Raw genomic sequence first — 57671 nt, 5'->3', positions numbered from 1 at the left:
TGGACGAGAACCCGAACTTCCGCACTGCCGTCGAGCAGCTGGCCGAGATCGCCCCGCAGGACTACGCCCGCGTGTTCGTGCCCGGTGGTGGCGCCATGATCGGGGCCGCGCTGGACCGGATCACCACAGGCGGGGAGGACGTCAGCACCGTCTTCACCGAGCTGCAGACCGAGGCCGAGGAGGTCGTCGCCCGCGACGTCGAGCCCAAGCTCTGAGCCCCTGCCCACCCGCACCACCACGAGGACTCCCCATGGCGACCGTGACCTATGACCGAGCCACCCGGACCTTTCCGGGCAGCGAGCGCGCCGCAGTCAGCGCTCTGGAGCTGGAGGTCGCCGAGGGCGAGTTCCTCGTGGTGGTCGGGCCGTCCGGCTGCGGCAAGTCCACCTCGCTGCGCATGCTCGCGGGGCTGGAGCCGGTCACCGCGGGCCGCATCCTGATCGACGGTGAGGACGTCACGGACACGCGGGCCCGGGACCGGGACGTGGCGATGGTCTTCCAGAGCTACGCCCTCTATCCCACGATGACGGCCGGGGACAACATGGCCTTCGCCCTGCGCAACACCGGGGTGCCCCGCGCCGAGATCGCCGAGCGGGTGGCCGAGGCGGCGCGCATCCTGGAGCTGGAGGACCTGCTGGACCGCAAGCCGGCCCGGATGTCCGGTGGGCAGCGGCAGCGCGTCGCGATGGGCCGCGCGATCGTCCGCAAGCCCAAGGTCTTCTGCATGGACGAACCGCTGTCCAACCTGGATGCCAAGCTGCGGGTCTCCACGCGCGGCCAGATCGCCGACCTGCAGGAGCGGCTGGGCACCACGACGGTCTATGTCACCCACGACCAGACCGAGGCGATGACCCTGGGTGACCGGGTCTGCGTGCTGCGCGACGGCACCCTGCAGCAGGTCGGCAGTCCCACCGAGCTCTATGAGGACCCGGTCAACACCTTCGTCGCCGGCTTCATCGGGTCCCCGGCCATCAACCTCCTGGACGGGGTCGCGGTGGAGAACGGGGAGGTCCTCCTCGGCCCGGCCCTGCGGATCCGGCTGCGCACCCCGGACCTCGCCGGGCCGGTCACCGTGGGGCTGCGCCCCGAGGGTTTCGACCTCGTGGGCGCCGGCGACCCCGCCAGTCAGGACGAGCTCCAGGCCACCGTTCAGCGGCTGGAGCGCCTCGGGTCGGACACCTACGCCTTCGTCGACCCAGAGGTCAGCAGCGGCGTCACCCTCCGCGGTGGGCACCTGGTCGTGCGCCTCGACAAGCGGCAGGCGGTGCAGGTCGGGGAGCGGTTGCGGCTGCGGGTCCACCCCGAGGAGGAGCTGGTCTTCGGTTCGGACGGTCAGCGGGTCCACCACGTCGTCTGACCCTGGCCGGTCGGCGGGCGAGCCCGCCCACCCCGTCAATGTGCGGACTCGCCGGGCAGACCCAGGGTCCACGCAGGACCCTCACCTACCGTGGTGGAGACCACATACCCCACCCGACCGACCCACCGAGTCTCCGAGTGGTCCCCTGGAGGTCTGCGGCCATGCCCCGATGGTCTCTGCCGCGCGCTGCGCTGGCCCTCGTGCTCGCCCTGGCACTGCTGCCCGCGCTCGCCCTGCTGGGCACGCCCGGCACGGCCCACGCCGCCCCGGCGGCACACCCGATCAGCGGCTTCTTCGTGGCCGCGGCCAGCACCGACGCGGACAACGCCCGCACGCTCGATCAGGTCCAGCAGGTCGGCGGCGACACGGTCGTCACCTTCGGCACCACCCTCCGCACAGGATCCCTCGACAGCCGGGACCGCATCCGCACCGGCGGCCAGGTCGATCCCGCCTTCACCGCCTGCCGGCTCCAGGGCAAGCAGTGTGCGACGGTCGCCGCCGAGCGGCACGAGATCAACCGGGTCTTCACCTTTGCCAACCACAGCCGCTTCACCGGCGCCGCGCTGCAGTGTCCCCAGGACCGCACGTTCACCAGCAAGGGCCAGCGCTTCACCCTGCTGCTGATCCCCACCGAGGGTGAGGGGTGCACCTCGGCCGACGGCACCTACGACCTGATCGCCATCCACGGTGGTCCCGCCCAGGCTCCTGACCGCACCACGTCCCTGTTGCGCGCCGCGGACCGGGCCGGGGTGCAGGTCTACGTCGGTATGCCGTCAGTCCAGAAGCGCTCCGACGTCGCCTGGCTCCCGGACCTGAGTTATCAGCGCACCTTCGGTGCGTTCACCGACCGCTTCCTGAAGTACCACAGGTCGGTGGGTCAGACGGCGGCGCTGGCAGGCTTCTATCACCACACAGAGATGCCCGTGGCGGGCACGCCCTCGGTGTGGCGGCCCGTGCTGGACCTGTACGCCCTGCAGAACCGGGCCATCGCCCGCGTCTTCCCGGACACAACGGCCCTCGTCTCGCCCTACCTGGATAACCGCAGGTCCGCCAACCCCGGGCTGGACCGGGAGGAGTTGATGGCCCGGACGACGACCGGTGCGCGGGCGATCGCGGGAACCGCCCACGGTGTGCCCCTGGCGATCGCCGTCCAGGACGGCATGGGCACCGGCAAGGGCGGGGCCTTTCTCAGCAACGAGGCCGGCAGCGAGGTGGACCCGCGCACGGCGGCCTTCGTGGGCGAGAAGACCTGGGACGCTGCCTATCTGATGCCGGTCAGCGACTCCTTCAGTGCCGCCCGCAAGGGGTTGCAGGACACCGGGGCCACGTTGTGGTCGAACGTGGAGGGCATGGCTCCGCATGGCGAAAACGGCAACGCGTGCGGCTCCGGCCAGGAGCGCGGACAGTCCACCAAGGACCGGCTAGATCGACAGGTGCAGAGCCTCGGCCGCTACACCGCCAAGAACATCTCCTTCATGTGGACACCGTTCTATACCTGCCGCGTGGACGGCACGTCCCTGGCCCAGACGATCCGCCGTCTGGGGGCGACACCGGTGATCACCAATGCAGCGCTGCTCCCGGAGCGGGATGTCCTGTGGCTCGCGGGCTACAACCTGGCCGGGTCCACGGCGACCGTGAAGTATGTCGACACCGAGGGCCGGGTGCACCAGGCCACCGCGAAGGTCAGTGTTTTCTCCCCGGACTACGGGCGACGCGAGGGGCTGGACGCCGGGATGCAGAGTGCCGGCTATCCGGTCGAGTTCGTGGCACCGCAGGAGGGGAAGATCTTCATCGTCTCCGTGACAAACCCGGACGGTGCCACCAGCAGCAACAACTTCTCGCGAGAGCACTAACGGGGCTGGGTCACCAGCTAGTGCACTCGGACGTCAGCCTCCAGAGACCCGTCGGGGATGGTCCCGTCCGCCGCCATAACCGAACGGGCTGGCCGGGGGACGCCGGACCAGGTCCCGGCGAAATCCGTTGCGCGCCAGGAGCACCAGTGAACTGGCCACGATGAACGACCCCGCCGCCACGAACCAGGCACCCTGGAAGCTGACGGCCGAGATCAGCAGGCCAAAACTCACCGGACCGATGGCACCACCGGCGAAGGCTCCCGCCTGCACCACGGACGACGCCTGAGCCGGGGCGTCGCGCCCAACGCGCGCCGCGGCATACAGAAACAGACCCGGCCAGGACCAGCCGACTCCAAACGACAGGAACCCGAAGACCACCACGGCCCAGGTCACATCGAGAAAGCCGATCATCAGCAGACAGAGCGCACCGGCGGCCATCTGGGCCGCGACGATGCCCAGGTTGCCACCGAAGCGCCGGTCGGCGCGGTGCCCAGCGAAGACGCGGATCAGGATCGAGCTGCCCGAACCGGCTGCCATGAGCAGCCCGGCCTGCCCCACGCTGAGGCCGACCTGGTGGGCCCAGCTGGCCAGGTAGGCGCCGAGAAAGTTGGCGGCCGCGCTGGCGAAGGTGATCGCGCAACCGCACAGCAGGAGCGGGACCCGCGGGGCACGGTCCCCCAGGCTAGGAACGGCGCTGACCCGGATCCCCTTCGGCCCGTCGTCCCGGTGCCGGAGTGCCAGCGCGATCACCACGAACCCGCAGGCCCCGGTGACCAGGAAGGTGCTGCGCCACCCGAACAGGGCAGTCATGGTCGGCACCGCGAGCCCGCCGAACATGATGGCGGCGGGCACAGCGCTCTGCTTGATGCCGAAGCCGAGCCCGCGGCGGTGTGGCGGCAGCGCGGTGGCGACGGTCTGGTTCGAGGTGCCCTGACACGCCGCGTTGGCCAGCCCGAGCACCGCCATCGCGGCGATGAGGATCCCCCAGTGGTGCACGCCGAGAGCCAGACCGAAACCACCGATGCTCACCAGTCCTCCGGCGATCACCTGCGCCCGACGACGACTCCACCGATCAAGCAGGCCGCTGCCGAAGATCGTGGCGAGGGCCGCGACGCCGAAGAAGGTGCTCACCACCACGCCCAGCACGCTTGGGCCGAACCCCAGGTCCCGTTGCATCAGCACCGCCTGCGCGCCGACCAGGAAGGGCGGGAGGGCGCCCAGGGTGGTCAGCGCGCTGGCCCCCAGCATCACGGACGCGGTCGCAGAGCGGCCGTGGTTGCGAACCACTGATCAACTCCTTACCAAAACATTATCTACAGGCCATTGACGAAATGTACTGCCCTTTGCCAGTCTATGGCGGTCAGATCGATCCGTGACGCCCCATCACGCCACCCACAGTCAATGGAGACAGTATGTCGCGCACGTCGCGCCGGACGGAGGAGCCGGGCTATCGCCGGCTCGCCGGTCACCTCCGCGACGCGATCAGCGAGCAGCGCTGGGCCGAGGGTGAGCCACTCCCGACGGACAGCCAGCTCGGCGAGGAGTTCGGCGTCAGCCGGCAGACGGTTCGCCGTGCCTACCTGGACCTGGTCAACGAGGGCCTGGTCTATCGCGTCCCGGGCAGCGGCACCTTCATCACCCCCTCGCACCTGCGCTACAAACGCTCCTTCGAGACGGTCGATGACCTGATCGGACTGTCCGACGACACCGAGCTCGAGGTGGTCCACCCGTTGGAGGGTGGCTTCGAGCCGGAAGCGGCTCACCACCTGGGTCTGTCCTCCCGGCTGATGTATGTCATGCGGTTCGTGCGGCGGCACCGCGGCACGGTGTTCTGCCACACCTCGGTCTACCTCCCCCCGTCGGTCGGACAGCTCCTGGAGGGCGAGCCCACCTTCGGCGAAGGTGGCGCGACCACCACGACCACGGTCATCGGCGCCCTCACGGCTCGCGGCGTGCAGCTCAACGGCGCCGAGCAGCTGATGACCGCCCGTGCCGCCACCGACGTCGACCACGAGCGCCTCGGCTGCGCGATCGGCCACCCGCTGCTGCACGTCGAGCGACTCTATGTCGATGCCAGCGGGGCAGCGGTCGAGTGGGCCGTCTCCGACTTCCTGCCCGAGCACTACACCCACCGGCTCCACCTCGGACGCCGGCGCAACACCCCTTCGCCAACGATGGCGGAGCGGGCCTCCACGAAAGGAACATCCTCATGACTAGGCGCTCCCTACGCACTCTCACCGGTGTCATCGCGATCAGTGCGCTGGCCCTGACGGCCTGCGGCGGCGCCCGCGACGGCGGCGGCGAGGAGGGCGGCGACGGTGAGACCTTCACCCTGAAGTTCTCCCACGTCACGACCGACTCCACCCCCAAGGGCAAGGCCGCCATCTGGTTCGAGGAGGAGCTGGAGAAGCGGACCGACGGCCGCATCGACGTCGAGGTCTACTCGAACTCCTCGCTCTATGGCGACAAGGACGAGATGCAGGCCGTCCAGCAGAACTCGGTCCAGATGCTGGCGCCGGCCTCTGCGAAGTTCACCACGGTGGCTCCGGCCCTGCAGGTGCTCGACCTGCCGTTCCTGTTCGACGGCCCCGAGGACATCCCCAGCGTCTCGGCGCCGGACACCGAGGTCGGCAAGGCGATCTTCGCCAACGAGGACCTCGCCGCCAAGAACATGAAGGTCCTCGGCCTGTGGGACTCCGGAATGAAGCAGATCCACTCCAACAACCTCACCCAGAAGCCGGCGGACATGGAGGGCAAGAAGTACCGCATCCAGCCCTCCGACGTGCTCAAGAGCCAGATCGAGGCCTGGGGCGGGTCCGCCGAGGCGATCGCCTTCGCCGAGGTCTACTCGGCGCTGCAGCAGGGCGTCATCGACGGCGGTGAGAACACCTACTCCAACATCGAGTCGCAGAAGATGCACACGGTGCAGAGCGACATCGCCGAGTCCAACCACGGCTACATCGGCTACATCCTGGTCGTCAACACCGAGTTCTTCGACAGCCTGCCCGAGGACCTGCAGGAGATCCTCGTGCAGACCGCTGAGGACGCCTCGACCTACAACCGCGACAACGCCGTTGCCGTGAACGACGAGTCCAAGGCGGCCATCGAGGCCGACGGCAGCACCGAGATCACCGTGTGGACCGAGGAGGAGCGCCAGGCGTTCAAGGAGGTCGTGGTGCCCTCGATCTACGAGCAGTACCGCGACGTGATCGGCGACGAGATCATCGACGAGCTCCTGGCCGACCAGGAGTGACCACTGCCCACCGTGCCGGGGCGGTCGCACCGCCCCGGCACCACACCACAGAAGGGTGTGAGCTGTGAAACAGCTAGACCGTGCGCTCACGAACATCGAGAACGTCGTCGCCGCCGGAGCCCTGGGCCTGGCTGCGCTGATCTCGATCGTGAACGTCATCCTGCGGCAGTTCGACGCCTCCTGGTTCTGGACCGAGGAAGCCGTCATCTACCTCATCATCTACTCCACGTTCATCGGCGCGGTGATCACGCTGCGGCACAACGAGCACGTGAGCGTGGACATCCTCGGCGTCTTCTTCAAGGAGCGGGGCAAGAAGTGGCTGGCCCTGGTGGCGGGCGTCGTGACGATCATCTACCTGCTGATCATGGGCTACCTGGGCTGGATGCTCCTGTTCGAGCCGTTCTCGAGCACGACGGTCACCCCGGTGCTCAAGCTACCCCTGTGGGTCGTCGAGCTCGCCGTGCCCCTGGGCATGACACTCATGCTGCTCCGGGCGCTGGAGATGCTGTGGCGCACCTGGCGAGACGGTGTGCCAACAAGCGAGGACCTGCTGGCCGCCGAGGCGGAGGCCACGGGCCTGACCCTGGAGGAGATCCGGGCCTCCAACGCCGAGATCTCCGGCGCGGGCGACACCTACGGTGCCTCGCCCCCTGATCCGGGCCGCGACGACAGCGGCCCCGACGAGACGAAGGGGGACGGCCGATGAGCACCGAGGTCATCACTCTGCTCGTGATCCTGTTTGCGTTGCTGTTCACGTCGACACCGATCGCGATGGCGCTGGGCCTGACGTCCTTCGTCTACCTCTACTACTTCACCACCATCCCGCTCACGCAGGTCGTGGAGCGCCTGTTCAACGCGCTCAACAGCTTCCCGCTGATGGCGATCCCGTTCTTCATCCTGGCCGCCAACATCATGACCAGGGGCGGCATCAGTCGACGACTGACCGAGTTCGGCAACGCGCTCGTCGGGCAGTACCGCGGCGGCATGGCCATGACCGCCGTCATGGCGTGCATGTTCTTCGCGGCGGTCTCGGGCTCCAGCCCGGCCACCGTGATCGCGGTCGGCACGCTGATCATCCCGGCGATGATCCGGCACGGCTACTCCAAGCAGTTCTCGACCGGTCTGGTCGCTACCTCCGGCTCGCTGGGCATCCTGATCCCGCCCTCGATCCCCCTGATCGTCTATGGCATCGCCACCGAGCAGAGCATCGGTGACCTGTTCATGGCGGGCATCATCCCGGGTGCGGTGGCCGGCGTGATGCTGCTCGGCATGGCCGTGTGGGTCTCCCGGCGCCGCAACTTCGGTGAGCACAGCGGTGAACCGCTGCCGAAGGGCACCCGCCGTCGCGCCTTCCGGGACGCCATCCTGGCGCTCCTGCTGCCGGTGATCGTGCTGGGCGGCATCTACGGCGGCATCTTCACCCCGACCGAGGCGGCGGCCGCCGCGGTCGCCTACAGCCTGATCGTGGCACTGGTGGTCTATCGGGAGCTGAAGATCGCGGACCTGGGCAAGGTGCTGCTGACCTCGGCCAAGACTTCAGCGATGATCATGTTCATCATCGCCAACGGGATCCTGTTCACCTTCGTCCTCGCGGCGGAGCGGATCCCCGACCAGGTCACGACGGGCATCGCCAGCATGGACCTGCAGCCGTGGCAGTTCCTGCTCATGGTCAACATCCTGCTGCTGATCGTCGGCTGCTTCATGGAGACCAGCAGCGCCATCCTGATCCTGGCGCCGATCCTGCTGCCGATCGCCATGGAGATGGGTGTGGACCCGATCCACCTGGGCATCATCATCGTGATGAACCTGGAGATCGGCATGATCACACCGCCCCTGGGCCTGAACCTGTTCGTGGCCTCGGGCCTGTCCGGCATGAGTGTGCTGCAGGTGGCCAAGGCGGCGCTCCCCAGCGCCAGCGTGCTGATCACGGCACTGATCCTGGTCACCTACCTGCCGATCCTGTCGTTGGCGCTCATCAGATGACCCAGGGGTATGCCGTGGTGCCGGCCTCCCCGACCCGGCACCACGGCATACCCCACCCCAACCCACCCACCCCACCACCCGACCGAGCGCACGAGCGCAGCGAGAAAACCACCCACCGAGCGCACGGGCGTGCCGAGAAAACCACCCACCGAGCGCGTGGGCACGCGAGAATTCGGCCCACCGAGCGCACGGTGTGGCGCGCCCAGCCGAGTTTCCGCAACGTGGCGCACGTCTCGTTGACAAAATGTACGGCCCTTCCGCAATAATGGCCTGACATCTTCTGGAGGACTACTCATGAACCCACTCGACGGGATCACCGTCGTCTCGCTCGAGCAGGCCGTCGCCGCGCCGTTCGCGACCCGCCAGCTCGCCGACCTGGGCGCGCGCGTCATCAAGGTCGAGCGACCCGGACCCGGAGACTTTGCCCGCGGATACGACGAGACCGTCAAGGGCATGTCGAGTCACTTCGTGTGGCTCAACCGCTCCAAGGAGTCGGTCGCGCTGGACCTGAAGAGCCCCCAGGGGCAGGAGGCGATCACCGCCCTGGCACGTGAGGCCGACGTCTTCGTCCAGAACCTGGCCCCCGGTGCCGCCGAGCGACTGGGTCTGGGCGCCGAGGCCCTGCGCGCGGCCAACCCGCGCCTGGTGCACGTCTCGATCTCGGGCTACGGACCCGGCGGGCCCTACACCACCAAGAAGGCCTACGACCTGCTCGTGCAGTGCGAGGCCGGCCTGGTCTCGATCACCGGCACCGAGGACGAGCCGTCCAAGGTCGGCATCTCCGTGGCAGACATCGCCGCCGGGATGTACGCCTACACCGGCGTCCTCACCGCCCTGTTCCAGCGCGAGCGCTCCGGCGAGGGAGCCACCCTGGAGGTGTCGATGCTCGAGGCGCTGGCGGAGTGGATGGGCTTCCCGCTCAACTACTCGCTGTATGGCGGCAGCGACCCCCGGCGCAGCGGCGCCAAGCATGCTGCCATCGCGCCCTACGGCCCGTTCCACTGCGGCGACGGGCAGCAGGTCTTCCTCGGCATCCAGAACGAGCGCGAGTGGGCCACCTTCTGCGATCGGGTGCTCGGCAACCTCGCCCTGGCCACCGATCCCCGTTTTGAGCGCAACAGCCTCCGGGTGGAGAACAGCGCCGAGCTGACCGACGAGATCGAGCAGGCCTTCGCGAGCCTGACCGCCGAGCAGGCAGCGGCCCGCCTCGAGGAGGTCGGCATCGCCAACGCGCTGCTGCGCGACCTGGCCGGCCTGGCCGCCCACCCCCAACTGGAGGCCCGGGACCGGTGGGTCGACTACGAGTCGCCAGTGGGCCGGCTCCGCGCCCTGATCCCCCCGGCCACGCTCCAGGGCTCCACCCCGGTGATGGGCCCGATCCCCGAGGTCGGCGAGCACACCGACCAGATCCTGGCCGAACTCGGCCTCGCACCCGCCACAGGAGGCACCCCGTGAGCACCGTTGACACCATCGGCACCGAAGAGGGGCCGACGGCCACCGCCGGGGCGTCCGACACCCGGACCGTCGCCGGCGCGCTCGCCCACTGGGCGGCCACCACCGAGCCGTCCCCGGGCGACCTCGCGCTGGCCGACCGCAGCCTGCTCGACACCGTCGCGGTCGCCCTGGCCGCCGCCACGCACGAGATCCGCCCGGTCGCCGACGCCCTGGAGACCCAGGCCGCACGCTGGGCGGCGCTGGCGCACGTCATCGACTTCGACGACCTGCACCTGCCTTCCACGACCCACATCTCCACCGTGTGCGTGCCCGTCGCCCTGGCCACCGCCGGGCACGACGGCGCCCGGGCGGCGCAGGCCTACCTGGCCGGTGCGGGCGTGATGGCCCGGCTCGGCACCGCCCTGGGCTGGGAGCACTACACCCAGGGATGGCATGCCACGACGACCGCCGGCGCGGTCTCGGCAGCGGTGGTCGCCGGCGTCGCGCACGGGCTGACCGAGGAGCAGCTGACCACTGCGATCGCGCTCGCCGTCCCAGCCTCGGGCGGCGTCCAGCGCGCCTTCGGCACCGACGGCAAGAGCCTGCAGGTCGGGATGGCCGCCCAGGCCGGCATCCAGGCCGCCCAGCTCGCGGCGGCCGGCGCCAGCGCGGACCCCCGTGCCGTCGAGTCGTGGATGGGGCTGCTCGGCGGCAACCCCGATCACCCGCTGGTGTCCGACCCCGGCTCGGACCCGGCGATGATCCCCGACGGGCTGGCCATCAAGGTCTACCCCGCCTGCTATGCACTGCAGCGCCCGATCGGCGCGCTGCGCGAAACAGCCGGCGGTCCCGTCGCCGCTGAGGACGTCACCGCGATCCGGCTGACCACGCCACGTGGCACGGTCACCCCGCTGGTCCACAGCCGTCCGCAGACGGGGCTGGAGGGCAAGTTCAGCCTGGAGTATGCCGCGGCCACCGCCCTGCTCGACCCCCACTCCGGCTTCCAGGCTTTCGGCGACAACGCTGTTCAGCGCGCCGAGGCCCAGCGCCTGGTCGGGCTCACCGAGATCACGCTGACCGACGAGACCGGCGACGGCCTCCTCGTCGGCGCGGTGGACGTCGAGGTGGACCTCACCGACGGCCGCACCGTCACCGGGTCGCTCGACCTACCGCCCGGCTCCCCTGGCAAACCGCCCACGGAGCAGGAGATGACCGCCAAGGTGGAGGACTGCCTGCAGCTCGGCGGCATCACGGGGGTCTCCCCGTCCGACATCACCTGGGCGACCGGCGCCCGGCTGCTGTCCACGCACCTGGCGCCCGGCGCCTGACCCTCACGCCGCAGGCACGACAGTGTGCCAAACCTCCCCAAGAAGGTGGAGGACGCGGTCCGAACTTCCCCAAAAATGGTCTGACAGGAGAACCGATGAGCACCGAGATGTTGTCCGAGGAAGAGGTCGAGATCGTCCGCCTGGTGCGGGAGTTCGTCACCGAGCAGGTGAAGCCGGTCGCCAGCGAGCTGGAGCACGCCAACACCTACCCCGCCGAGCTCATCGACGCGATGAAGGAGATGGGCATCTTCGGGCTGGCCATCCCCGAGCCGTGGGGCGAGGCGCAGGTGAGCCTGCCGGCCTACTGCCTGGTGACCGAGGAGCTCGCGCGCGGCTGGATGAGCCTGGCCGGCGCGATGGGTGGGCACACCGTGGTCGCCAAGCTGATCCTGGCCTACGGCACCCAGGAGCAGAAGGACGCCTACCTGCCCCGGATGGCGACCGGCGAGCTGCGCGCCACGATGGCCCTCACCGAGCCCGGCGGCGGCTCGGACCTGCAGGCGATGCGCACCACCGCCAGGGTCGACGGTGACGACTACGTGGTCAACGGCTCCAAGACTTGGATCACCAACGCCCGCAAGGCCGAGCTGATCGCACTGATGGTCAAGACCGACCCCGAGGCCGAGCCGCGCCACAAGGGGGTCTCGATCCTGCTGGTGGAGAAGGAGGGCGAGGACGGCCGGGAGGGCTTCCACCTGTCCCGCGACCTGCCCAAGCTGGGCTACAAGGGCGTGGAGAGCTGCGAGATCGCATTCGACGGTATGCGGGTGCCTCGCTCGGCCCTGCTCGGCACCGAGGAGGGGCTCGGGTTCGCCCAGATGATGAAGGGGCTGGAGGTCGGCCGCCTGCAGGTCGCCTCGCGCGCGCTCGGCGTCGGCCGGGCCGCCCTGGAGGACTCCCTGCAGTACGCCCAGGAGCGGGAGTCCTTCGGTGTCCCGATCTGGAAGCACCAGTCGATCGGCAACTACCTGGCGCAGATGGCCACCAAGCTGGTCGCCGCGCGGCAGCTCACGCTCCACGCCGCCCGGGCCTTCGACGCCGGTCAACGCGCCGACATGGAGGCCGGCATGGCCAAGCTGTTCGCCTCCGAGGTCGGCATGGAGATCGCCCTGGACGCCATCCGGATCCACGGGGGCTACGGCTACTCCACCGAGTTCGACGTGGAGCGCTACTTCCGCGATGCACCGCTGATGATCGTGGGCGAGGGGACCAACGAGATCCAGAAGAACGTCATCGCGCGGCAGCTGGTCAAGCGCGGGAACGTGGACCCGGTATGACGCCCGCTCACCTCCCCGAGACCAGCGCCACTGGCGCTGTGGTCCAGCAGGCACGCTCATTCCTGTTCGTCCCCGGCGACCGGCCGGAGCGCTTCGACAAGGCGGTGGCCAGCGGGGCTGACGTCGTCATCATCGACCTGGAGGACGCGGTGGCACCGGAGGCGAAGGCGCAGGCGCGGGACGCCGTCGTCCAGTGGCTGACTGAAGGCGGACGAGCGGCCGTGCGGGTCAACGCGGCCGACAGTCCGGAGCACCAGGCCGATGTCCATGCGCTGGCCGGAACCTTCACTATCGCACCGGATTCCGAACTGTTGGCCGTTGTGCTGCCCAAGGCCGACGACCCGGACCTGGCCAGCAGTGTCGCCAACCTGACCGGAGTGCCGGTGATCGCCCTGGTGGAGTCGGCGCTGGGCGTCGTCCGCGCGCACGAAATCGCCTCCGCCGCAGGTGTTTCCCGGCTGGCGTTCGGCCACCTGGACTATGCGGTCGACCTGGGCAGCGGCAACGGGCGGGAGGCGGTGCTCCTGGCCCGCTCCACCCTCGTGCTCGCCTCTCGCGCAGCAGGACTGCCCGGACCGATCGATGGCGTGACGACCGCCCTCGACGACGCCGAGGCCCTGACCGACGACCTGGCCTATGCCCGCGACCTCGGGCTCACCGGCAAGCTGCTGATCCACCCCAAGCAGGTGGAGCCCACCCACGCGGCCGGCCGCCCCTCGGAGGAGGAGGTGGCCTGGGCGCAGCGGGTGATCGAGGCCGCTGCCGCCGGGGGCGCCGTGCGCGTGGACGGCGACATGGTGGACGCGCCGGTCGTGGCGCGCGCCGAAGGAATCATCGGCCGGGCGGGCTCCGCCGCCGGGTCCGCCCGACCAGTTGAGGACACCTGATGACCGAGACCACCACCCGCACCGAGGTGATCGCTGCCGAACCGGTGGAGTCCCTGGCCGCGATGCTCGAGGTGCGGGTCCCGTTCACGGCCGGCGCACCCGTGCCGCCGCTGTGGCACTGGATGTACCTCCTGGATCGCCGACTCCAGTCCGACCTGGGGCCCGACGGGCACCCGACCAGCGGGCTCCCCGCCCCACCCGGCCCCGGGCGTCGCCGGATGTTCGCGGGCGGGCGAGTCACGACATACAGTCCGCTGGTCATCGGCGAGCCCGCGACCAAGGTGACCTCGATCGCCAAGACGGTCGAGAAGGAGGGCCGCACCGGCCCCCTGACCTTCGTCACCGTGCTGCTGGAGATCAGCCAGGGCGGTGAGCTGGTGATCCGTGAGGAGCAGGACATCGTCTACCGCGCCCCCGGCACCGGCGCCCTGCCCCCCGCTCCTGAGCCACCCACCCCGCCGGCCGGACCGACGCTGAGCCTGGCTGTCGATGAGCGGATGCTATTCCGGTTCTCGGCGCTGACCTACAACACCCACCGGATCCACTACGACCTGGGTTATGTGCCGACCGAGGGCTACGACGGGCTCGTCATCCACGGTCCCCTGCAGGCGCTGCTAATGGGCGACCACATGCGGCGCGAAGGGATCGACCTGGTGGGGCAGACCTACGGCTATCGCCTGATCTCGCCAATGGTCGGGCCGCAGACGCTGAGCATCGTGCCCGGCCAGGACGGCCTGGAGCAGGGCGCCGAGTCCCGCAGCGCGGCCGGTGCCATCTGTGCGGTCAGCACCCTGAGCTAACGACGGCACCAGAGCGGCGGGCCGGTCGGGGTCACGATCGGATCACATTGTCCACCGAGCCCCAGCGGGACAATGCTCCGTGCGGTAGTAAGGGCCGTGCACGATCCATCGAGGGACGGGACGGGGAGCATGGCGGCACGGCGTAGGGGGCGCGGCCTGCTGGTCGCGGTGGTGTGCCTGGTGGCACTCGCACTCGCAGTGGGGGGCGGTTGGTGGGCGGCACGGGCCACGCTGGAGCCACAGACCGAGAGCGCGGAGGCCGCGGCTCCGGACGTCGTCTGGGCGGAGGCGACCTCCTCCAGCGTGGGCCGCTCGCTGCCGCTGTCGACGACGTTGCGCCAGCCCGCCCGCACGGTCGCCTCGAACGCGGTGGGAGGCGTCGTGCTCAGCACGTCCCCGGGCGAGGTCACCCAGGGCGACACGATCTATGTGGTCGCCGGGACCCCGGTGCGGGTGGTCCAGGGCGAGGTGCCGTTCTACCGTGATCTGGCCCGCAGGACCAAGGGTGAGGACGTCGCCCAGCTGCAGCAGGCCCTCATCGACCTCGACTACCTGGAGGCGCAGGAGCCGGACGGCGACTTCGGGTGGCGCACCGAGCAAGCGGTGAAGGACTGGCAGGACGACCTCGGGCTGGACGACACCGGGACAATCCCCCTGGGTCGGCTGGTGGCCGTCGACCGGCTGCCCACCGTCGTCCAGCTCGGCGAGTCGATCGTCCGCGGCGCCACGCTCGGCGGTGGTGAGGAGGCGGTGCTGGCCCCCACCGGCGAGCAACACTTCGTGCTGGTCGTCACCCAGGACCAGGCCCGGATGATCCCGGCCGAGGCGACCGTGGAGGTCACCTGGCAGGACCAGGTCTGGGAGGCCGTGATCAGCAGCTCCGAGCAGGATGAGTTCGGCAACACCGAGTTCACCCTCGCCGCACCGGACGGCGGCCCGGTCTGTGCTGACGCCTGCGGCACCCTCCCCGGCGATGCGCAAGTGACCCTGCGCTCCGAGATCGTCATCGTGCCGGAGATCTCCGGCACCGCCGTGCCCGCCGCCGCGGTGCACACCCGAGCCGACGGGTCGGCATACGTCATCACCGAGGCGGGCGAGACCGAGGTGACCGTCCGTGGCTCCGGCGGCGGAGTCGCGATCGTCGACGGCATCGAGGTCGGCACCCGCGTCCAGGCGCTGGCCGGAGCAGCCGGCTCGCCCGCCCCTGCGCCCGCACCCGCCCCGGGTGACGAGGCCACCACCACGGAGGGCTGACGTGCTCTCGGTGCGTGACCTGTCCTTCGCCTACACCCGCGGCGGGGAGGAGCTGTTCAACGGGCTCAGCCACGCATTCACCCCCGGCAGGGTCACTGCGGTCACCGGGCCGTCCGGTCGGGGGAAGTCAACGCTGCTCTACGTCCTGGGGCTGATGCTGACCCCCTCCCGCGGTGCCGTGGTCCTGGACGAGGAGGACGTCAGCCGGGTCTCCGACACCACCCGCTCCCGGGTGCGCGCGGCGCAGATCGGCTTCGTCTTCCAGGACGCGGCCCTGGACCCCTCCCGGGTCATCCTGGACTCGGTGATCGAGCCTGCCCTGTATGCCGGATGGTCGGCTGGTCGTGCCCGCTCGCGGGGGCGGGAGCTGCTGGAGCAGATGGGCGTGGCCGCGCGTGCGGACCACAAGCCAGGGGAGATCTCCGGCGGCCAGGCCCAGCGGGTCGCGGTGTGCCGCGCGCTGGTCACCGACCCCGCCGTCATCCTGGCCGACGAGCCCACCGGCAACCTGGACCGCGGCAACGCCGAGGGCGTGCTGGCCGCGCTGACCCGGGCCACCAGCCACGGCCGCGACGGCTCGGAGGGCGACGGCCGGACGGTCGTGATCGCCACGCACGACCCCTTCGTGCTGGAGCACGCCGACGAGGTGCTGGCCCTATGAGGTGGACGTCGTGGGGTGGGCCCCGCGGGGTGGACGCTATGAGGTGGAGGTCGTGAGGTTCACCTCGTTGCTGCGCGAGGCGCTGTCCACCGCGTGGGCCAATAAGGTGCCCACCGCCCTGGTGGCGATGCTGGTCGCGATCATGTGCGCCACCACCCTGGCCACGGTCGGGCGCACCGCGGCCGCGGAGCAGCAGGTCGCTGACCGTCTCGACGCCGCCGGGTCCCGCCTGCTGGTGGTCACCGACACCCGCGGCGGCGACCTGCTCACCCCCGCCGTGGTGCAGCAGACCCACGAGCTGTCGGTGACCGAGCGTGCGGTGGGGGTGCAGATCCCGGTCGACGTCGTCAACAAGGTCATCGGCAGCGGTGGCACCCGCGTCCCGGCGTGGATCGTGCACGGTGACCTGTCCGAGGTGCTGCGGCTGACCGCCGGGCGCTGGCCCGGCCCCGGTGAGGCCCTGGTGGCCGCCCAGGCACAGACTGCCCTCGGCATGGACGACCCGGTCGGGGCGGTGGAACTGGCCTCCAGCACCGCGGTCGGGGACTACTCGGTGGTCGGGGCCTTCGAGCCGCGGGAACCCTTCGGGCAGTATGCCGCGGGCCTGGTCATCGCCGCCGAGACCGCCGCCGTCTCTGACTCGTTGTATGTCGTGGTGACCGATTCCTCGGTCGCCTCCGCGGCCCAGTCCGCGGTCCTCGGCCTGGTCGCGCCGCCGGACTTCGACTCCGTCTCGGTCGAGTCACCGGTCGCCCTGGCCGAGCTGCAGGCCGAGGTCGCCGCCGACCTCGGGACCTTCGGGCGCACCCTGCTCCTGGGCGTCCTGGGCGCCGGTGCCCTGCTCGTGGCGATCGTGGTGCTCTCCGACGTGCTCGTGCGACGCAAGGACCTCGGCCGACGCCGTGCCCTCGGGGCGACCCGGGGCACGATCGTGGCGATGGTCATCTTCCGGACGCTGTTCCCGGCCCTGCTGGGTGCGGCGCTCGGTGTCGGGATGGGCCTGTGGCTCGCCTCCCGCTTCGAGGCGTCGCCGCCGTGGGAGTTCACCACCGGCACCGCGGTCCTGGCGTTGCTGGCCGCCGTCGCCAGTGCGGTCCTGCCCGCCCTGTATGCCGCCACCCGGGACCCGGTGCGCGTGCTCCGCACCCCGTAGCCCGCTCTGTAGCCCGGGCTCCGTAGCCCGAGCTCGCGGCGCCCCGCGTAGAATCGGGGGTATGAGCCAGCCGCAGGAGGTCCCCATCCGGGATGAGTCCATCCGCCTGGGCCAGCTGCTCAAACTGGCCGGCGTGGTGCAGGACGGCGTGATGGCCCGGATGGTCATCGAGAACGGTGAGGTCACCGTCGACGGTGAGACCGTGATGCGGCGGGGCGTCCAGGTGCGCCCGGGGTCGGTCGTGAAGTATGCCGACGCTGACCTCCTGGTGACCACCGAACCTGCGTGATCGTGCTGGCGGGGCGTGCGCCCTGCGTCGCGATCAGAGCAGCCCGCGCTCCCGCGCGACCGTGACCGCCCCGGTCCGGTTGTCGACACCGAGCTTCTCGTAGGCGTGCACCAGGTGGGTCTTCACCGTGGCCTCGCTGACGAACAACGCCTTGGCAATGGCCCGGTTGCTCGAGCCCTCGGCCACCAGCCGGAGCACCTCGCGCTCGCGCGGGGTCAGCGTCGGCTCGCTGGGGGCCCGCATCCGACTGACGAGCCGCTGCGCGAGCCCGCTGGCCAGCACCGTCTCGCCACGGGCCGCCGCGGCGACGGCATCGGCGATCGCCTCGGGTGAGGCGTCCTTGAGCAGATAACCCGAGGCACCGGCCTCCACTGCGCGCACGATGTCGGCGTCGTGGTCATAGGTGGTCAGGATCAACACCGCCGGAGGCCTTGCCGCGCCCGCCGTCGTCGGACCGGCGCCCAGGATGCGGGTGGTCGTCGTGACGCCGTCCATCCCGCCGCCGAGGTTAAGGTCCATCAGCACCACATCGGGCTCCGCGCCCGGCACCAGGGCCAGCGCCTGCTCGCCCGAGGCGGCCTCGCCGACGACCTCCACCCGATCGGTGGCCTCCAGCACCGCCCGCAGACCTGAGCGGACCACCGGGTGGTCATCCACCAACAGCACCCGCACCCTCATCGGTGCCTCCCCGGCTCGAGCGAGGCGCCGGCCACGCCCAGCGGCAGGTGGGCGCCGAGCACTGTGCCGTCACCAGGGGTGGACTCCACCACCAGGTCACCGCCCAAGTCGCGCAACCGCTCGCGCATCGAGCGGAGCCCGTAACCACCGCGTGCGGCCGGCTGCGGCACGGCGCTCTCCCAGGCCGCCGCGTCGAACCCGGCTCCGTCGTCGGCCACGTCGAGGCGGACCTGGTCGGGTGCCGTGGTCAGGGTGAGCATCACCCGGGTGGCCCCGGAGTGCTGGCGGACGTTGGCCAGTGCGCTCTGGGCCACGCGCAGCAGGGCGACCTCCTGCGTGGTGGCCAGCGACGCCTCCGGTCCGTCGGCGGTGAAGTCGGCCACGATCCCGGTCTCCTCCGCCATGCTCGCGACCAGTCGGGACAGCGCCGCGGACAGCCCGGCCCCCTCCAGGGCCGCGGGGGTGAGGGCGTTGACCACCCGGCGGGACTCCTCCAGGTTCTCTGCAGCCGTCTCCTCGATCTGCTGCAGGAGGGTGTGCACCTGGGCCGGGTCCTGGCGCTGCGCACCGGCCCGGGCCAGCAGCAGGATCGAGGAGAACCCCTGCGCGAGGGTGTCGTGGATGTCCCGGGACAGGCGGGTGCGCTCGGCCAGTGCGCCGCTCTCGCGCTGGGTCCGGGTGAGCTCGTCGTGCAGCACCACCATCTCCTCCTGCGTCGCGACCAACCGGTCCACGAGCTGCTGCCGCTCGACGGCCTCCCGGGCCAGGAGCTGCTCGCCCCGCGAGGCCGCGAGCGCCACCAGGCACCCGATGGCCGGCCCGAGGACCGCTCCGGCCGGGTGGGTGCCGAGGTCGATCTGGACGCCGATCACGACGGCGAGGACCAGCACGGAGTAGAGGACCGCCAACGGGAACGCCATCAGGTGCACCGACAGCAGCCACAGGGCGAAGGCGACCCAGACGAAGTCCGGGGACACCACCACCAGCCCGCCCCACAGCAGCGTGAGACCCAGCAACCACCAGGGCCCGGCCCCCGCCGTGACGAACGTCGAGCGCCAGGCGGTGCCCACGGCATACCAGATCGTCGTGACCAGGACCAGGGGAACCAGCCACCGCAGGTCGGCGCCCGAGCCGACCGCGCGCACCGTGCCGATCACCAGCAGCAGCGCGAACAGCGTGTGCCGCCCCACCGCCAGCCACCCCGCCACCCCATTTTTGGGGAGGTTCGGACCGCCCTCTGCCCATTTTGAGGGAGGTTCGGACCGCCCTTCCGGCCCCTCAAGGGCGGCTCCCACCTCGGTCATGTCAGTCGTGCCCACCCGCGCCGGCCCGGCGCCGCCGCTCCAGCTCAGGGTCCAGGAAGCGTCCGAGGACCAGCGTCTCCTGATCGGTGTAGCCCAGCGCCTGATAGAACGCGACGACCGAGGTGTTGCCCTGGCGCACCATGAGCTGGACCTTCGGCGCACCGTGGTCGTTGAGCCACCGCTCGCACGCCGTCATGAGCCCCCGTCCGACCCCCGACCGGCGGTGCTCGGGACTGACCGCCAGGTAGTAGACCCAGCCGCGGTGCCCGTCGTGCCCGACCATCGCGGTGCCGACCAGCTGGCCCGCCTCCGCGGCAGCGAGCACCGTGGAGGTCTCCCCCGACAGGGCCCGGAACAGGTCTGCGCGCGGGTCGTTCCACGGGCGGGTCAGCCCGCACTCCTCCCACAGGGCGACCGCACGGTCCGCCTCGTCCGCCAGCAGCTCACGAAGATCCACGACACGAGTGTGCACCACCAGACCTCCGGCCAGTCAGGCCCCGGAGCGGCCGGCTGGCGCACTCGGCCACCAGATCCGCTCCCCGACGAGCGCGAAGATGGCCGGCACCAGCACCGCCCTGACCAGCAGCGTGTCCAGCAGGACTCCGACGCCGACGATCAGGCCGAGCTGGCCGAGGGTGACCAGCGGCAGCACGCCCAGGGCGGCGAAGACACCGGCCAGCACGATGCCGGCGCTGGTGATGACGGCACCGGTGTGCGCGACCGCCCGGACCATCCCCTCCCGGGTGCCGTGGGTCAGCGCCTCGTGACGGGCCCGGTGCACCAGGAAGATCGTGTAGTCGATCCCGAGGGCGACCAGGAACAGGAAGGCCAGCAGCGGCACCAGCACGTCGAGCGCGGGGAAGCCGAACACCACGCGACCCAACCAGGCCCCGGCGCCGATCGCGGCGGCCGCGCTGGCGACGTTGACCACCAGCAGCAGCACCGGGGCCAGCACCGACCGCAGCAGCACCACCAGCACCGCGAGCGCGACCAGCAGCACCAAGGGGGCGACCACGATGAGGTCCCGGTCGGCCGCACGCGCCTCGTCCAGGGCCTGCGCGTTGGCACCACCCACGAGCACTGCCCGCTCCTCGACCGGCACCTCCGGGTCGGTCACCGTGTCCCGGATCGCGGTGACCAGCCCCTCCGCCTCCGGCGTCCCGGGCGCTGCCTCACCGACCACGGTGAACCGCGACCACTCATCGGTCCGCGTCGGCTGCACGCGCACGATGCCGTCCAGTTGACCCAGCTCCGTGGCGACCCGGTCGGCCTCGGCGGGGCGAGCGTAGACCTGAACAGGCGCCGCCTCACCCGCCGGATAGTGCTCGGCCAGCGTCTCCAGTCCCGCCGCGGACTCCGAGGCGACCCGGAACTTCTCGGTCTGGGTCAGGCCGACCTGGGTGCCGAGCAACCCGGAGGCAAGTATGCCGAGCGCCAGGACCGCGGCCACCACCACCTGGGTGGGGCGACCGACCACGAAGTGCGCGATGCGCGACCAGATGCCGGTCGCCTGCGGGTCGGCCTGACCGGCCCTCGGGATGAACGGCCAGAAGATCCGGCGCCCACAGACCGCGAGGGCGGCGGGCAGCACCAGCAGGGCCGCGGCCAGGGCAACCACCAGACCTGCGGCCGAGGCGATGCCGAGTCCGTGCGTGCCGGGCAGGGTCGCCAGGGCCAGCGTCAGGAGGGCGAGGACCACGGTGAGGTTGCTGGCGAGGATGGCCGGTGCCGCGCCCCGCCAGGCCGCGGCGAGGGCCGCCCGGTGGTCCTCGTGCCGACGGAGCTCCTCGCGGTAGCGGCTGATCAGCAACAACGCATAGTTGGTGCCGGCCCCGAAGACCAGCACGCTGATGATGCCGCCGTCGAACTGCAGGTCGAAGGTCGTCCCGAGCCAGCTGGTCAGGACCGCTGCCAGCTGGTCGGCGACCCCGACCACCAGCAGCGGCACCAGGAAGAGCACCGGTGAGCGATAGGTCCCGATGAGCAGCACCGCGACGATGCCGACGGTGACCAACAACAGGGTGAGGTCCGCCCCGTCGAAGCTGGAGGCGATGTCGGCGCCAAAGGCCGGGCCACCCGTCACCTGCGCGTTCAGGCCGGTCACCCCGTGCTCGTCGACCGTGGCGCGCACCTGTTCGACGACCTCGGCCGTGGCGGAGTTGTCGGCACCGAGGGTGATGGGCGTCGAGAGCAGCGCCGCGGCGCCGTCCTCAGCGGGGATGACCGGTGACACCTCGTGGCCGGTCACCTCGGCCAGCGCCTCACCCATGGCCGCAGCCGCCGCGAGGTCGGCCTGCTCCAACGGGTCGCCACCCCGGTCCAGGACGACCAGCACGGGCGCGACGTCACTGCCCGGGAAGGTCTGCCTGACCTGCGCCGCCACCGCCGACTCGGCACCGGCCGGGACCGAGTCCCCGCGGGGCGGAGCCTCCGTGGCCCGGAGCGGCCCGAGGACGATCGCGCTGAGCGCCAGGGCGACGGCCAGCACGATCCAGGCGCCGCGGCGAGCACTGAGGAACCGGGCCAGGCCGCTGGGCAGCCCGCCGCGGCTGGAGGCCGACGGAGGCTCTGCGCCTACGCCCGTCTTCCCGTGGGTGGGTCCGTGTGTCAGACGGTCGTGGTGCTGGCCTTCGGTCGTGAGCTGGGACATCTCTCTCCTGGGATCGTGAGATCCCAGGACATCGCCGATCCAGCCTCAGCACATCGATCGTGCGGTCAGACCCGGGGTCAACCGAAAGGTTGAGGCCCACGGGTTGACAGCGCAGCGCAGACGCTGGCCGCAAGCACCCACCGACCACGCCAGCTCACCTCCACCAGCGATCCCCACCGTCCCTTGACACCGCCGCCGGCGCGGGATCTCGGTTCTTAGAGCGCCTCGGCGTTCTTGGAGCCTGCCGTGGCGCGCGTCCAGAACCGGGAAGTGCTCTCAGACGCGTGCGCGACACGGCGGGCGACGACGACTTATCCACAGCCCCATCCCGGAGGTCGCCGAGAATGGCCAGAATCACCAGGGTGAATCAGCACATCCTGCGATTTCTTGACGGCCCTGGCAACGACGTGATCACCGTCCCGGAGGCGGCCCAGCTGGGATGCAGCCCGACCGTGCTGAAGAAGCTGTACCGGGACGACACGCTGACGCGTGTCGCCATTGGCGCTTACGTCCGCACGGCCGCACTGCAGACTCCGGTGCGAGACGGCAAGCCGCTGCGCGACTTCGCTCTCGCAGAGCACCAGCACCTGCTTCGGCTGGATGCGCTCCTTCGCCTGCACGGCTCGAAGGTCGCTGCGAGTCATCAGAGTGCCGTCCTCGCGTGGGGGTTGCCCACGGCGAGGAGCTCGCTGAAGCGCATCCATCTCGTCCACACACAACACGGACGCACGGCCCGCCGCCGAGAGACACACAGCGTGCACACGTGCAAGCTCGACGACGTCATCACCCGGCACGAGGGACGTCTTGTCGTCATCCCCGCGCTGGCAGCAATCGGCCAGGCGATGGAGGTGGGCCTCATCGCCGGAGTCGGGTGCATGGACGCCGCAATCGTGGCCCGACGCACGACCCGGACGGAACTCAGCGAGATGGTGGAGAGACTGCGGCACAGTCCGGGCCTTGCTCTGGCCCGGCGTGCCCTCGAGCTCACTGACGGGCTGGCTGAGTCCCCCGGTGAGACCCGCCTGCGTCTCGTTCTCATTGAACTCGGTGTCCGCTTTCGCGCGCAACACTGGATCCGGATCGGCGAATCCTTCACCTACTACCGCGTCGACTTTTACCTCCCCGCGCTGGGTGTCGTCCTCGAGTACGACGGCCAGGTCAAGTACACCGGCGGGCGCGATTCCGGGCGCCCTGACGACGCTCGCCAGGCAGGCGGCGCCCGTCAGACGTTGAGCGATGAGAAGTCTCGCGAGGACGACCTGCGCCTGGATGGCTTTGGCGTTGGCCGGGTGACATCGTCGACGCTCACCGCGGAGAAGATCCGCACGATCATTGCGAAAGCTCAGCAGCAGGCTCAGCCGAGCGCGCTGCACCGTTCTGCCGAGCCACCGCCGTGGGCACGCACCGCACCGGTCGACGCCGACAGCGTCAGTTCACCTCGCGTGGAGGACACCCAGGGCACCTGATCCGCAGCGCCAAGCCCGACAGCGCAACCGACAGCCCACTTCGACTCCAACTGACAGCGCATGCCGGTTCTGACAGCCCGCCACGGCAGGCTCCAAGAGCCGTTCGAGGCTCCAGGCGAGGGGCGGGGGCGCGGTGGGCGGGTCTCCGGTGGCCATGGGGCCCGGGTGCCCGGTGTGCCCGGTGGGCCCGGGTGCCCGGGGGCCCGGGTGCCCGGGTGCCCGGTGGGCCCGGTGGGCGGGTCCCCGGTGGTCCCGGTGGGCCCGGATGGCGGCGACCTCAGGCGGGCGCCCAGGCCGGGTCGCGGCCGAGCAGGGCCACCAGCTGGTCGACCCGGCTCTCGGACTCGGTGCGCACCGGCGCGGCGAAGATCCCCGGCACCTCGCCGGCACCGACGCGTGGCCGCTCATAGGCCAGACACTCCTCGACGGCGTCCGCGACCAGGTGGGGGCGCACCCCTACCGCCCGCGCCAGGTCCCAGGCGTGGACGGTGAGATCGACGAGCATCTGAGAGGCGTACTCCTCCAACGGAATCTGGCCCATCGAAGTGTGCACGGCACCGCCCTCGTCCGCCTGTCCCCAGGCCAGCACGGAGGAGGTGATGGCCCGCCGCCAGGCACCCATCGGGTCCTGACCGAGCAGGTCGACGTCATAGCGCGAGCCGACCTGGTCCAGCGTCTCCCCGCGCAGCAGATGGGGCGCCCAGAGGTGCTCTGAGGTCAGGTGGTTCAACAGATCGCGGACATTCCACCCCTCGCACGGTGTCGGCCGTTCCCACTGCCCCTCCAGGGGCAGATCGGTCACGACGCGGGATGCCTCCGGGATCAACTCGATCACTGTGCTCACCTGCGCCAGACTAGGGGGCATGGGCAGGCACAGCCACCCCGGTCCTGATCCGGTGACCAGGGCCATGGAGCTGACCCCACGCGCCGACTTTCTGCCACGGGCCGCGCGCCGGTTCGTCGACCAGGACCGCGCCCTGGAGATCGGCTACGGCGCCACCAACTCCCAACCCAGCACGGTCCGGGCGATGCTCGAGCTGCTCGCGGCCCGACCCGGCGACCGGGTGCTCGACGTGGGCAGTGGGTCGGGCTGGACGACCGCCATCCTGGCACGCCTGGTCGGGCCGGAGGGGTCGGTGCTCGGGGTGGAGCTGGAGGAGCCGCTGGTGCGGCGCAGCGCAGCAGCCCTGGCCGGTATGCCGAATGCCCGGGTCCGCGTGGCCGTCCCCGGAGCGCTCGGGTCACCCGAGGACGGACCGTTCGACCGGATCCTGGTCTCAGCCGCAACCAACACCGTCCCGCAGGATCTCCTGGACCAGCTCGCCCCCGAGGGTGCGATGGTGCTGCCCCTGGCAGGTCGGCTGGTGCGGATCACCCATGAGGGCCGGGAGACTGCCCCCGGCCACTACCAGTTCGTGCCCCTGCGCTGACTCGTCGGGCGCCCACGCGCTCGGTCGGGGTTTTGACCAGGCGCCCACGCGCTCGGTCGGGGTTTTGACCAGGCGCCCACGCGCTCGGTCGGGGTTTTGACCAGGCGCCCACGCGCTCGGTCGGGGTTTTGACCGGGCGCCCACGCGCTCGGTCGGGGTTTTGACCGGGCGCCCACGCGCTCGGTCGGGGTTGGGACGTCTCGGGCTAGCGCGGGTCCAGGAGAGGCCGATAGTCCGGGTGGCGGTCGATATAGCTCTTGACGAACGGGCAGCTCGGGATCACCTTGAGGTTCGGCTTGTCGACCTGGAGGTAGTCCAGCGTGCCGCGGACCAGCGTCGAGCCGATGCCCTCGCCCTCGTGGCCGGGCTCGATGGCGGTGTGCCGCAGGTCGATGCTGTTGCCGACGGTGGCGTACTCGATGCGGCCGACGACCTCGCCCGCCAGCTGCGCCTCGAAGCGCGACTCTGCCGGGTTGTTGACGACGGTGACTTCACTCATCACGCCACTCTGTCACGTGCAGGGCCCCGGTCGCAGCCCGATCAGGCCGCGATCTTCTCCCGCTTGCGGCGCACATAGAGCTGCTTGCGGACCCGCGCGACGAGCGTGCCGTCGACAGCCAGGACGTCGGTCTCGAACCAGCGCAGCACCTTGCTTCCATCCTCCGCCGCCTCGCGGAGCTCCGCGAGGTGCTCCTCGGTGATGCGGAACTCGGCGTGGACGGTCGTCCGGCCCGGCGAGACGAACTCGATCTCGGCGGCCTTGTCCCAGACGACATAGCCGGGCCCGAGGTTGCGCAGGACGAGAAACATCCAGAACGGGTCGGTCATCGCGAACAGGGAGCCGCCGAAGTGGGTGCCCACATAGTTGCGGTTCAGCGGGCGCATCCGCAGCGCCACCCGGGCGTAGCGGAAGTCCTCGGACAGCTCCTCGACCCGGATCCCCGCAGCGGCAAACGGCGGCCAGATGTTCAGGCCGTGCCGCAGCAGGCGGTGGTTGGCCCCGAAACTCTGCCAGCTGGGCAGTCTCACGCGTTCTCCTCGGCCCGCGGTGCCTGCTGGCTCCCGGACCCGTCCGGTGACCCGGTGAGCAGTTTGAGCACACGCTCCAGCAACAGGCCGAGCAGCACGCCACCGGTGACGGCGACCGCCATGGCCAGCAGCGGGTTGTCATCCAGCCACTGGCCGGCCACAGTCCCAATGGCGATGGAGTAGGCAGCCCAGCTGACCGCCGCGACCGCATCGAGGATGACGAACAGCCACCGCGGGAAACGGGTGGCGCCGGCGGTGATGTTGACGGCGACGCGACCGACGGGGATATACCGGGCGGCCATGATGATGACCGCCCCGCGCCGGGCGAGCTGGCCGGCGGCCCAGTCCATGGTCCGGCGGATCCGGGGGCGCGGACTGTCGGCGAGCCCGGTGAGCCAGTGTCTGCCGATCGTGTAGGCGATGTTATCGCCGATGAAGGCGCCTCCCGCCGCGGCGACGAAGACCAGCCACAGGTTGGGATAGCCGACCGAGACCGCCGCGGCGGCCAGTCCGACGACGATCGACTCGCTCGGCAGCGGCGGGAAGAAGCCGTCGACGATGCAGAGCCCGAAGACCACCCACAGCACCCACTGCGAGTCCGCGTGCGTGGTCACGAACTCGTTAATCGCCTCGATCATCCCAACCTCACCTCCCTGCCTCCTGTGGAGGCAAAACTATCCGAGGCCGCGACCGGTTCCGGCATCCTCACAACCAGGACACGTGCGGCGCCACGAGGGCATAGCCGACGAAGGCCACGATGTCGAGCACCGTGTGGGCGATGACCAGCGGCATCACCCGGCGGGTTCGGGCATAGACCAGCCCCAGAATGAGACCCATCGCGATGTTGCCGACGAAGCCGCCGAAGCCCTGGTAGAGGTGGTAGCTGCCACGCACCAGCGCACTGGTGAGGATGATCGTGGCGGTGGACCAGCCGGCCTGGGCCCACCGGGTGAACAGGTAACCGACCATCACCACCTCCTCCAGCAGCGCGTTGCCGATCGCGGCAAGCACCAGCACCGGGATACCCCACCAGATGGAGGGCAGCCCAGAAGCACTGATCGTGGTGTTCACCCCGAGCTCCCGAGCCAGCAGATAGAGCGCCAGTCCCGGCAGCCCGATGACGGCGGCCAACCCCAGACCAGCCAGTATGTCGAGGGCTGGCCTGGCCAGGTCCAGCCCCATCACCTGGCGAGGCCGGGGAAAGTGCTGGGCAAGCAGGAACAGGGCCAGGGCCACGGGCACCAGGGGCAGCAGGATGTCGGCCAACTGGTAGGCCAGGTCCAGCCAGGGACGTTCGGGGGCGCGGGACGTGTTCATCGCGGTGGTCTGCTGCGACAGCGGAGCAGGGGCAGTCAGTTTGCGCAGCAGCGAGAGCAGCGACCAGATCGCCGAGGCACCCAGGCTGACACCGAGGACCAGGAGGGTCTCGGTGAGCAGCCTGCGCCGAGCCGCCGACGGAGCGCCGGTGCGCTCACGGACCGGCGGGAGAGGATCAGGCGGCAGAGGCATGCGTCCAAGGTAACGATTGGGGAACGAACCTAGACAATGCTCGCCGCGCCCGTGAGACTGCCAGGGCACCCGCCTGCCACCGCTGTCTCGGCGTGCCCGGGTGGAGTGCGGCGAATCCCCTTCGAGATAAGGATCCCACGTGCGTACTGCTAACCCCGGGAAGCGAGCGCGGATTGCCGCGTTCGCCGCCTCCGCGGTCGTAGTCTCGCCGCTGGCGATCGGCACCATGACGGCTCAGGCCGACGTGACGACCGACCTCCAGCCCGGTGAGACGAAGACCTATATCGTCCAACTGGCGGACCAGCCGCTGGTCGCCTTCGACGGCGGCAACGGCCTGGCGGCCACTGCCCCCAAGGCAGGTGAGAAGGTCGATGTCGACAGCGCTGCGGCACAGGCCTACACCTCCTACCTGGACGCTCAGCGTGCCGAGGTGCTGGACACCATCGGCCTGAGCTCCTCCGACGTCGTCACCACCTATGAGACCGCGCTGAGCGGCTTCGCCGTGAAGATGAACAACGTCGAGGCCGCGCACATGCGCAAGGCCCCGGGCGTCCTGCAGGTCTGGGAGGACGAGATCCGGCACGCCGACACCGTGCAGACCCCGGACTACCTCGGGCTCTCGGGCGACGACGGCGTGTGGCAGGAGCACTTCGACGGCGTCGCGAACGCCGGCGACGGCATCGTCGTGGGTGTCATCGACACGGGCATCGACCCGCTGAACCCGAGCTTCTCCGGCGAGGGTTTCGACCCCGCCCCCGAGGACTGGGCCGGCGACTGTGACAACGCAGGGGTCGACCACTTCGCGGCCTTCGAGTGCAACAACAAGCTCATCGGTGCCCGCTACTACGGCGCCGAGTTCGGCAACACGGTCATTCCCGAGGAGTTCGAGTCCGCCCGTGACTACAACGGTCACGGCTCGCACACCGCCGGCACCTCGGCCGGCAACCACGACGTGGCGCTGTCCATCATGGGCCACGACCTGGGCCAGGCCTCCGGTATGGCCCCCGCTGCCCAGATCGCGGTCTACAAGGGCCTGTGGATGACGGCAGACGGCAACGGCTCCGGCACCACCGCCGGCCTGGTCGCCGCCATCGACGACGCCGTCGCCGACGGTGTGGACGTCATCAACTACTCGATCTCCGGCTCCAGCACCAGCATCGTGGGCCCGGACGAGCAGGCCTTCCTGTTCGCCGCCGACGCGGGCATCTTCGTGTCCACCTCCGCCGGCAACTCCGGTGACACGGTCGGTGTCTCCTCGGTCGCGCACAACGCGCCCTGGACGATGACGGTTGCCGCGAGCACCCACAACCGTGGTGCGGTCAAGACCGTCACCCTCGGCGAGTCCGCCGAGGTGCCGGTTGAGCGCCAGGGTGGTGCAGACCGCTACGAGACGGCCGCCCTGGTGGCAGCCGAGTTCGGCGACGGTGTCGACACCGTCTATGTGGCAACGGGCGACGAGTACGCCGACGCCCTGGCCGGCTCCGCTCCGGCCTCCGGCGGCATCGCGCCCGGTATCGCCCCGGCCGAGGCCCTCGCCGCTGCTCCGGTCCTGCTGTCCCGTCCGGACCACCTGCCGCAGGCGACCAGGGACGCCCTGGAGTCGATCGGCCCGGACAACATCGTGCTGCTCGGTGGCAACAGCGCCATCGACGACGAGACCGCCGAGGAGATCGGCGCCTACGGTGACGTCAGCCGCGTGGAGGGCGCCAACCGCTACGAGACCGCCGTCGCCATCGCCGAGATGTACGGCCCGGTCGACAAGGTCTACGTCGCCAGCGGCCAGGACTACCCGGACGCCCTGACCGGCGCCGCCCTGGCCGGCTACGAGGGCTACCCCGTCGTCCTGACCCAGGCCGACCATGTCCCGAACGTCCTGGCCGAGTACCTGGCCTCCGCGGACGCCGCGGACGCCGAGGTCGTCGTGCTGGGTGGCGAGGTCGCCGTCAACGACGACGTCCTCGCCGAGCTGGGCGGCACACGCGTGGCTGGTGACGACCGCTACGAGACCGCCACGCTGATCTCGCAGGCCTTCGGGGTCGAGTCCCCGGAGACCGCCCTGGTCGCCAGCGGTCAGAACTGGCCGGACGCCCTGTCCGGCAGCGCGCGCGCCGCTGACCTCGGTGTCCCGGTCCTGCTGACCCAGCAGGACCACCTGCCGTCCGCGACCGGCACTGAGCTCACCCGCCTCGACCCGCAGAGCGCGACCGTGCTCGGTGGCGAGGTCGCGATCACCGCGGGCGTCCAGACCGCGATCGAGACACTCCTCAACGCCGGCGACGACGCCCCGACCTACACCGGTATCGGTGTCGGTGAGGGCGTGACCGGCAACGTCGTGGACGCTGCGACCATCCCCGCAGACGGCTCCACCGCCGAGGACGCAGCCCTCTGCCTGCTCGGTTCGGTGGACGACGCGGCCGCAGAGGGCAACATCGTCCTCTGCACCCGCGGCGCCAACGCCCGCGTGGAGAAGAGCCAGGAGGTCGCCGAGTCCGGCGGCATCGGCATGATCCAGGTCAACAACACCGATGCCGAGTCGCTCAACGCCGACTTCCACAGCGTGCCCTCGATCCACCTGAACGGCACCGACGGTGCCGAGGTCAAGGCCTGGGTGGAGGCCAACGACCCGGCCGTCGTCACCATCTCCGAGCAGTCCACCGACCCGGTGGACGCCCCGGAGATGGCGGGCTTCTCCTCGTTCGGTCCGGCCCTGGCCGGTGGTGGTGACCTGCTCAAGCCGGACATCACCGCTCCGGGTGTCGACATCGCGGCGGCCTATCACGCCGACCACGCCGACCCCTCGCAGCCGACGTTCAACCAGATCTCCGGCACCTCCATGTCGGCCCCGCACATCGCGGGTCTGGCAGCGCTGATGAAGCAGGAGTTCCCGGACTGGAGCCCGGCGATGATCAAGTCGGCCATGATGACGACCGCACGCGACACGATGGACAGCGGCGACCCGATCCAGCGCTCCGGCGCGGACGCCTCTCCGCTGGACTTCGGTGCCGGTGAGGTCGTTCCGGGCCAGTCCTACAACCCGGGCCTGGTCTATGACGCGGGCTGGGACGAGTGGCTGGCCTACGCCTGTGCGATCGGCCAGCTGGCTGCGCCCTGCCCGGAGGAGCCGACCGACCCGAGCGACCTGAACTACCCGAGCATCTCCATCGGTGAGCTCGCCGGTGTCCAGACGGTCACCCGGACGGTCACCGACGTGACCGGCGAGGGTGGCACCTACACCGCTGAGGTGGAGGCCCCCGAGGGTCTGTCCGTCACTGTCGAGCCCTCGACCATCGAGGTCCCGGCCGGCGGCGAGGCGACCTTCGAGGTCACCATCGAGTCCACCGGCGCCGCCCCCGACACCTACCACTTCGCGCAGCTGCGCCTGGTGAACGGTGACATCGTGGTGGAGAGCCCGATCGCGGTGCAGCCGACCGCCGTGGCCGCTCCGGCCGAGGTCTCCGGCGACACCACGGAGGGTTCGGTCGACTACCAGGCCGTCACCGGGTTCGAGGGCACCATCACCGCTGCGGTCAGCGGCCTGGCCGCGGCCGAGGTCCTGCCGATCGAGGTCACCTCGGACGGTCCGGGTGGTGGCGCCGGCATCGCCGACGTCATCGTGGAGCACGTCGTCCCAGAGGGCACCAGCACGCTGCGGGTGGCCACCGTCCACGCGGAGACCACCCCGGCGGACATCGACATCGACCTCTACCTGGCCAACGGCGCAGGTGAGGTCATCGCACAGAGTGCGGTCGGTGGTTCCGACGAGATGGTGACCGTGTCCGGCCTCGAGCCGGGCACCTACCTCATCGCGCTGGACTACTGGGACGGCGCCGCGGGTGACACCGCCACGGTTCCGACCTACTTCTGGAACGTGGGCGGCGACGAGGGCAACCTCACCGTCACCCCGGAGTCGGCCGACACCACCATCGGTGGCACGGTCGACTACTCGGTCGCCTGGACCGGTCTGGACGCCGGGACCCGCTACCTGGGGTCGGTCACCTACAACGACGGTTCCACGGACGTCGGCCAGACCCTGGTCTCGGTCAACCCGTGAGCGTCTGATCACCCGGTGATCCACTGATCACCACCTGAGCGGGCCCGTCCTCTCCACGAGAGGGCGGGCCCGTTCTGTGTCTGCTCATTCCCGCGCGAGCAGCAGGAAGCTCACCAGCCAGTGGGTGGCCATGAAGTCACCGTCAGTGACGTGCGGCAGGACGGCGGCGACCTGTCGGTCGGCCGAGGAGCGCAGTATGCCGGCACGCGCCTCGGGCAGTGACCTCGCCAGGGCACGGAGCTGCCAGGCGCGGGACAGCGCCAGTCCGAGCAGGTGTGCGCCCTGGCCGTCGGTCGGGTCCAGGACGGTGGGCGGCTCCAGCAGGTGTCCGTGCGCGCCGGACCCGAGCCCCGGGAGGAAGCGGTCGAACCAGGGCACGAACTCCTCGCCCAGCACCTGCTGCATCAGCACCGCCTCGGTCAGTGCGGGCGAGAGGAAGTCGCTGCCGGAGGGCTCGTCCGCTGTGTGGGCGGGCCCGTCACCGGCGAACCAGTCCCGAGCGCGGTCACTCGCGGCCGCCACGACATCGTCGCGGCCGAGCTCGGCGTAGGCGCGGCGCAGGAGCAGCAGCGCGAAGGCGTCGTTCTGGTGCTTGCCGTGGCGAATCGGATAGCCCTGACGTGGCAGCCAGGCCAGCACGTGGTCGGCGATCGTGTCGAGCAGGGGTGCCAGCGCTGCAGACCAGGTGGGATGCGCTCGAGCAGCCGACCCCAGCATGGCGGCCCAGGCCCAGCCGTAGGGCCGCTCGAAGGCGGGCCGCTCCCGCAGATAGTCCGCCTCGACGCGCACGTTCTCGGGCCTCAGCCGCTGGTCCAGCAGCTCCCGGGCGGCCCGCGCCTCCGGTGAGGGGGCCGGGTGAGCCGGCCCCTCGGCATACGGCCCGAGCAGGTGCACCAGCGACCACTGCATGTGCACCGAGCTGTGCCAGTCCAGGGCCCCATGGAAGCTGGGGTGCAGCCGCTCCGGGGTGATGTCTGTGTCGTCCGGGCCGGTGGCGACGTGGCCCGAGGAGTAGGGATAAGGCCGTTGGAGGACCTCGGTGGCGATCTGGAGAAGGCGCTGATCCATGCATCTATCCTGCCCGGACACCGGGATGTGACACAGGTCACAGCAAGTGCGTGCAACGAACCCGCCGCCCGCGACGTCTCTGTGGTGTGTGGGTCTGGGGCAAGACCCGCACCGGTGCGAGGGGACTTCCTCGGAAGTGCACCTGGGGCAACAGGGGACGGGGCGCCGACGCAGGGGGTCGGCGCCCCGCCTCTGTCCCGGCGCCAGACTCCTGTCCCTGCGCCAGACTCCTGTCCCTGCGCTCCGTGGCTGTGACCGGCCGGTCCGCCACTAGCAAAAATTCTTCGGCGGGGAGGGAACGAGGCATGCCGGGCACACGTCATACACTCGGGAACCGACGAGAGGTGAGAACCATGACGAACTCCCGAATGCGCGCCGTGGCCCCGCTGCTGGCGCTGACCATTGCTCTGGGCCTGGGGGCCTGCGGATCAGAGACCGAGGAGCCGGGGACCGACAGCCCGAGCGAGAGCGCGACCCAGCCCCCGGCTGACGACGAAGAGACCAGCAGTGACGACGCCAAGGAGACGCTTGTGCCCGAGGAGCCCATCGAGGAGGACAAGCCGACGGCTGGCAGCTCTGTCGAACTGCCGACCAACGAGGTGCCCGACGACGTGATCGCCAAGGACGAGGTCCAAGCGGCGATCACCGACCTGGCCAAGGCCCAGTCGGTCGAGCCCGAGGCAGTGACCGTGGCCGGCTACTTCGCCGTGACCTGGAGCGACGGCAGCCTGGGCTGCCCGAAGCCGGGCATGAGCTACACCATGGCCCTGGTCGACGGCCACCTGCTGGTCCTCGAGGTCGACGGCGAGCAGTTCAGCTATCACGCCGGCGCCAAGCCCGACTTCAACTTCTGCGCCGACCCGAAGTTGCCCAGTGACCTCGGCGCCGGGGGCGCGAGCACCAGCTGATCTGGTCATCGGGTCACTGGTCGGGAGCACCGGCCGGCCTGGACCTCAGCGCCAGATGGCCTTAGTGCTGACGTGCCGGATGCCTCTGGCGCTGGCGGCCGGATGCCCGGGTTGGCCGGATGCCTCTGGTGCTGACGCGAGCGGCGTCCTCCTGGCGGGGTGATGTCATCCTCTAGGAGGATGTCGCAAGCGGCTGATCATGCGTAGACTCGACAATGGCGCTCGCGCACGGGTGGGCCACGCTCGTGAGTGCCCGCGCCGGCTGGCGCCCGTGACGGGAGACTCCCGCCTCACCAGCCTCGCAGGATTTTCGTTCTGGAGCAGGTTAGATGCACATCCTTCTCGACACACCACCAGAGACCCACGCGGTCGCTCGACCGGTGGCCATCTGGCCGATCGTCGCGCTGACCGTGGCTGCCCTGATCGGCCTCGCCGCCGGCACCGCTGCAACCACTGACACCCCTGACAGCAGGGAAAATCACCGGACCGTGGTGACGACAGTGAGCCAGGCCGTCTGAGTCACTGCTCGTCCACCAACCCGACCGCAACGTTCACGCGGCACGTCCACCAACCCGACCGCAACGTTCACCCGGCACGTCACCAGCACGACACCGACCGCGTGTTCTGCACCGTGCCGTTATCGTTGCGGCGTGTCGGGGGTTGGAACACCAGGTGCGCAACAACGATGAGGCACCAGCCGGCACGTCCTCGGGTGAGGTTCGCCAGCACCGACCGACGTCTGTCCACAGGCCCTGATCGTTCGACGTTGAGTCGCGGCACAGTAGTTGCATGTCTCAGCAGCCACGCCCGGATCGCCACGGCGGACCACCGCCACCGGCCGCTCCTCTCGGTCCGGCACGCCCGATGCCGGGTATCCCCGAGCAGCGGTGCATCCTGACATCGACTCAACTCTCCGAGCGCGGATGGACCGCTGACGCGATCCGCCATGCCCGTGGTCGTCGGATCCAGTTGGTGCTCCCACGTGTGTTCGCCACGCACCTGGGTCCGCTCGACGTCCAGGACCGCCTGGTTGCCGCCTTCCTGTGGGCCGGAGACGGTGCCGTGCTCACCGGTCGCGTAGCCCTCCAACGTCACGGCCTGGACGTGCCCTCGCTCGGCGCCTGCCTGTTCTTGGTGCCCACCACGCACCGCTCGAGGCGAGCCGCTGGGGTTTCCACCGTCCGGACCACTCGGCCAGTGCCGGTCGCTGCCTTCCGCGACTGCGTGCCCCTGACAGACGTGGCTCGAGCGCTGTGTGACGCGGCAGTCCACCAGCAACTCCGCGGCGAGGCGTTGCAGAGCGCCACCATGTCCGCACTCCAGCGCCGACTCACCCACCCAGATCGCTTGCGCACCGAGTTGGAGGAGAGGCCACGCAACGGGCTGCAGCCGGTCCGTCGGGCGCTCAAGGATTATCTCGCCGGCGCATGGAGTCTGCCAGAGGCAGCCTTGGCGAAGCTGATTCGGGCTGAACCAGGCCTGCCACCCTGCCTGTTGAACACCGAACTCTGCACTCCGGACGAGGTAGTCATCGGGGTGCCGGACGCCTACTTCGAAGATGGTGGCATTGCCGTCCAGGTGCATTCCAAGGCCTTTCACTCCGGAGTTGACAGTCAGGGCAAGGACCGCTGGAGCGCCACCGTGGAGAAGGACGGCACGATGGTGGAGAACCGGGTGATCGTGGTGCCCGTCACGCCCAACAGCATCGAACGCCGCCCAGAGCAGGTCCTGACTCGGATCCGTCGTGTGGTCACGGCCAATCGGGGTCGCAGGCTCCCCGGCGTGATCGTGCGTGGGCACGATCGCTCGAAGGACACGTAGCTTTCCCGGCGCTGGGCGGCGCCCGATCGTCGTCGACTGCGGGGCGTTCGCACCGCAGGTCGTCAGCGGTGTCGTGCTGGTGCAGGATCGGCGGTGCCGTTTCCGCGCTCCAGCGCGCGACACGCCACAACGATGTCCGCACAGTGCGCGACACGCCGAGGGCTGGAGGGAGAGGGCGGCTGAAGCCCCGGGAGCCGGAGGGAGGGCGGCTGAAGCCCCGAGAGCCGGAGGGAGAGGGCGGCTGAAGCCCCGAGAGCCGGAGGGAGAGGGCGCCCGAAGCGTCCACGTGAGGCGGCTGGAGCCGCGGGGTCAGAGCAGGGCCATGCCGGCGCGGTCCGGGCGCACCCGCACGCGGTCGCCCGGAGTGAGGACTGCGTCCTGGGCAGCCAGCGCCTCCACCGGCCCAACACCATCAAGCTCGAGGTCAGCGCGCACGGCGTCGCTGATCGCAACGGCCCGGCGGACGGTGGCCTTCAACTCGCCCTCCGGGTCCACCCGCAAAGCCGACCTGCGCAGCGCCAGAGGAGCCCGGGAGCGGTTGGGAAGACCGGCAGCGGCTGCCACCTGCTCGGCCGGGTTGCCCACCAGGAACGTGCTGAAGCCGAGGAACTCGGCCACCCGGCGGTCGACCGGCTCGGTCCACACCCGTTGGGTCGGCCCGTGCTGGACGATCTGCCCCTCCAGCATCACCGCCATCCGGTCGGCGAGCGTGAAGGCCTCATCGTGATCGTGGGTGACCAGTAGGGCCGTGGTGCGTGTGCCGGTGAGAATGCTGCGCAGGTCACCGGCCAGGCGCTCGCGCAGCGACCGGTCGAGGGCGGACAGCGGCTCGTCGAGCAGGAGCACCCGCGGCTCGGCGGCCAGGGACCGGGCGAGGGCGACCCGCTGCTGCTCACCGCCGGACAGGGTGGTGACGTCGCGGTTGGCATAGTCCGGCAGGCCGACGGTCTCCAACAGGTCCACCACCTGTGCGCTGGTCTCCGATCGGTCGACCCCGCGCAGGCGCAGCGGATAGGCGATGTTGGCGGCGACATCAAGGTGGCGGAAGAGCTGGCCGTCCTGGAACAACAGGGCGAAGCCCCGCCGGTGCGTGGGCACCCCGGCCAGGTCTTTCCCGTCCAGGCTGATCTGCCCACCGGCGAGGTCCTCCAGCCCAGCGATCGCCCGCAGCAACGTCGACTTGCCGCAGCCGGAAGGGCCGAGCACCGCGAGCACCTCCCCCGCGGGCAGTGCGAGGGAGACCTCGTCGACGGCGACGAGATCACCGAAGCGGACACTCAACTGGTCCAGCCGCAACATCAACGGACCTCCAGAATCGTCATCCGGTTGGTGCGGTGGGGTGGTCGCATCAGGCGGTGGGGTGGTCGCATCAGGCGGTGGGGTGGTCGCATCAGGCGGTGGGGTGGTCGCATCAGGCGGTGGGGTGGTCGCATCAGAAGGCCCCCACACTGCCGACACGGAGTCGCTCGACGACACCCATCACGGTCACGGTGAGCAGGCTGAGCACCACGGAGGCGGCCAGGGCCATCCCCATGTTCTCGACGCCGGGCCGACTGATCAGGTCATAGATCATGACCGGCACCGTAGGCCGGTCGGGCCGCGCCAGGAAGCTGGTGGCTCCGAACTCGCCGAGGGAGACGGCGAACGCGAAGCCGGTGGCTGCCAGCAGGGGCCTCCCGAGCACCGGCCCCTCAGCGGTCCACGCCGCCCGCATCGGGGGCGCTCCCAGCGCCGAGGCGGCCTGCCGGATCCGTGGGTCGACCGAGCGGAGCACAGGGGTGATGGTGCGCACCACGAGCGGGAGCGCCACCAGGGCCTGCGCGATGGGCACGAGGACCGCCGAGGTCCGCAGGTCCAGGGGCGGCCGGTCCAGGGTGATCAAAAAACCGAATCCCACGGTTACCGCGGAGATGCCCAGCGGCAGCATGAAGGCTCCGTCCAGGACCGACACCAGCCGACTCGCCCAGGCTGCACGGGGGCGGCGCGAGACGACGATCGACACGCACACTCCGAGCACCATGGCGATCATGGTGGCGTCCACCGCCGTGCTCAGCGAGTTCTGCACGGCGTCCAGGATGCTCACCCGCATCGCCGGTGACGCACCGGCGTCACCCAGGGAGCGGTAGTGCTCCAGGGTCCACCCACTGCCACCGCGCAGCGAGCGCAGCACCAGCGTGAGCACCGGGGTCAGCACGAAGGCCACGACCAGCCCGGCCACCACCAGCAGGGGTGCGTCACCAGCGCGCGGCCTGCGGGCCACCGAGCGGGCGGCCGCCCGGTCGGTCGTGGCCTCGGAACGGGCCCGGGCACGAGCCGCCAGGGTCAGCATGACCACGACCGCCAGCAGCTGGATCACCGACAGCACGGCAGCCCCCTGCAGGTCGAGGAACTCGGTGGTCAGCAGATAGATCTCGCTCTCGATCGTGCCGTAGCGCAACCCGCCCAGCGTCAGCACCACCCCGAACGCCGTCGAGCAGAACAGGAAGACCAGCGTCCCGGCCGAGACGATCGAGGGCAGCAGCGCCGGCAGTGTGACCGTCCGGAAGACGTGCGTCGGCGACGCGCCGAGCGCCGCGGCGGACTCCTCGGCCCGTCGGTCCAGTCCCTCCCACATGCCACCGACGGTGCGCACCACGACGGCCAGGTTGAAGAAGACAAAGGCCAGCAGGATCGCCGTCCAACTGCGGTCCCAGCCCAGAAAGCCCAACGGCCCACCGCTGGAGAGCAGGGCACGGAACATCACGCCGACCACCACCGTGGGCAGCACGAAGGGCATGACGACGATCGCCCGCAGCAGCGCCCGGCCGGGAAAGACCAACCGATAGAGCACAAAAGCCAGCGGAAGACCCAGGGTGAGAGTCAGCGCGGTGCCGAGTGTCGCCATACCGATGGTGAATCCCAGCACCCGAGCGGTCCGGTCCCGCCCGAGGACCTCCCCGACCCCGGAGAGGTCCCAGGCGCCGTCCGGATAGAAGCCGCGCACCAGCATCCCGCCCACGGGCAGCACGAAGAAGACCGTCAGGAAGGCCAGCGGCAGCAGGGCCAGCAGCGTGACCCCCAGGGCGGGGACCAGTCGCTCGGGGACTAGCCGGTGGTGATGTCGGCCCACTCGCGCACCCAGTCCTCCCGGTTCTCCTCGATCAGCTCAGGGTCGACCTCGATCGGCTCCTGCGCCACGTCGGCCCACTGCGCCCACAGCTCGGGGAGCGCGACGTCGGTGACGGGGTAGACGTACATCGAGTCCGGGATGGCCGCCTGCACCTCGTCGGTCAGCAGAAAGTCGACCAGCGCCTGGGCCCCCTCCGGGTTGGCGGCGCCCTCGAGGACGCCGGCATACTCCACCTGGCGGAAGCAGGTGTCCAGCAGCGCGCTGGTGGTCGGCTCGTCGCCGCCTTCCGGAATGGTGAAGGGCGGGCTGGAGGCGTAGGAGAGAACGATCGGCCGGTCGCCGCCGCTGAAGGTGAAGTCGACGCCGTAGGAGTCCGACCAGCCGGAGGTGATCACCGCACCGTTGGCCATCAGGTCGCGCCAGTAGTCCTGCCAGCCGTCCTGCCCGAACTCACCGACGGTGGCGATCAGGAAGGCCAGACCCGGGCTGGAGGAGCTCGCCCCCGAGGTGACAAACAGGTCCTGATAGGTCGGGTCCGTCAGGTCCTGCAGGGTCTGCGGGGGCTCGATGCCCTCGGCCTCGAACCAGGCGTCGTCGACGTTGATGCAGACGTCGCCGTAGTCGACGGGTGTCAGATAGGTGGCCGCGTCACCGGGCAGGGCGTGCTCGCTCACCTCCGGCGGCAGGTCCGAGGGGCTGTATGCCGACAGGACCCCCTCGTTGACCGCGCGGCTCGCGAAGGTGTTGTCGATCCCGAAAACGGCGTCCCCGATGGGACTGCCCTGGGTGAGCACCAGTTGGTTGGTCAGCGCGCCGGCGTCGCCGGAGGCTTGCACGACCACCTCGTAGCCGGTCTGCTCGGTGAAGTTCTGGAGCACCTCCTCGGGCAGGTTGAACGACTCGTGCGTGACGAGCACGACCTCCCCATTCTGTGGGGAGGGCTGGCTCGTGCTCTGCGCGTTCTCGGGGAGGTTTGGGCCGGTCTGCGCCGGCTCCTCCTCCCCGCCCAGCAGGGTGCACCCACTGACGGCGAGCATGAGACCCAGCCCGGCGGCCAGGCGAACGGCGCCGCGGTGGCGCGTGTCGGCATACTGCATGATGTTGATCCTCCTCGGACAGCAGGAGGGGCGGTGGGACCAACCCACCTGAGACTCGACTTCCTCCACCGGTGCTAGCCGGGTCAGGTTCGAGGGTCTGCGGCCGATGCCGCACTCTCAGCGCTGGTGCGCTCCCCTGTCGTGCCTGCCACTGTAGATGACGTGTTCCTGGTCCGTGAAGCCTGCCCGACCGTGTGGCGAGCACCCCTGAGCCTGCTGCGTGGTTTAGGCTTCCCCACCGGAGTTGTCACTCAACGGAAGCACGGGGCGAGCGCCCATGACCGGACCGAACCAGGACGAGGCCAGCGTCGTCCCCGAGACCGACCCGCTCGGTCAGTCGTTGCGTGTTGCCGCTGACCATCGTCGTAGCCGGCGTGCTCAGCGGGTCCGTAAGTTCGGGTTGAGTTTTGCGGTGCTGCTCATCGCGCTCGGCATCTGGTGGTTGGTCACCCGGTTCGCCTTGGTGCCGGCGTTGTATCTTCCCTCCCCGGCCGCGGTCTGGGACGCCTTCATCCAGGCCAACACCTGTCGTGAGCTGGATAGTGGCCGGTCGGTGTGTGGCGAGCAGAACTACTACATGTGGGAGCACCTGATTGCCTCGATGCAGCGCATCGCGGTCGGGGTGGGCGTGGCGATCGCGCTGGGCCCGCTGGTCGGGTTCCTGATGGGCAGCATCGAATGGCTGAACACCGCTCTCGAGCCCTACCTCAACTTCCTGCGGTCGCTGCCGCCGCTGGGCTACATCGGTCTGCTGATCGTCTGGTTCGGGATCGGCAACACCAGCAAGTACTGGCTGCTCTTCCTCGCCGCGTTCCCGCCGATCGTGATCGCCACGATCAATGGCGTGCGTGGCGTGCGGGAGGACAGCATCCACGCCGCCCGCTCGATGGGGGCCAGTCGGTGGCAGGTGGGGCGCTACATCGTGCTGCCCGCCACCCTGCCCGAGGTGATCGGCGGCATCCGGATCGCGGTGGGCTTTGCGTGGACCACCGTCGTGGCGGCTGAACTGAACGCCGGCATCCCCGGCATCGGCGGCCTGGCCTACGTCTCCGGACAACAACTACAGACCGCTTTGACCATCGCGTGCATCATCGTCATCGGCCTGGCGGCCGTGGCGCTCGATGCCCTGCTGAAACACCTGGGCACGCTGCTGGTGCCCTGGTATGGCAGGGCCTGACAAGGAGAAGACCATGACCACACGCCGTTCTGCAGTCACCCGTGCCCGGTCCGCCCGGGGCGCCGCCCTCGTCGCGGCCGCCGGCATCCTGCTCGCAGGGTGTGTTGACGAGGGCCGCTCGAGCAACCCGGACGACGAGGAGGCCTCCGGCGACGCTGGCGCTGCCAGCGAGTGCCCGGTGGACGTCAACGAGGACATCGACACCACCGTGGAGGTCGGCTACCAGCCGATCCCGAACGGGGACCTGGTGGTGCGGGACCTGGGATGGCTCGAGGCCTGTATGCCGAATGCCACCGTCTCGTGGGTCAAGGTCGCCTCGGGCGGGGAGATGGTGCAGGCCTTCGGCTCCGGGTCGGTCGACCTCGGCCTGGTCGGCTCCAGCCCCGCCACGAAGGCGGTCTCTCCCCCGAACAACATCGACATGCAGGTCATCTGGATCCACGACGTGATCGGCGAGGCCGAGTCGCTGGTGGTGCAGGAGGGTGGCGGAGAGAGCCTCGCCGACCTGGCCGGCAAGTCCATCGCCGTGCCGTTCGCGTCCACCGCCCACTACTCACTGCTGGCCGCGCTGGAGCGGGACGGCATGTCCCCGGCGGACGTCGAGCTGATCAACCTCTCCCCGGACGCCATGCTGGCGGCCTGGGAGCGCCAGGAGATCGACGCGGCCTGGGTGTGGGCACCCACGCTGCCCCTGCTGACCGAGAGCGGCCAGATCATCCTGTCCGCCGCCGACACGGCCGAGGCCGGTGCCCCCACTTTCGACCTGGCGGGAGCCACCACGGAGTTCGTCGAGGCGAACCCGGAGTTCATGGAGGTCTGGACCGCGCTGCAGGACCAGGCCGTCCAGATGATTCTGGATGACCCGGACGCCGCAGCCGAGTCGATCGGCGTGCAGCTGGGCATCCCCACCGAGGAGGTCCTTGACCAGCTCGGGGGCTACACCTTCCTGCCCGCCGCAGAGCAGGCCGGCGAGGACTACTTCGGTGGCCAGCTGGCACAGGACCTGATCAACACGGCCGACTTCCTGGTCACTCAGGAGGAGATCGACGAGGTCAACCCGGCCGAGGACTACGAGGCAGCGATCTACACCGACGCGATCGCCAAGGTCGCCGGTCAGTGAGTTTCACCCTGGACGAGGTCTCGCAGCGGTATATCACCGACAGCGGGGAGGTCGTCCACGCCCTGGCAGACACCTCACTCCACGTGCCGGCCGGGCAGTTCGTGTGCGTCGTGGGCCCCTCGGGGTGTGGGAAAACCACGCTGCTGAAGATCCTCGCCGGTTTCCTGCGCCCAACCGGCGGGCAGGCCCGGGTGAACGACTCCCTCATCACCGGACCCTCCTGGGAGCGGGGTGTGGTCTTCCAACAGGCCAACCTCTATCCGTGGCTGACCGTGCGCAAGAACGTCGAGCTCGGGCTCAAGTTCCGCGGCGTTGGCGCCGCCGAGCGCCGCGAGACCGGGCAGCGGTGCCTCGACCTGGTCGGGCTGGCTGGCTTCGAGGACCAGAAGACCTATGAGCTCTCCGGCGGCATGCAGCAACGGGCCCAGATCGCACGGGTCCTGGCCAACGACCCAGAGATCATCCTGATGGACGAACCCTTCGGCGCGCTCGACGCCTTGACCCGTGAGCGCCTGCAGATGGACCTGCTACAGATCTCCCGCGAGCGTCGGAAGACCATCTTCTTCATCACGCACAGCGTGGAAGAGGCCGTCTTCCTGGGCGACCGGGTCCTGGTGATGAGCCCCCGGCCGGGCCGCGTCGTCCTGGACGAGCCCGTGACGATCTCCCAGCAGTACGGCCGCGTGCTCCCCGGCAAGGAGCTGCGCTCCACCCCGGAGTTCGTGGCCCTGCGCGACCGGATCGCGGACACGATCTATACCGGGCAGGCACCGGCGTAGTGGTCGTGGCAGGCTAGGGGCCATGGGTAACTTGATGTGGAAGGTGATGGCGGCTGGCGCGGCCGTCGGGGCGAGCGTGGTCGCGCGCAAACTGACCGACGGGACATGGAAGTTCGTCTCCGGCGGCGACTCCCCGAGCAACCCCGAGGACCCGGACATCGACATCAAGGAAGCCATCGCCTTCGCGGTGCTCTCCGGAGCGATCGTGGGCCTCAGCCGGCTGATCGCCAACCGCCAGGCCACCAGGCTCTACGAGAAGTCCACCGGCCACCTCCCGCAGGCTCTGCAGCAGTCGCGCGAAGCAGCGCAGGCCAAGGCGAAGTAGACGTGACCTCTCCCAAGCGGGTGATGACCATCTATGGCACCCGACCCGAGGCCATCAAGGTAGCTCCGGTCATCAAGGCCCTCGAGGCCAGCGACCAGTTCGAGTCGCTCACGGCAGTGACCGGCCAGCACCGCGAGATGCTCGACCAGGTCAACGACATCTTTGGGATCGCCCCCGACTTTGACCTCGACGTCTTCGCGCACGGACAGACGCTCAACGTGCTCATGGCCAAGGTCTTCGAGCGCCTCGACCCGGTGTTGTTGGAGAACGCGCCCGACGCCGTCCTGGTGCAGGGTGACACCTCGACGGTCGCGGCCGCCTCGATCGCAGCGTTCTACCGTCAGATCCCGGTGGTCCATCTGGAGGCCGGCCTGCGCAGCGGCAACATCCACTCCCCCTTCCCGGAGGAGGCCAACCGCAAGATCACGACGCAGGTGGCGGGGCTGCACCTGGCCCCCACCTCCACGTCGAAGGCCAACCTGACCCGCGAGGGCATCGCCGAGGACCTGATCGTCATCACGGGCAACACGGTCATCGACGCCCTCCTGCACACCGTGGAGCAGGGCCTGCCGATCGCGGACGAGCGCTTGGCCAAGCACGTCGCCGACGGCGACCAGATCCTGCTGGTCACCACGCACCGCCGGGAGAACTGGGGCGACGCCATGCAGGGCGTCGGCCGGGCCCTGCGCCGACTCGGCGAGCGCTATCCCGACCTGACGATCGTGCTGCCGGCGCACCGCAATCCCATCGTGCGTGAGGCTGTGTTGCCGCACCTCGAAGGCCTCACCAACGTTCTGGTCACTGAACCGCTGGCCTATGGCGAGTTCACCCGCGTGATGGCAGCCTCCACGGTGGTGCTCACCGACTCAGGCGGTGTCCAGGAGGAGGCTCCCTCCCTCGGCAAGCCCGTCCTCGTCATGCGCGAGAACACCGAGCGGCCCGAGGCGGTCGAGGCCGGCACCGTGAAGCTCATCGGCACGGACGAGGAGCGGATCGTCACCGAAGTCACGGCCCTCCTGGACGACACCGCGGCCTTCGATGCGATGGCCAACGCCGTGAATCCCTATGGCGACGGCAAGGCGGCGGCACGGAGCGTGGCCGCCATCTCGCACCTGCTCAACGGCACCGAGCGTCCCGCCGAGTTCGGCGGCTGAGTTTCAAACCTGCAGTGTGGCCTGGCGGGCGACCGCGAATGGGCACCAAACGCCACGCTCACCTACTGGACGAAGTTCTCCGTCAGTTTCGCCCATGCCTGCGTCGTCGGCACACACGTTCCCGGGAAGCAGACCGTGAATGCCCAAGTTGCGACAGGCAGAAACTACTGCACGGCGGGGTGTTGGGTGGTGCTCGTCTCCGCAAGTTCGATTATCCAGAACTCTCGGGCGATCTCGGAGTTGGACGGCCCCGCACGGAAAGTGCGGTCCAAGTTCAAGCGGAGGACTGCACCCAAGGTCGCCTTCGGAGGCTGGTCCGCCTACCTCGGGCTAGTCTTGCCTTCCACCACGGTGTTCACGGCGAGACCCAGCCCAGTGGCACTCAAGATTCGACTTCCTCTATCGACGACCAACTAGATCAGATGAAGTCTGGCTCCGCCGCCCTTGCAAGATACGCCCGATCTCATGCCCCCTGGCTGCCAAGACCGGCGGCACGTGCAGTTCAACCGGCAGAGACGTCCCTTCAAAGACCAACACTGCGGCCCGTGCTCGCTGATTTGAGCACCGCCTCGACGACCTTCAGGGCGTGCACACCCTCGGCCATGCTCACCGACTCGGACTCTCTGCCCCACAGGCGGTCCCGGAAGTTCTCCTGCTCCACCCGCAACGGCTCACGCTTGGCGATCGCATAACGGATCGAGTCTCCCTCAGAGACACCCTTGAACTGGCGGTCAATGTCCCACTCGGAGCGGACGTCACCGTTGGCCACGAAGGTCAGGTCACCGGAGAGGGTGTTGGCGATGAAGGAGCCCTTCTCGCCGGTCGCGACGGTCTCGCGGACCTTCAGCGGCGAGAGCCAGTTGACGATGTGGTTGACGATCGTGCCGTTCTGCAACCGGCCGGACGCGACGACCATGTCCTCGTGCTCGCGCCCGGAGCGGTGGGTCACCTGCGCACTGATCAGCGCGTAGGGAGACTGGGCGATCCAGGACGTGAGGTCGACATCGTGCGTGGCCAGGTCCTTGACCACCCCGACGTCAGCGATCCGTGCCGGGAAGGGCCCCTGGCGCGAGGTGGTGATCTGATAGACGTTGCCCAGCTCACCGGCCTCGATCCGGTGCCGCATCTCCAGCAGCGCGGGGTTGCACCGCTCGACATAGCCCACGCAGCCGACCAGCCCCGCCGACTCGAAGGCCGCGGCGACCCGCTCACCCTCCTGAAAGGTTGCGGCGATCGGCTTCTCGATCATCGCGTGCACGCCCGCCTGCGCCAGCGCCAGGCCCACCGGCTCGTGCAGATAGGTCGGCACCGCCACCATCGCCGCGTCGATGCCCTGGGCGATCAGTGACTCGACGTCAGGCTGCACCTCCAGGCCCCCGGCGACACCGTGCTTGTCACCCTGGGCATCGGCCACCGCCACCAGCTCCATGCCCTGGACCTCACGGATCACCCGGGCGTGGTGGCGGCCCATCGCCCCGAGCCCGATCAGACCCATCCGGATCGTCTGGCCCTCCGGCAGCGCGCCCGCCCCGGCCCGGCCCTGGAGCTGATCGGTCATCACGCACCTGCCTTCACGGCGTCGGCCACGGCCGCGGCGATCCGGTCCAGGTCGCCCTGGGACAGCGAGGGGTGGACCGGCAGGCTGATCACCTCGGCGGCGGCCCGGGCCGTCTCCGGCAGATCGTGCTCCGGAGCGAACCTGTGCAGCGAGACCAGCTCGTGGTTGGGCGTCGGATAGTAGACACCGCAGCCGACCTTGTGCTCCTCGCGCAGGGCCGCGACGACCCGGTCCCGCTCCTGCCCCGAGGCACCATCGAGGCGGATCGTGTACTGGTGATAGACGTGCGTGCACCCCTCGCGCACCGACGGCACCACGACCCCGTCGATGCCGCCCAGGTTCGCGTCCAACCAGGCGGCGTTCTCCTGGCGCGTGGCCGTCCAGGCCCCGACCTTGGTCAGCTGCACCCTCCCGATGGCAGCGTGGATGTCCGTCATCCGGTTGTTCAGGCCAACGATCTCGTTGGCGTACTGCGCCTCCATGCCCTGGTTGCGCAGCAACCGGATCCCGCGGGCCATCTCCTCGTCCGCGCACGAGACCATCCCACCCTCACCCGAGGTCATGTTCTTCGTCGGATACAGGCTGAACATCGCAAAGGCGCCGAAACTGCCGACCGGCGCCCCGGCATACTGCGCCCCGTGCGCCTGCGCGGCGTCCTCGAACACCTGCACGCCCGCCTCATCGGCGATCCTCTGCAGTGAGGTCATGTCGGCCGGGTGACCATACAGGTGCACCGGCATGATCGCCGCGGTGTTGTCGTTGATCGCCGCGCGCACGCTCTCCGGGGCCAGGTTGAAGGTGTCGGCCTCGATGTCGGCGAAGACCGGCGTCGCGCCGGTCAGCGCAACCGAGTTGGCCGTCGCCGCGAAGGTGAAGGACGGCACGATCACCTCATCGCCGGGACCGACCCCCGCAGCGAGCAGGCCGAGGTGCAGCCCCGAGGTGCCCGAGTTGACCGCGACACAGGTGCGCCCACCGACCACCTGCTCGGCGAACTCCTGCTCGAACGCCGCGACCTCCGGCCCCTGCGCCACCATCCCCGACCGCATGACGCGGTCGACGGCCTCGCGCTCCTCATCCCCGATGATCGGCTTGGCCGCCGGGATCATGGCCAACTCGCTCATAGATCACTCCGTTTCGTTGTCGCTGTCGGAAGCCTAACTGTTCTGCCTCTGGAACTAGGCATGTCCCGCCGGACGTCTGCACTTCATCCAAATCCACGCCTCAATTCCTGACTCGCACACAGGGCAGCGAGGAAGCCCCCAAGCCTGGCGGCTACGGGTGGCCCTGCCCGAGGAGTACACCCACCCAGGTCTGCGGGTGCCTGGCAGGATGGGGTCGGTGAGGCGACGATGAGAGGAGCTGACTGGTGAACTTTCACGCGGACGAGGCACGGGACGAAGCCTCCCTGCGCAGTGTCCTGGCAGCCGCCTTCGCAGCCGACCCGGAAGCACCCAGCCACTACCAGGAGCTCCGCGACCGGGACGTCCAGCAGAGCATCCACCTCGCTGAGCTAAAGCAGCAGCTCGTCGCATTGCAGGCCCAAAATGCAGATCTCACGCGGCGGCTCGGCACGGCTCATGGCTCCCTCAAGGCCTATCGCAAGGAGAGTGCGCGACTCAAGGCCGACCTCAAGCGGGTGCGCGGGTCCCGGTCCTACCGGATGGGCAAGCGCATCGCGGACCCCCTCGGTATGCGTTGGGGCCGGGGCGGCGGTAAGAACTCGATTCCGACGCAGCCCAGCTTGGTTGGGGGTGGCGCGGTGGGTTCCGACACAGGCAGCTGGGTAGCGGAGACGGCGGCCACAGCGCCGCCCGGCACGCGGCGGCCTCCCCTAACGTCGCAGTCAGAGACCACGTTGCGGCTCTCGGACTACAGTTTTGAGGAGCTCAAGGACTGGCTGGAGCGCGAGCCCAGCACGGACAGCCTGAAGGCCGTGCTGTCGCGGGGTTGGTTTCAGGAGGGACGGGTCAGCGACCTGGCCCGCCTCCTGGAGCGCCACGCCGAGGTGGTCGAGGAATTCACCGGAACGGACGCCATCCTGCCGCGCCGCATCCTGGGCGGTGACCGGGTCGATCAGCGCGGCATCGAGTTGCCCCCGCGTGCCCATGGGGTCGCCTACCTCCCCGAGCGTGGGCGCATCATGTATTGCGCGCACTCCACGCCGGTCTTCAACACGAATGGCTATTCGATCCGCACACACGGCATGGCGACGGGCCTGCTGGCCAGCGGCGAGGACGTGTGCGTCGTCGCCCGCCCTGGCTATCCCTGGGACTCCTCGACCGACACTGCCAAGCCCGATCGCGTCCGGCAGTCCGAGCAGCTCGACGGCGTGACCTACGTGCACCTGCCGGGAAGTTCCGTCGACGCGACCCCCTTTGACCACTTCGTCCTGGAGGCCGCAGACGCCTTCGTCCGCGAAGCCCGCCTGCTGAGACCCAGCCTGATCCACGCCGCATCCAACTTCCGCACCGCCCTGCCCGCCCTCATCGCGGCACGCCGCCTGGGGGTGCCCTTTGTCTATGAGGTGCGTGGGCTCTGGGAGATCACGGAGGCCTCGACGAAAACGGGCTGGGACCAGACCGAGCGTTATGCCCAGCACGTCGAGCTGGAGACCCTCGTCGCGACCGAGGCGGACGCTGTGTTGGCGATCACCGAGGAGACCCGCCAGGAGCTGATCCGGCGTGGCGTCCCCGCGGAGCGGATCTCGCTGGCTCCCAACGCCGTCGACACCGACGTCTATCTGCCGCTTCCCACCGACGCGGCCTACGCGCGTGAGCAGGGCATCCACACGGATCGGCCCGTCATCGGCTTCACCGGCAGCATGGTCGACTACGAGGGCCTGAGCGTCCTGCTCGACGCGGTCGCCCTGATGACCCGGCGGGAGGACCCCGAGCAGGCCCACCGCTTCCAGGTCGTGCTGGCCGGCTCCGGGCCCGCCGAGGCAGCACTCAAGGCTCGCGCCCAAGAGCTCGGCATCACCGACCGGGTGCGCTTCCTCGGGCGGCTGCCGCAGACGCAGATCCCCCGCCTGCTCAGCACGATCGACATCATGCCGCTGCCCCGGCTGTCCCTGCCGGTCACTGAGATGGTCTCACCGCTGAAGCCACTCGAGGCGCTGAGCGCCGGCAAGGCCCTGGTCCTGTCTGACGTGTCCCCCCATCGCGTGTTCGCGGGGGACGACCAGGACCGCGCCCGGCTTGTCCCCGCCGGCGACGCGGACGCCCTCGCCGGGGCACTGCTGGAGCTCATCGATGACAAGGACCTGCGGCTCAACCTTGGCCGTGCCGGTCGTCTCTGGTGCCTGGACCACCGCACGTGGGCCCACGTCGCCCCCGAGGTCGCAGGGACCCACCAGCAGGCGCAGCGAAACCACGACGACGCGGTCAGCACCAAAGACTCGCGCACCCTCGCCAGCCTGCGGGTCGGCCTGATCGCCGACGAGTTCACCACCACAACCCTGCAGGCCAGCGTCCAGGTGACACCGCTGGGACGGGTCTCCTGGCGAGAGCAGCTCACCGACCTGGACCTCGTCTTCATCGAGTCGGCGTGGGAGGGTAACGGGGGCCAGTGGCACCGCGGCGTGGGGCAGTACGAGCCCGAGGAGCACCAGGACATCGTCGACCTGCTGACGGCGGCCCGCGAGCTGGGGATCCCCTCGGTGTTCTGGAACAAGGAGGACCCGGTCCACTTCAACCGGTTCGTCGGCACCGCAGCCTTGTGCGACCACATCTTCACCACCGATGCCGGGCGCATCCCGGCCTACCTCGAGCACGGCGAGCCCACCCTCCGCACCGTCTCCGCCCTGCCGTTCTATGCCCAGCCCAGAATCCACAACCCGCTGCCCACGGACCGCCCGTTCGAGCCGACCGTCGCCTACGCCGGCACCTACTACGGCGACCGTTATGCGCAGCGCTCCCGAGAGCTCGCCTCGATGCTCACCGCCGCACAGCCACACGGTCTGACGATCTATGACCGGCAGGCGGACAACCCCGACTCGCCCTATCACTTCCCGCCCAGGTTCACGGCTCACGTTCAGGGCAGCCTTCCGTATGCCGAGGTGCTCAAGTCCTACAAGAGTCACCTGGCCAGCCTCAACGTCAACTCCGTGGCCGACTCCCCCTCGATGTTCTCCCGCCGCGTCGTGGAGGTTGCGGCGTCTGGAGGAGTGGTGCTGTCGGGCCCCGGACGTGGCGTCAACGAGACCTTCGGCTCAGCCATCCCCACGTCCGCCGACCCCGCAGTCTGGAGCGCCCACCTGCACACCTGGGCCAACGACCCGCAGGAACGGCTGCGGGAGGCGTGGCTGCAGCTGCGCAGCGTGCTCAGGTCACACACCGCCGACACCGCGCTGACCATCCTGGCTCGCACCGCGGGGCTTGCCATCACCGGGCCGACCCTGCCGTCGTATGCCGTGGTGCTGGACTCCCCGGACGCCCAGGCGGGCGTGGGTCACCTGGTGGAGTCGCTGCTCGCGCAGTCCGTGCGTCCCGCCCAGGTCGCCCTCGAGGGGAGCAACGGCACGGTCACTGGCCTCCTCAAGGCCGCGGGAGTCGAGGTTGTGGCGGGTCCCACCGGTCTCACGGCCGACTGGGTCGGTGTCCTCGATGAAGTGCGGCCCCGCACCTGGTTTGAGGATCTGCTGCTGGCCACCCGCTATGGCGATTGGGAGGCGTTGGAGGCCGGACCAGATCCGCGGCTGCATGAGGCGGACCCGATCTCCGAGCCCGCCGATCAGCCAGAAGCCCGCTGGGACCTGGTGTCCCACAAGGTCACACGAGAGCAGGCCTCCGTCGCCCAGGCCCTCACGGCCAGCGGCGTCGCTGGACTGCACCTCCTGACTCCGGTGCAGGTCGCACAGGCGACCACAGACTCTCGGGAGGAACCGACCGAAGTCAGCGATCGGCATACAGGGACGCGGGTTGTGGTGGCCGGGCACGACCTGAAGTTCGCCGGCGGGCTCATTGAGGCGCTGCAGGACAGCGGCGCGCGGGTCGACCTGGACGTCTGGGACAACCACACCCAGCACGATGAGGAGCGCTCCCTCGATCTGCTGGCCAGCGCCGACACCGTCTTCTGCGAGTGGGGCCTGGGCAACCTGGAGTGGTATTCCCGCCACGTCCGCCCCGACCAGCGCCTCGTCGTCCGCGTGCACCTGCAAGAACTCGACCGGCCCTATCTCGCGCGGACCGAGCACGCCAACGTCGATGCCTACGTCTTCGTCGGGGAGCTCATCCGAGGAGCCGCCATCCGCGGCCACGGTGTGCCCCGCGAGCGCAGTCTGGTCGTCCCCAACGGGGTCCCGGTGGAGGCGCTGGCACTGCCCAAGACCGCAGACGCCCACCGGACCATCGGCCTGGTCGGGATCCTGCCCGAGCGCAAGCGGCTCGATCTTGCCCTGGACGTCGTGGAAGGGCTCAAGGAGCGGGGCGAGGACTACACGCTGCGGATCAAGGGCAAACTGCCCGCCGACCTGCCGTGGATGAAGGATCGACCGGACGAACTCGCCTGGTTTGACGCGCAGTTCGCCCGGATCGACCGGCTCAACGCTGACCGGCCAGAGACCGTGATGCTCGACGGCCACGGGGACGACATGGCGCAGTGGTATCGCAAGATCGGCGTGGCCCTCAGCGTGAGCGACTTCGAGTCCTTCCACCTCACCATCGCTGACGGTGCCGCGAGTGGCGCGCTGCCCGCCGTGCTCGCCTGGGACGGCTCCGACCTGATCTATCCGCGCGACTGGCTCAGCTCCACGACCGGGCAGATCGTGGAGCGCATCGACACAGCACCCCGCGACCCCGAACCGATCCAGGCTGTGGTGCGGGCACGGTTCGAGGCGGCCGAGGTGTTCCGCCGGCTGGCTGCAGTCGCGCTCGGCTGAGCGCGACTGCTCAGGTGAGGCGGGTCTGGTCCGGAGCGCTGATGCTGGTGACCAGCCTGAGGTGAGGCCCGCGGCTCGCGATGCTGATCACGGCGCTTAGCTCGTGCCGCCCGAATCTCGGGAACCGCATGGCCTGCACCCGCCCCGTAGCGCGCGGCTTCACCAGCCTCGCCGTGGTGTCCGCATCGCTGCTCCAGGTGAGGGTCAGCACGGTGGACTCATCGAGGGTGAGCTCGGCGCTGTCGCTGCGCAGGGTGACCTCAACACCGGGCCCCACATGCCACAGCACCTCGTGGTCGTGCTCCTGGCCGTCCTGGTGCTCCACCGTGTCCTCCACGGTGAGGTGCAGGTGCCCGGCGGGCTCGGTGACCGTGATCGTCCGCTCGTGGCGGGACGCGGCAAACCGCGTGTTGGTGCCCGTCACTCGCAGGAGCGGCGCGGGATCCGCCGAGCGCGTGGCTGCGGCCTGCTTGGCGGCCCGTCCTAGCAGGGCACGGACCCTGCTCAGGGCGCGTGGCCGGCCCTGCTGCGATGGTGCCGGCTCGTTGGTGCGGTCGACCAGGGCCACTCCGCCTGGCTTCTTGTCGACGCGGGGCAGTGACCTCCCGTCGATCAGGACCACGTTGTGGGCGTGCTGGGAGTAGGCATACTTGGTCAGCGGGTTCTTGTAGTCATAGCCGTTGGGGCCGGCCTCGGACAGCAGCCAGCGGCCGCGTCCGAAGAGCGTCAGGGCCAGATCGTCGCAGTGGTGGTGGTATTGCGCTAGGTAGGCCGCTTTGAAGGTCATGACGTAGGCATCCGCGTCACCCCAGCCGGTGCGGTGCATCGCGTAGCCTCCCCGGGAGAAGACTGCGGAGCGCTCAGCGGGCGCCTCACCGTCCTTGCCGCGGGTGATGGCATAGCGAAAGGCCTGCCCCGGGAAGGTTGTGCTGTGGCCGGTCCGCGCGACGGTCATCACCTTAGTGTCACCCAACGGCGCGATCGTCCCGTCCGGCATGATCGAGTGCACCGCGAATCGCTCGGCGCCCCGGTAGATCGCCTCCAGCTGTGCTGCCCTGGAGGGGCCGACGGCACGGATGACGGGGATGACGTCGCGCAGGCTCCGAGCCACCATGAAGTGGTAGGCCGGGCTGTTCTCGACGTGCACGCCGTCGGGGGTGAAGGCTGCGGTGAAGTAGTCCAACAGTCGCTCCGTCGCCCGCTGCACGGACGTCTCGATCAACGATGTGTGGGCGAGCCAGTCGCCACTGGCGGCGAACCGGAAGAGGGCCAGGTCCTGGAACATGCCGTGGTTGTTGACACCGGCATAGAACTCATCAGTGACCAGGAGCTCAGCCGTGGACGTCGCGAGCGCGACGAGTCTGTCCCGGGCCTCGGGATCGATGTCAGCGGCATGGTCGTCGAGGAGACGGCAGACCTGCAGCAGCCGCTGGGCCGTCGTCTCGTCGTGATACGCCATCGAGCTGTCCCGGACCGCGTCCGCGACGTCGGACCACCGGAGCACCAGGGCAGCCGCCTGGGTGACTGCGCGCTGGCGTGTGGCGGGCGGGGCCTGGTCAGCGCTCAGCACCGTCGCATGCCAGTCGGCGAGGAAGAGCAACCCATGCAGATGGCGGCCGTGCGCACGCGGCAGTTCGGCCGCCCAGCACAGCCCGTTGTCATAGCTGATGTCGGGGAAGTCACGCGCGGCGATGATGCCCTCGGTCAAGAACTTCTCTGCACGCTGACGAGCCGCCTGGTCCTTGACGACCGGTACGAAACGGTCCACCAACTCACGGCTCGGCCGCACACCCTCGACGCGCTCAGTCATGCGGAGGGGGGTAGCCGAAGGAGGCTCGCAACGGCCCCAGCTCACGGTGCGCGAGCCTCTCGGCGCTCGCGGGATAGCGCCGCCGCCTGCCGGTGAACAGGTTGGTGGCGGCAGCACCGCCGCTGGCAGTCAGTTGCTCCGCGGACTGCTGCTCAGCCACCTGGCGCAGACGCGCCTCCTGGGTTGGTGTGCTCGTGAGCGTGCTGACCGCCATCAGCGAGGGCACCGGGTCCACGAGAAGATCCTCATAACGGATCACCAGATCAAAGTCCTGACGCTGTGCCGCGGTCAGGAACGATTTCACCTTGGCGACGTTGGACCGCAGGTACGCCACGTCCTCGGCCTGCGGGGCGACATCCTGCCGGTACTCGTCCTTGCGGAAGGTGCGGGATAGACACACGTCAATCGGGTCCCGGAGGAGCAGGACATGCCGAGCGTCCGTGTCCGCTGAGAAAGCCTGCGGCCGCACAGAATGCTGCGAGTTGATCACACTCGCGGCCTCATCCGGAGCGACGCCACCGGCATGGAGCACGTGGAGCGCATCGATGAAGATCTCGGCTTCGCGAGGCGCGAGGCCACTGACCGGGTCATCCATGGAGGGTGGCAGGTAGACCTCCCCTGCACCAAGCATGCCCGCCCCCCTGACGAGCATCTCCTCGAGCCAGTGCGACCCGGAGCTGCCGATGTTGACGAGGTAGACCGTTGGCCGACGTGCGCCGGCGCGTCGTCGCGCCAACTCGACCATGGTCCGCGGGACCAGAGTGCGGCGCGACTGGAGCGTCTGGGCGACACGATCCAGGTGCTTTGCCAGTTTCTGTGCCTGCCGTTGAGAACGCTCTGGCCAGTAGCGCTCGGGCGCTGCGCAGTAGGCGTCGAACAGCAGGCCTGCGTCTTCGGAAGACTCGGCCGTCGCCTCTGTCATCGTCACCTCCGGGTCAGGACGGCCACATCAGGCTTCCAACGAGCGCCAGGTGCCGCGGGTGTTGATGACTGCCTTGCCCTCGAGGGCGGTGGTGTCCATGGCCTTGAATTCGCGGTGATCGACCAGGAGCACGACAACATCGGCTTGTGCGACCGCGTCAGTCAGAGGGGCGAGTTCGAGGTTGGTGTGTCCGGCCAACTTGGCCGGAAGCTCCTCCACGTTCGGCTCCACCGCCAACACCTTGCCCTGCGGCAACGCCTCAACCAGCAACCTCGTGATGTCCAACGCCGGCGACTCCCGCATGTCATCAATGTCCGGCTTGAACGCCAACCCCAACGCCGCCACGACCGGCGACTCCTCGCCCTCCACCGCCTCAAGAACCTTCGAGATCACATAACCCGGCTTGGAGTCATTCACCTCACGGGCCGTGCGGATCAACTGCGCCTGCTCCGGCGTCGAAGACACGATGAACCACGGATCCACCGCGATGCAGTGCCCACCCACCCCCGGACCGGGCTGCAGGATGTTCACCCGCGGGTGCTTGTTCGCCAACTCGATCAACTCAAACACATCAATCCCCAACCGCTCACTGATGATCGACAACTCATTCGCGAACGCGATATTCACATCCCGGAAACTGTTCTCCGTCAGCTTCGCCATCTCCGCCGTCGTCGCATCCGTCAAGAAGATGTCCGCGTGACAGAACACCTCATACAACGCCTTCGCCCGCTGCGCCGCATGCGGCGTCAACCCGCCCACGATCCGGTCGTTCTCCACCAACTCGATCATCACCCGACCCGGCAACACCCGCTCCGGACAGTGCGCCACATCCACCGTCCGCGCATCCGGCTCCGCGTTCAGGTTCAACTCCGGACGCGCCGCCAGAATTCGCTCCCCCACCCGCTCCGTAGCCCCCGGCGGAGACGTCGACTCCAAGATCACCAACTCCCCACCAGACAACTGCGGGATGATCCCATCCGTGGCCGCATCGATATACGACAGGTCCGCCTCGTGCCCACCCTTGAACGGCGTCGGCACCGCAATGATGAACACATCCGCCGCCGGCGTCTCCTTCTGCGCCGACAACAACCCCTTCGACACCGCCCCCGCCACATGGATCCCCAGATCCGGCTCCACGAACGGCACCTCACCACGATTCACCGCATCAACATGCTTGTCGCTGACATCCACCCCCACCACGTGGACACCGTTGCTCGCCAAGATCGCCGCCGTCGGCAAACCGATATACCCCAAACCGATCACAACAACTCGCTGCACCATGCCATACCCTCACTTACGAGAAACCGTCCGACCACACTACTGCGAGGGCATCCTGGGCTTCCCCTCGTATCGTGGAGACATCGCCTTTGAGGAGATGAGCGGCGATGGCAACGAGGCAGTATCGGAAGTTCGATGAGGACTTCAAGGCGGGTGCCGTGCGACAGGTCACCGAGACCGGGAAGCCGGTCGCGCAGGTGGCCCGGGAGTTGGGCGTCAACGAGGGCACGCTGGGCAACTGGTGCGCCAAGGCTCGTGCGGAGCGAGACGGTGGGAACGCGGCGTTGAGCGAGGACGAGCGCGCCGAGTTGAACCGGCTGCGGAAGGACAACACCGAGCTGCGGATGCAGCGTGATGTCCTCAAGCGTTCCGTGGCCCTCTGGGTGGACGAGGCGATGGGCCGGTAGCCGTGGCTGCCTTCATCGCTTCCCAGAGGGCCGAGCATGGTGTGCCGGTCGCGACTGGGTGCGGCGCGCTGGGGGTGTCCCAGCCGTGGTTCTACAAGTGGCGCCACGGTGATGCCTCGGCCCAGCACGCCCACCGCAAGCAACTGGCCACTGAGATCGGCCGGCTGTTCGCCCAGCACCGTGGCACCTACGGCTCGCCGAGGATCACCGCTGACTTGCGTGATGAGGGCTGGACCGTGAGTGAGAACACCGTCGCGGCGATCATGGGCGAGCTCGGCCTGGCCGCCCGCCGCAAGCGGCGACGCAAGAACACCACCCGGCAGGGCCGGGGCCGGTGGCGGGCACCGGGTCTGATCAACCGTGACTTCGCCGCTGAGGCGGTGAATCGCAAGTGGTACGGCGATGGCGCCGAGATTCCTACCGGTGAGGGCAAGCTCTACCTCGACAGCATCCTGGACATGGGTTCACGTCGCATCGTCGGGTTTGCCCTGGGTGAGCATCACGACGCCGACCTGGCCCAGGCCTCGGTGCAGATGGCGGTCGCGGTCCGCGGCGGTAGGGCCGCGGTCACGGAAGTCATCATGCACACCGACCAGGGCAGTGAGTTCACCGCCGGCACCTTCCGGGCAGCCTGCACCCGGGTCGGGGTCACCCAGTCCATGGGCAGGGGCGGTTCAGCGCTGGACAACGCGGTCATCGAATCGTGGCACTCCACGCTGGAGTTCGAGCTGCGAGATCTGGAGCACTTCGCTACCAAAGCCGCCGCCCGGGCACGAGTCCCGGCCTGGATCGAGGAGCACAACCACGACCGGCGCCACTCCGCGCTGGGGATGATCTCCCCGATCGCCTACGAGCTGGCACACCAGGAGCCAGCAGCATGAACGACCTGATCCCGCACGCCAAGTGTGACCCCGTCCTCACCGGCGTCAAGGCCAAGCCCTTCGGGTGGCCTCCGGCCAGCCCTGACACCGGCTCTGGGCGCGGTCCCTCAGCGCACGAGCGGGAACCCGGTCACGTGTAGAGCAGAACCCACAAAAATCAGGTCTCTACGGTTTCAGGGGATTGCCGGAAGGCGAGCAGGGGGTCGGGTGGTCGATAGCGTCCGGGGGTTGTGCCGGGCGGGGTGACGGCGGCGATGGCCCGCTGCTTCTGGCTCATATCGGCGTGCAGGTAGATCTGCGCGGTGGTCGCGGGCTGCTCGTGTCCGAGCCAGAGCGCGATCACGGTGGTCTGAGGGGCTCTGGGCGGACAGCAGCTTTGCTTGCCTTATGAGGCGATTGCGTAGGTTTGGTTGTACTCGTTGGTGAACTCCAACGGACTTTTGTAGCCCAACGCTGAGTGCAGCCTGGTCCGATTATAGAACACCTCGATGTATTCCGCAATAGCCCGACGTGCTTTGTTTCGGGTCGGGAACACGGTACGGTAGACGAGTTCGATCTTGAGCGAGGCGAAGAACGATTCGGCCATTGCGTTATCCCAGCACACGCCAGTGCGGCCCATTGACGCGGTGAGCCCGTGGGATCCTAGGTGTTTAGCAAACTGCTCGCTTGTATATTGAGACCCGCGATCTGAATGGAACAGAGCATTATCGGCGAAGTCCACGTTGGTCGC

The 57671-nt window shown here is 69.4% G+C and carries 52 protein-coding genes (1 of these 52 running past the window's edge); 31 read left to right on the top strand and 21 right to left on the bottom strand.

All coding sequences use genetic code 11. The features are described from left to right. The 3 genes from DPQ65_RS04875 to DPQ65_RS04865 all read left to right on the top strand — a co-directional run. A protein-coding gene (locus DPQ65_RS04875) for an ABC transporter substrate-binding protein (protein WP_114906263.1) crosses the window boundary here: on the top strand, window positions 1-215 show its final stretch. It extends 1108 nt beyond the left edge of the window; only the last 215 of its 1323 coding nucleotides appear in the window; its start codon lies off the left edge, out of view; the stop codon is at window positions 213-215. A gap of 35 nt (window positions 216-250) precedes the next feature. After that, entirely contained in the window at window positions 251-1357 is a 1107-nt protein-coding gene (locus DPQ65_RS04870) for an ABC transporter ATP-binding protein (protein ID WP_114906262.1), read from the top strand. A gap of 161 nt (window positions 1358-1518) precedes the next feature. Continuing rightward, entirely contained in the window at window positions 1519-3210 is a 1692-nt protein-coding gene (locus DPQ65_RS04865) for a hypothetical protein (protein WP_114906261.1), read from the top strand. 33 nt (window positions 3211-3243) lie between these two features. On the opposite strand, the gene DPQ65_RS04860 is transcribed toward DPQ65_RS04865, so the two are convergent. Next, window positions 3244-4497 (bottom strand): MFS transporter, encoded by a 1254-nt coding sequence (locus DPQ65_RS04860; protein ID WP_114906260.1) that lies wholly within the window; start codon window positions 4495-4497, stop codon window positions 3244-3246. Between the two features lie 125 nt (window positions 4498-4622). Here DPQ65_RS04860 and DPQ65_RS04855 point away from each other — a divergent pair, with 125 nt between their 5' ends. The 13 genes from DPQ65_RS04855 (at window position 4623) to DPQ65_RS04795 (ending at window position 17529) form a co-directional block, all read left to right on the top strand. Next, window positions 4623-5423 (top strand): GntR family transcriptional regulator, encoded by an 801-nt coding sequence (locus DPQ65_RS04855; protein ID WP_114906259.1) that lies wholly within the window; start codon window positions 4623-4625, stop codon window positions 5421-5423. Next, entirely contained in the window at window positions 5420-6463 is a 1044-nt protein-coding gene (locus DPQ65_RS04850) for a DctP family TRAP transporter solute-binding subunit (protein WP_114906258.1), read from the top strand. The genes DPQ65_RS04855 and DPQ65_RS04850 overlap by 4 nt, the downstream gene beginning before the upstream one ends. A gap of 64 nt (window positions 6464-6527) precedes the next feature. Continuing rightward, window positions 6528-7169: a TRAP transporter small permease gene (locus DPQ65_RS04845; protein WP_114906257.1), complete on the top strand. Its 642-nt coding sequence runs from the start codon at window positions 6528-6530 to the stop codon at window positions 7167-7169. Further along, window positions 7166-8446 carry a TRAP transporter large permease gene (locus tag DPQ65_RS04840; protein ID WP_114906256.1) on the top strand — a complete coding sequence of 427 codons (1281 nt, stop codon included), beginning with the start codon at window positions 7166-7168 and terminating at the stop codon, window positions 8444-8446. The genes DPQ65_RS04845 and DPQ65_RS04840 overlap by 4 nt, the downstream gene beginning before the upstream one ends. Window positions 8447-8740: 294 nt before the next feature. Next, window positions 8741-9901: a CaiB/BaiF CoA transferase family protein gene (locus tag DPQ65_RS04835; protein ID WP_114906255.1), complete on the top strand. Its 1161-nt coding sequence runs from the start codon at window positions 8741-8743 to the stop codon at window positions 9899-9901. Then, on the top strand, window positions 9898-11208 hold the full coding sequence (locus DPQ65_RS04830) for an MmgE/PrpD family protein (protein ID WP_202863012.1): 1311 nt from the start codon (window positions 9898-9900) through the stop codon (window positions 11206-11208). Before DPQ65_RS04835 ends, DPQ65_RS04830 begins: the two co-directional genes overlap by 4 nt. 95 nt (window positions 11209-11303) lie before the next feature. Further along, window positions 11304-12485: an acyl-CoA dehydrogenase family protein gene (locus DPQ65_RS04825; RefSeq protein ID WP_238146687.1), complete on the top strand. Its 1182-nt coding sequence runs from the start codon at window positions 11304-11306 to the stop codon at window positions 12483-12485. Further along, window positions 12482-13372 carry an HpcH/HpaI aldolase/citrate lyase family protein gene (locus DPQ65_RS04820; RefSeq protein ID WP_114906254.1) on the top strand — a complete coding sequence of 297 codons (891 nt, stop codon included), beginning with the start codon at window positions 12482-12484 and terminating at the stop codon, window positions 13370-13372. The genes DPQ65_RS04825 and DPQ65_RS04820 overlap by 4 nt, the downstream gene beginning before the upstream one ends. Then, window positions 13372-14172, top strand: a complete 801-nt coding sequence (locus tag DPQ65_RS04815; protein ID WP_114906253.1) for an HTD2 family dehydratase — start codon at window positions 13372-13374, stop codon at window positions 14170-14172. Before DPQ65_RS04820 ends, DPQ65_RS04815 begins: the two co-directional genes overlap by 1 nt. Before the next feature lie 180 nt (window positions 14173-14352). After that, window positions 14353-15426, top strand: a complete 1074-nt coding sequence (locus tag DPQ65_RS04810; RefSeq protein WP_162802013.1) for a peptidoglycan-binding domain-containing protein — start codon at window positions 14353-14355, stop codon at window positions 15424-15426. A gap of 1 nt (window position 15427) precedes the next feature. Continuing rightward, complete coding sequence (locus DPQ65_RS04805; RefSeq protein ID WP_114906251.1) at window positions 15428-16087, top strand: ABC transporter ATP-binding protein; 660 nt, start codon at window positions 15428-15430, stop codon at window positions 16085-16087. A gap of 52 nt (window positions 16088-16139) precedes the next feature. Beyond that, window positions 16140-17240 carry an ABC transporter permease gene (locus DPQ65_RS04800; protein ID WP_162802012.1) on the top strand — a complete coding sequence of 367 codons (1101 nt, stop codon included), beginning with the start codon at window positions 16140-16142 and terminating at the stop codon, window positions 17238-17240. Window positions 17241-17301: 61 nt separating this feature from the next. Beyond that, window positions 17302-17529, top strand: a complete 228-nt coding sequence (locus DPQ65_RS04795) for an RNA-binding S4 domain-containing protein (protein ID WP_114906249.1) — start codon at window positions 17302-17304, stop codon at window positions 17527-17529. Window positions 17530-17562: 33 nt separating this feature from the next. Here the strand turns inward: DPQ65_RS04795 and DPQ65_RS04790 are convergent, their stop codons facing one another. Genes DPQ65_RS04790 through DPQ65_RS04775 form a run of 4 tightly spaced genes read right to left on the bottom strand, consistent with a single transcriptional unit; the run spans window position 17563 to window position 22161 of the window. Next, window positions 17563-18207 carry a response regulator gene (locus DPQ65_RS04790; protein WP_114906248.1) on the bottom strand — a complete coding sequence of 215 codons (645 nt, stop codon included), beginning with the start codon at window positions 18205-18207 and terminating at the stop codon, window positions 17563-17565. Next, window positions 18204-19511 carry a sensor histidine kinase gene (locus DPQ65_RS04785; protein ID WP_114906247.1) on the bottom strand — a complete coding sequence of 436 codons (1308 nt, stop codon included), beginning with the start codon at window positions 19509-19511 and terminating at the stop codon, window positions 18204-18206. The genes DPQ65_RS04790 and DPQ65_RS04785 overlap by 4 nt, the downstream gene beginning before the upstream one ends. 1 nt (window position 19512) lies before the next feature. Beyond that, window positions 19513-19968 carry a GNAT family acetyltransferase gene (locus DPQ65_RS04780; RefSeq protein ID WP_114906280.1) on the bottom strand — a complete coding sequence of 152 codons (456 nt, stop codon included), beginning with the start codon at window positions 19966-19968 and terminating at the stop codon, window positions 19513-19515. Between the two features lie 33 nt (window positions 19969-20001). Then, entirely contained in the window at window positions 20002-22161 is a 2160-nt protein-coding gene (locus DPQ65_RS04775; RefSeq protein ID WP_114906246.1) for an MMPL family transporter, read from the bottom strand. A gap of 362 nt (window positions 22162-22523) precedes the next feature. Between DPQ65_RS04775 and DPQ65_RS04770 the strand changes: the two genes are divergently transcribed. Then, window positions 22524-23627 (top strand): hypothetical protein, encoded by a 1104-nt coding sequence (locus DPQ65_RS04770; protein ID WP_162802011.1) that lies wholly within the window; start codon window positions 22524-22526, stop codon window positions 23625-23627. A 277-nt stretch (window positions 23628-23904) separates the two neighbouring features. Here the strand turns inward: DPQ65_RS04770 and DPQ65_RS04765 are convergent, their stop codons facing one another. Beyond that, entirely contained in the window at window positions 23905-24471 is a 567-nt protein-coding gene (locus DPQ65_RS04765) for a TIGR03086 family metal-binding protein (RefSeq protein ID WP_202863010.1), read from the bottom strand. Between the two features lie 19 nt (window positions 24472-24490). Here DPQ65_RS04765 and DPQ65_RS04760 point away from each other — a divergent pair, with 19 nt between their 5' ends. Next, window positions 24491-25057, top strand: a complete 567-nt coding sequence (locus tag DPQ65_RS04760; protein ID WP_114906243.1) for a protein-L-isoaspartate O-methyltransferase family protein — start codon at window positions 24491-24493, stop codon at window positions 25055-25057. A 205-nt stretch (window positions 25058-25262) separates the two neighbouring features. Here DPQ65_RS04760 and DPQ65_RS04755 read toward each other — a convergent pair whose 3' ends face one another. The 4 genes from DPQ65_RS04755 to DPQ65_RS04740 all read right to left on the bottom strand — a co-directional run bounded on the left by DPQ65_RS04755 (window position 25263) and on the right by DPQ65_RS04740 (window position 27595). Continuing rightward, entirely contained in the window at window positions 25263-25556 is a 294-nt protein-coding gene (locus DPQ65_RS04755) for a GNAT family N-acetyltransferase (RefSeq protein ID WP_114906242.1), read from the bottom strand. Window positions 25557-25597: 41 nt separating this feature from the next. Beyond that, a complete protein-coding gene (locus tag DPQ65_RS04750; protein WP_202863009.1) occupies window positions 25598-26086 on the bottom strand; it encodes a DUF4442 domain-containing protein in 489 nt (162 codons plus the stop codon). Next, window positions 26083-26724, bottom strand: a complete 642-nt coding sequence (locus DPQ65_RS04745; protein WP_238146686.1) for a DedA family protein — start codon at window positions 26722-26724, stop codon at window positions 26083-26085. The genes DPQ65_RS04750 and DPQ65_RS04745 overlap by 4 nt, the downstream gene beginning before the upstream one ends. A gap of 67 nt (window positions 26725-26791) precedes the next feature. Next, on the bottom strand, window positions 26792-27595 hold the full coding sequence (locus tag DPQ65_RS04740) for a CPBP family intramembrane glutamic endopeptidase (protein WP_114906241.1): 804 nt from the start codon (window positions 27593-27595) through the stop codon (window positions 26792-26794). A 139-nt stretch (window positions 27596-27734) separates the two neighbouring features. Between DPQ65_RS04740 and DPQ65_RS04735 the strand changes: the two genes are divergently transcribed. After that, on the top strand, window positions 27735-31646 hold the full coding sequence (locus DPQ65_RS04735) for a cell wall-binding repeat-containing protein (protein WP_114906240.1): 3912 nt from the start codon (window positions 27735-27737) through the stop codon (window positions 31644-31646). 84 nt (window positions 31647-31730) lie between these two features. Here the strand turns inward: DPQ65_RS04735 and DPQ65_RS04730 are convergent, their stop codons facing one another. After that, window positions 31731-32714 (bottom strand): DUF2891 family protein, encoded by a 984-nt coding sequence (locus DPQ65_RS04730; RefSeq protein ID WP_114906239.1) that lies wholly within the window; start codon window positions 32712-32714, stop codon window positions 31731-31733. Window positions 32715-33067: 353 nt separating this feature from the next. On the opposite strand from DPQ65_RS04730, the gene DPQ65_RS04725 reads away from it, so the two are divergent. The 3 genes from DPQ65_RS04725 to DPQ65_RS04715 all read left to right on the top strand — a co-directional run bounded on the left by DPQ65_RS04725 (window position 33068) and on the right by DPQ65_RS04715 (window position 35443). Then, window positions 33068-33622: a hypothetical protein gene (locus DPQ65_RS04725; protein ID WP_162802010.1), complete on the top strand. Its 555-nt coding sequence runs from the start codon at window positions 33068-33070 to the stop codon at window positions 33620-33622. Between the two features lie 329 nt (window positions 33623-33951). Next, entirely contained in the window at window positions 33952-34140 is a 189-nt protein-coding gene (locus DPQ65_RS04720) for a hypothetical protein (RefSeq protein WP_114906237.1), read from the top strand. A 271-nt stretch (window positions 34141-34411) separates the two neighbouring features. Then, window positions 34412-35443 (top strand): hypothetical protein, encoded by a 1032-nt coding sequence (locus tag DPQ65_RS04715; RefSeq protein WP_162802009.1) that lies wholly within the window; start codon window positions 34412-34414, stop codon window positions 35441-35443. A 309-nt stretch (window positions 35444-35752) separates the two neighbouring features. Here DPQ65_RS04715 and DPQ65_RS04710 read toward each other — a convergent pair whose 3' ends face one another. The 3 genes from DPQ65_RS04710 to DPQ65_RS04700 all read right to left on the bottom strand — a co-directional run bounded on the left by DPQ65_RS04710 (window position 35753) and on the right by DPQ65_RS04700 (window position 39649). Further along, complete coding sequence (locus DPQ65_RS04710; protein ID WP_114906235.1) at window positions 35753-36742, bottom strand: ABC transporter ATP-binding protein; 990 nt, start codon at window positions 36740-36742, stop codon at window positions 35753-35755. A 133-nt stretch (window positions 36743-36875) separates the two neighbouring features. Beyond that, the gene (locus tag DPQ65_RS04705; RefSeq protein WP_238146685.1) at window positions 36876-38552 is read right to left on the bottom strand and encodes an ABC transporter permease; all 1677 of its coding nucleotides are present in this window, start codon (window positions 38550-38552) and stop codon (window positions 36876-36878) included. Further along, window positions 38528-39649 (bottom strand): thiamine ABC transporter substrate-binding protein, encoded by a 1122-nt coding sequence (locus DPQ65_RS04700; protein WP_114906234.1) that lies wholly within the window; start codon window positions 39647-39649, stop codon window positions 38528-38530. The genes DPQ65_RS04705 and DPQ65_RS04700 overlap by 25 nt, the downstream gene beginning before the upstream one ends. Window positions 39650-39926: 277 nt before the next feature. On the opposite strand from DPQ65_RS04700, the gene DPQ65_RS04695 reads away from it, so the two are divergent. From DPQ65_RS04695 to wecB, 5 genes are read left to right on the top strand one after another with little or no spacing between them, the layout of a single operon-like run. Continuing rightward, a complete protein-coding gene (locus tag DPQ65_RS04695) occupies window positions 39927-40826 on the top strand; it encodes an ABC transporter permease (RefSeq protein ID WP_114906233.1) in 900 nt (299 codons plus the stop codon). A gap of 13 nt (window positions 40827-40839) precedes the next feature. Continuing rightward, complete coding sequence (locus DPQ65_RS04690) at window positions 40840-41946, top strand: taurine ABC transporter substrate-binding protein (RefSeq protein ID WP_114906276.1); 1107 nt, start codon at window positions 40840-40842, stop codon at window positions 41944-41946. Continuing rightward, the gene (locus DPQ65_RS04685; protein ID WP_114906232.1) at window positions 41943-42725 is read left to right on the top strand and encodes an ABC transporter ATP-binding protein; all 783 of its coding nucleotides are present in this window, start codon (window positions 41943-41945) and stop codon (window positions 42723-42725) included. The genes DPQ65_RS04690 and DPQ65_RS04685 overlap by 4 nt, the downstream gene beginning before the upstream one ends. Before the next feature lie 22 nt (window positions 42726-42747). Continuing rightward, window positions 42748-43050: a DUF4235 domain-containing protein gene (locus DPQ65_RS04680; RefSeq protein ID WP_114906231.1), complete on the top strand. Its 303-nt coding sequence runs from the start codon at window positions 42748-42750 to the stop codon at window positions 43048-43050. A gap of 23 nt (window positions 43051-43073) precedes the next feature. Continuing rightward, window positions 43074-44204, top strand: a complete 1131-nt coding sequence (gene wecB, locus DPQ65_RS04675; RefSeq protein WP_114906275.1) for a non-hydrolyzing UDP-N-acetylglucosamine 2-epimerase — start codon at window positions 43074-43076, stop codon at window positions 44202-44204. Between the two features lie 523 nt (window positions 44205-44727). On the opposite strand, the gene DPQ65_RS04670 is transcribed toward wecB, so the two are convergent. Beyond that, window positions 44728-45762 carry a Gfo/Idh/MocA family protein gene (locus DPQ65_RS04670; RefSeq protein ID WP_114906230.1) on the bottom strand — a complete coding sequence of 345 codons (1035 nt, stop codon included), beginning with the start codon at window positions 45760-45762 and terminating at the stop codon, window positions 44728-44730. Beyond that, window positions 45762-46886: a DegT/DnrJ/EryC1/StrS family aminotransferase gene (locus DPQ65_RS04665; protein WP_114906229.1), complete on the bottom strand. Its 1125-nt coding sequence runs from the start codon at window positions 46884-46886 to the stop codon at window positions 45762-45764. Before DPQ65_RS04665 ends, DPQ65_RS04670 begins: the two co-directional genes overlap by 1 nt. Before the next feature lie 245 nt (window positions 46887-47131). On the opposite strand from DPQ65_RS04665, the gene DPQ65_RS04660 reads away from it, so the two are divergent. Next, window positions 47132-51643, top strand: coding sequence for a glycosyltransferase (locus DPQ65_RS04660; RefSeq protein ID WP_114906228.1), 4512 nt, complete (start codon window positions 47132-47134; stop codon window positions 51641-51643). 10 nt (window positions 51644-51653) lie between these two features. On the opposite strand, the gene DPQ65_RS04655 is transcribed toward DPQ65_RS04660, so the two are convergent. The 3 genes from DPQ65_RS04655 to wecC are packed head-to-tail and all read right to left on the bottom strand — an operon-like array spanning window position 51654 to window position 55656. Beyond that, the gene (locus DPQ65_RS04655) at window positions 51654-53453 is read right to left on the bottom strand and encodes a heparinase II/III domain-containing protein (protein WP_114906227.1); all 1800 of its coding nucleotides are present in this window, start codon (window positions 53451-53453) and stop codon (window positions 51654-51656) included. Continuing rightward, window positions 53446-54375, bottom strand: coding sequence for a sulfotransferase domain-containing protein (locus tag DPQ65_RS04650; protein WP_114906226.1), 930 nt, complete (start codon window positions 54373-54375; stop codon window positions 53446-53448). The genes DPQ65_RS04655 and DPQ65_RS04650 overlap by 8 nt, the downstream gene beginning before the upstream one ends. 27 nt (window positions 54376-54402) lie before the next feature. After that, window positions 54403-55656: a UDP-N-acetyl-D-mannosamine dehydrogenase gene (gene wecC, locus DPQ65_RS04645; protein WP_114906225.1), complete on the bottom strand. Its 1254-nt coding sequence runs from the start codon at window positions 55654-55656 to the stop codon at window positions 54403-54405. Between the two features lie 104 nt (window positions 55657-55760). Between wecC and DPQ65_RS04640 the strand changes: the two genes are divergently transcribed. Genes DPQ65_RS04640 through DPQ65_RS15505 form a run of 3 tightly spaced genes read left to right on the top strand, consistent with a single transcriptional unit; the run spans window position 55761 to window position 57081 of the window. After that, window positions 55761-56060 carry a transposase gene (locus DPQ65_RS04640; protein ID WP_114906224.1) on the top strand — a complete coding sequence of 100 codons (300 nt, stop codon included), beginning with the start codon at window positions 55761-55763 and terminating at the stop codon, window positions 56058-56060. Window positions 56061-56062: 2 nt separating this feature from the next. Beyond that, window positions 56063-56941, top strand: a complete 879-nt coding sequence (locus DPQ65_RS04635) for an IS3 family transposase (protein ID WP_272947637.1) — start codon at window positions 56063-56065, stop codon at window positions 56939-56941. Further along, window positions 56938-57081, top strand: a complete 144-nt coding sequence (locus DPQ65_RS15505) for a hypothetical protein (RefSeq protein ID WP_162802008.1) — start codon at window positions 56938-56940, stop codon at window positions 57079-57081. Before DPQ65_RS04635 ends, DPQ65_RS15505 begins: the two co-directional genes overlap by 4 nt. A gap of 17 nt (window positions 57082-57098) precedes the next feature. Here DPQ65_RS15505 and DPQ65_RS04630 read toward each other — a convergent pair whose 3' ends face one another. Then, complete coding sequence (locus DPQ65_RS04630; protein ID WP_114906222.1) at window positions 57099-57284, bottom strand: integrase; 186 nt, start codon at window positions 57282-57284, stop codon at window positions 57099-57101. 42 nt (window positions 57285-57326) lie between these two features. Next, a partial coding sequence (locus DPQ65_RS04625) for an integrase core domain-containing protein (protein ID WP_162802007.1) occupies window positions 57327-57671 on the bottom strand: 345 nt, incomplete at its 5' end.

It is taken from the genome of Ornithinimicrobium murale (genome assembly GCF_003352835.1).
Taxonomy (GTDB): domain Bacteria; phylum Actinomycetota; class Actinomycetes; order Actinomycetales; family Dermatophilaceae; genus Ornithinicoccus; species Ornithinicoccus muralis.
The sequence above is the reverse complement of the archived record's forward strand: the minus strand, read 5'-3'. Positions and strand labels throughout refer to the sequence as shown.

Coding starts and splice junctions, on each gene's coding strand:
- DPQ65_RS04870 (WP_114906262.1), top strand. CDS start 251: ATGGCGACCGTGACCTATGACCGAGCCACCCGGACCTTTCCGGGCAGC.
- DPQ65_RS04865 (WP_114906261.1), top strand. CDS start 1,519: ATGCCCCGATGGTCTCTGCCGCGCGCTGCGCTGGCCCTCGTGCTCGCC.
- DPQ65_RS04855 (WP_114906259.1), top strand. CDS start 4,623: ATGTCGCGCACGTCGCGCCGGACGGAGGAGCCGGGCTATCGCCGGCTC.
- DPQ65_RS04850 (WP_114906258.1), top strand. CDS start 5,420: ATGACTAGGCGCTCCCTACGCACTCTCACCGGTGTCATCGCGATCAGT.
- DPQ65_RS04840 (WP_114906256.1), top strand. CDS start 7,166: ATGAGCACCGAGGTCATCACTCTGCTCGTGATCCTGTTTGCGTTGCTG.
- DPQ65_RS04835 (WP_114906255.1), top strand. CDS start 8,741: ATGAACCCACTCGACGGGATCACCGTCGTCTCGCTCGAGCAGGCCGTC.
- DPQ65_RS04825 (WP_238146687.1), top strand. CDS start 11,304: ATGAGCACCGAGATGTTGTCCGAGGAAGAGGTCGAGATCGTCCGCCTG.
- DPQ65_RS04820 (WP_114906254.1), top strand. CDS start 12,482: ATGACGCCCGCTCACCTCCCCGAGACCAGCGCCACTGGCGCTGTGGTC.
- DPQ65_RS04815 (WP_114906253.1), top strand. CDS start 13,372: ATGACCGAGACCACCACCCGCACCGAGGTGATCGCTGCCGAACCGGTG.
- DPQ65_RS04795 (WP_114906249.1), top strand. CDS start 17,302: ATGAGCCAGCCGCAGGAGGTCCCCATCCGGGATGAGTCCATCCGCCTG.
- DPQ65_RS04790 (WP_114906248.1), bottom strand. CDS start 18,207: ATGAGGGTGCGGGTGCTGTTGGTGGATGACCACCCGGTGGTCCGCTCA.
- DPQ65_RS04785 (WP_114906247.1), bottom strand. CDS start 19,511: ATGACCGAGGTGGGAGCCGCCCTTGAGGGGCCGGAAGGGCGGTCCGAA.
- DPQ65_RS04775 (WP_114906246.1), bottom strand. CDS start 22,161: ATGTCCCAGCTCACGACCGAAGGCCAGCACCACGACCGTCTGACACAC.
- DPQ65_RS04760 (WP_114906243.1), top strand. CDS start 24,491: ATGGGCAGGCACAGCCACCCCGGTCCTGATCCGGTGACCAGGGCCATG.
- DPQ65_RS04755 (WP_114906242.1), bottom strand. CDS start 25,556: ATGAGTGAAGTCACCGTCGTCAACAACCCGGCAGAGTCGCGCTTCGAG.
- DPQ65_RS04745 (WP_238146686.1), bottom strand. CDS start 26,724: ATGATCGAGGCGATTAACGAGTTCGTGACCACGCACGCGGACTCGCAG.
- DPQ65_RS04740 (WP_114906241.1), bottom strand. CDS start 27,595: ATGCCTCTGCCGCCTGATCCTCTCCCGCCGGTCCGTGAGCGCACCGGC.
- DPQ65_RS04730 (WP_114906239.1), bottom strand. CDS start 32,714: ATGGATCAGCGCCTTCTCCAGATCGCCACCGAGGTCCTCCAACGGCCT.
- DPQ65_RS04725 (WP_162802010.1), top strand. CDS start 33,068: ATGACGAACTCCCGAATGCGCGCCGTGGCCCCGCTGCTGGCGCTGACC.
- DPQ65_RS04720 (WP_114906237.1), top strand. CDS start 33,952: ATGCACATCCTTCTCGACACACCACCAGAGACCCACGCGGTCGCTCGA.
- DPQ65_RS04715 (WP_162802009.1), top strand. CDS start 34,412: ATGTCTCAGCAGCCACGCCCGGATCGCCACGGCGGACCACCGCCACCG.
- DPQ65_RS04710 (WP_114906235.1), bottom strand. CDS start 36,742: ATGTTGCGGCTGGACCAGTTGAGTGTCCGCTTCGGTGATCTCGTCGCC.
- DPQ65_RS04700 (WP_114906234.1), bottom strand. CDS start 39,649: ATGCAGTATGCCGACACGCGCCACCGCGGCGCCGTTCGCCTGGCCGCC.
- DPQ65_RS04695 (WP_114906233.1), top strand. CDS start 39,927: ATGACCGGACCGAACCAGGACGAGGCCAGCGTCGTCCCCGAGACCGAC.
- DPQ65_RS04690 (WP_114906276.1), top strand. CDS start 40,840: ATGACCACACGCCGTTCTGCAGTCACCCGTGCCCGGTCCGCCCGGGGC.
- DPQ65_RS04680 (WP_114906231.1), top strand. CDS start 42,748: ATGGGTAACTTGATGTGGAAGGTGATGGCGGCTGGCGCGGCCGTCGGG.
- wecB (WP_114906275.1), top strand. CDS start 43,074: ATGACCATCTATGGCACCCGACCCGAGGCCATCAAGGTAGCTCCGGTC.
- DPQ65_RS04670 (WP_114906230.1), bottom strand. CDS start 45,762: ATGACCGATCAGCTCCAGGGCCGGGCCGGGGCGGGCGCGCTGCCGGAG.
- DPQ65_RS04665 (WP_114906229.1), bottom strand. CDS start 46,886: ATGAGCGAGTTGGCCATGATCCCGGCGGCCAAGCCGATCATCGGGGAT.
- DPQ65_RS04655 (WP_114906227.1), bottom strand. CDS start 53,453: ATGACTGAGCGCGTCGAGGGTGTGCGGCCGAGCCGTGAGTTGGTGGAC.
- DPQ65_RS04650 (WP_114906226.1), bottom strand. CDS start 54,375: ATGACAGAGGCGACGGCCGAGTCTTCCGAAGACGCAGGCCTGCTGTTC.
- wecC (WP_114906225.1), bottom strand. CDS start 55,656: ATGGTGCAGCGAGTTGTTGTGATCGGTTTGGGGTATATCGGTTTGCCG.
- DPQ65_RS04640 (WP_114906224.1), top strand. CDS start 55,761: ATGGCAACGAGGCAGTATCGGAAGTTCGATGAGGACTTCAAGGCGGGT.
- DPQ65_RS15505 (WP_162802008.1), top strand. CDS start 56,938: ATGAACGACCTGATCCCGCACGCCAAGTGTGACCCCGTCCTCACCGGC.